Below are 57,671 nucleotides of genomic sequence, written 5' to 3' on the forward strand. Positions count from 1 at the left end.
TTCTGGTAGGTGGTGCGACCGCCACTGGATTGTTGGACCACCAATTCATCTTCGGTGGTGATCTGGAACAGCGCGGCGTTGAGGCGCGTGTCCTGGCCAACCCGGGCTTTCAAACCGACTTCATACTGCTTGCTGACCGACGGCTTGAGCGCAAAGTTGAAGCCGTTGGCGGTGCTGGAATACGCCGACTCTGCCTGGGTCGGGGTTTCGAAACCTTTGCCCGCGCTCACATAACCATGCAGGTCAGGTGTGAAGGCATACATGACGCTGACCGAGGGTGTGTTCTTCTGGTAGGTCTTGCTGCCGCTGTCATTGCCGTCGCTGAGGAAGTGGTCGTCCACGTCCATCTTCATGGTGCTGTGGCGCAGGCCGGCTTGCAGGGTCCAGTCGCCGAGCAGCCAGTTGGCTTGCACGAACGGGTCGAGGCTGGTGGCGGTGTCGATTTCGTCGCGGCCCAAGGCGCCTTTGACGCCGTGCACGCCGTTGAGGGTATTGGAATAGCCTTGGCGATCATCCTGGCTGCGGTCGTAGTCCAGGCCGCTGATCAGGGTCAGGTCGCCGGGGACGCTGGTGATCGGTTGCAGCCAGTGGATGGAGCCGCCGTAGAACTTGCGATCGAAGTCCACCACGCCGCCGCGTTTGTCTGCATCGGTGCCGCCTTTAATCGACAAGTACTGAATCACACTCCGCCGTCCCGTATACGCATTCACCTGCAACGTCGCATCGCCGATATAGCGTTCGTAATTCATGCCCAATTGCTGATGATCGATACTTTTTCGCGTGTTGTACTGCAACGCCTCAGGCGCCACCGAGCGCGGATCAGCCTTATACGCGTCCCACTTCTGCCCCAACGGATCCTGCGTACCGTTCTGCTCCAGGCTGCTGTAGATCAGCGCCAGCTTGCTGTCGTCATCCGGCTGGAAGTTGAGCTTGGCGAAGGTCTGGTCGCGACGGGCGCTGCTGTGGTCGCGGTAGCCGTCGGTGTCCATGCGCGAGGCGTCGAGCACGAAACCGGCGCCGTTCGCTGCGCCTTCAGCGGTCAGGTGGTTTTTGTTCAGGCCATCGCTGCCCACCAGGGTTTCGGCGCCGATGCGCGGCGGGCCTTCACCGTCGCGGGAAAACATCTGGATCACCCCGCCGGCGTTGCTGCCATACAGGGTGGCCGCCGGGCCGCGCAGTACTTCGATGCGCTCGGCGGTGTCGAGGTTGAACGTGGCCGCCTGGCCCTGGCCGTCCGGGGTGCTGGCGGGAATGCCGTCGGCGATCAGCTTGATACCGCGCACGCCAAACGCCGAGCGGGCACCGAAACCGCGGGAGGAGATCTGTAGGTCCTGGGCGTAGTTCTGGCGGTTCTGCACCACCAGGCCGGGCACGCGGGACAGGGCTTCGGAGGCGTTGATGCCGAGTTGGCCGTCGCTGATTTGCTCACGGCTGATGCTGTCCACCGAGTAAGGCAGGTCGAAGGTCGGGCTGGCGCTGCGTGAGCCGGTGACGACGCTTGGGTCGAGAACCAGGGCGGTGTCGTCGGCCTGGGCGGCGTCGCACAGGGCGAGCAGGCCGGGCAGCAGCAGGGTGAAGCGGGTCAGGGTGTTCATCAATCAGCCGTAATCCGTGGCGTTACTTAAGGTGTTAACGCGCAAAAGGGCGCGAGTTTAGCGGCTCGGATAATTTTTATCATTTGGGAGTGATCCTACGCTGCCGATGGTCTGTGCGCCTTGGGCCTTCAGTGGCTTCGATGTTAGCGTGGCCGGCATTGTTGATGGATCAAAAGGAGAGGGACGTGAAGAATCTGTCGAACATCTTGTGGGGTGCCGTGTGTTTGTCGCTGGCAGGCTGCGGCACGATCAATACCGTTTTTCGCCCTGACGCCGTGGCCAGCCAGGATCTGAAGGATTCGCGCAGTCATTGCGAAAATGTGCCGCGAATCTACAGTGGCGTTATTTACAACTTTTGTACGCTCAATGGTACGCCAGCACCCGACAAAAGCCTGAAGGATAAAAGTCTTGGGGATCATGCTGGCAGGGCCTTACCGTTCGTTGCTTTCGACGCGGTAGCCTCCGGGGTCTTGGACACGTTGGTTCTGCCCTACACGATTTACCGTCAGAGCAACGACGGCAGCATAGAGATCTATCGCTAGTCCTCGCTGCTAACAGCTTCCTCCTGCTTTTAAGTTATAATCCCGCCCTTTAGCTGTTTCTCGCCCAGGCGGGAGACACACTTTTTTCAGGCGCAACCCGCCTGCATGCAGACTAAAAGAGGCTAGACCCCTGTGGCATTGACGATTCTTGGCCTGTCCGGCGCCCTTAGCCATGATCCTTCCGCAGCCTTGTATATCGACGGCAAGCTGATCGCGGCCGCCGAAGAAGAGCGCTTCGTACGCGACAAACATGCAAAGAACCGCATGCCCTACGAATCGGCGAAGTTCTGCCTGGAACAAGCCGGCATCAAGCCTTCCGACGTTGATGTGGTGGCGATTCCGTTCGCACCGATCAGCCTGTTCGGCGAGGCGCGCTGGCATTATGCCAAGCGTTACTGGTACGCCCCGGACCGCGCCCTTGATGCGATCCTGATGGGTAACCGTCGCTACAAGCGCTATCGCAACAAGATCGTCTGGTGCCTGGAACAACTGGGCTTCGATCCGAAGAAAATCAAGATCGAACCGGTTGAGCACCACTTGGCCCACGCCTCCAGTGCCTATCACTGCTCGGGCTTCCAGGAAAAAACCGCGATCCTGGGGATCGACGGTAAGGGTGAGTACGCCACCACGTTCTTCGGCTACGGCGAAAACGGCAAGATTCACAAGATCAAAGAGTTCTACGACCCGGACTCCCTGGGTGGCCTGTACGGCGCGATCACCGAGTTCCTCGGTTTCGAGATGCTCGACGGCGAGTTCAAGGTCATGGGCATGGCGCCGTATGGCGATGCCACCAAGTACGACTTCTCGCGCCTGGCCTCCTTTGAGAATGGCGAGTTGGTGATCAACACCGACTACGCCAACGTCATCGGCCTGCGCCGCTATAAAGAGAAGGGCAAGGGTTTCTACTTCTCGCCAAAACTGATCGAGTGGCTGGGCCCCAAGCGCGAAGGCGACATCGCCGACGAGCCGTACATCCACTACGCCGCCAGTATGCAGGCGCTGTTTGAGAAGCTGGCCCTGCAGATGATCGACCACTACTTGGGCGACATCCTCAAGGACACCGGCAAGCTGGCGTTCGCCGGCGGCTGTGCGCTGAACGTCAAGCTGAACCAGAAAATCATTGCGCGTGACGACGTCAAAGAGCTGTTCGTACAGCCGGCGTCCGGCGATGCAGGCACCGCCGTTGGCGCCGCAGCCTATGTGTCCCACGCCCGTGGTGTGCCGGTTGAGAAGATGGAACACGTCTATCTCGGCCCGTCCTACAGCAACGAAGACGTGATCGCCGCGTGTGCCAAACACGCGAGCAAGCCGGTCTGGCGCAAGATCGAAAACATGCCGAAACGCATCGCCAAGATCATGGTCGACGGCAACCCGGTGGCATGGTTCCAGGGCCGCATGGAGTTTGGCCCGCGTGCCCTGGGCGGTCGTTCGATCATCGGTTGCCCGAGCGCCACCGGCGTAGCTGACCGCATCAACCACCAGATCAAGTTCCGCGAGCGTTGGAGGCCTTTCTGCCCGTCGATGCTCGACACCGTAGCCCCGCAGATGATCAAGGTCGATCACCCTGCGCCGTTCATGACCTTCACCTTTGAAGTGTCGGAAGAGTGGAAGACCCGCGTGCCGGAAGTGGTCCATGAAGATGGCACCTCCCGCGCCCAGGTGCTCAAGCGCGAATACAACCCGCGTTACTACGACATGATGAAAGAGCTGGAAGTACTGACCGGCAACGGCGTGTCTCTGAATACCTCGCTCAACCGTCGTGGCGAAGCGATGATCTGCTCGCCGACCGATGCGCTGAACATGTTCTTCGGTTCCGACCTGCAGTACCTGATCATGGAAGATATCCTGGTCGTCAAAGACGGTGTGGACCCTTATGACTCGGTCGACTGAGCGCCACGTCCTGCAGTTCTGCCACGGCTATGACGGGCCGTTTCTGGATTGCACGCGGCAGTACGCCAGTCTATTCGCAGGCTCCGGCTACAAGGTGACCACGGTGTTTCTCACCGGGGCCGCCGACCCTGAGGTGGCCGCCGGTTGCGCCTCTGATGAAGTGTTGTTCATGGAGTTCAGCTCAAAGGCCATTCGTGGCCTGAAGCTGGGCGCCATCCGCGAATTGCGCAAGATTGCTGCGTCGCGCAACTTCAGCTTCTGCATCGCTCACCGATCCAAGCCGATCTATATCGCCTTGCTCGGCACTCGCCTGCCGGTGATCGGCGTGCATCATGCCTTTGGTGACTATGAGCGCCGCAGCCGTAAGCTGTTTGCATCGATTTTCCGCAAGCGCCTGAGCCTGCTGGCTGTGTCCGATGCGGTGCGCGACGATATACGCCGCTGCCTGCCTGACTGGCCTGCGACACGTATCCAGACCTTGTATAACCGCATCGATGTCGAGGCCATGCAAGCTCTCCAGGTTCCGGCCGATGCTGCGCGGGATGCCCTGGGGCTGTCGCCGGACGAGTGGGTGGTCGGCAACGTCGGTCGCCTGCATCCGGACAAGGACCAGGCCACCTTGCTCAAGGGCTTTGCCTTGGCACTGCCGCATTTGCCGGCGCAGAGTCGCCTGGCGATCCTCGGTACCGGGCGGTTGGAAAAGGACCTCAAGGCCTTGGCGCGCGAGTTGGGTATTGCCGAGCGGGTGCTGTTCCTCGGCCAGGTGCCGGATGCGCGACGTTATTTTCGTGCGTTCGACGCCTTTGCCCTGAGTTCCGATCATGAACCTTTCGGTATGGTGCTGTTGGAAGCCATGGCCGCAGGTGTTCCGCTGCTGGCAACGTCTTGCGGTGGTGCCCGGGAAGTGGTCGAGGGCGTGGGTATTCTGTTTCCCTTCGCTGATGCCGAACACTTGGGGCAGGGGCTTCGGCACCTGGCGGCGATGGATCGTCATCAGCACCAGCAGTGTGCGCAGATGATGCTGGAGCGTCTGTACGAGCGGTTCTCGGATCAGGCTGTGCGCGATACGTTCTGGCAGTTGCCCCACGTAATTGAACTGACGTCGAGGGCTTGATGCTCAATCGATTCCAAGGCTGGCGCGAGCGCGGCTGGTCCGTCGTTGATGCGTCCACCTACAGTGACGCCTGGCAGGGTTTTGGTGGCAGTGTTGCCACGCATCCTCAGGTGGTTGAGCGTCTGGCCGGGCTGGCCGAAATCCCGGTGCGCTATCTGGCGTGGGAGCAAGGCGGCGAACTCAAGGCGTGCATTGCGACTTGGGGACAGGACTTGGCCTTGTCCAAGGATGTGCTCAAACGGCATGGCAAGAAGGGTTTTTTCGACCTGGGCAATGCCGAGTTGATCCTGCCCGCCGCTGCCGATGCCCAAGCCCCGCTGCGCCATCGCGCGCGGTACCTGTCGGCCCTGAATGAAGGCCGCTTTGTCGGCCTCAAGCCCCAGGCCGAGCAGTTGGCCATGGCGCGCGCCCCTGAAGAGTTGTCGAAGAAATTTCGTTATAACCAGCGCCGCGAGTTGCGTCTGCTGGAAGAGGCAGGCGGTGTAGTGCGTGCGGTGCAGGAGTTCTCCAGTGCCGAGCTTGCAGCGATCTACTGCGACCTGTTCCAGCGCCGCTGGGGCTTTCCTGCCACCGGCGCCGCACGCATGGCGCAGGTGATCGAGCTGCTGCGTGAATGGTTGATCGGTTCGGTGATTTTCCTCAACGATGCTCCGATTGCGATTCAGTTGGTCTATCGCGTTGAGGCCGCGCAGTGGATTAGCGTCGAGTACATCAATGGCGGTGTTGACCCGCAAACCCGGGCGTTCAGCCCGGGCAGCGTATTGAGTTTCCTCAATACGCAAAGTGCCTGGGAACAGGCGCGGGAAGTTGGCAAGCCATTGCGATTTTCGTTTGGTCGGGCGGATCGCGAGTACAAGGACCGTTGGTGTAACCCTGTTCCGGTGTTTAAGTTATGAGTGAAGGTATGTGCCGTAAGCAGACGCTGCTCAAGCGCCATCGCCGCAATAAGCGTGTGGGCTTGCTGGTGGGTTTGCTGTTGTTGATTGGTGTGACTGTGGGGGTGGAGGTTTCCTGGTGGCTGCCGCTGTCGTTGGCGGTCCTGGCTTGGGTTGCCCATGAAGCCTGGTTTGCCGACCATCTCTTTTATTCGGCAAAGGACGACTATCAGTATCAATTTGCTTCGGATACCGAACAGCCAAAGGTCATTCTGGACAAGGGGCGGCTGGTGCTGGGTCAGCCGCTGGAATTGTCGGGCGATGAGACTCTGATACTGGCTCTGCGCCTCGAAAGCAGCGTGTTGGGTCGCTTTATCGATCCCTTTGTGGCATTGCCGGAGGGTGATTGCCAGGTGTTCGAGCGTGGCGTCAATGGCTTGCGCTATCTGAACCTCACCGGCCAAGCCCAAGCGCTGGTCGATGGGAAACTGCGGCTGCGCGGCCGATTCTGCCGTGTGCAGGGTACGCCTGTGCTGTCGGTATTTCGTCAGCCCGATGTGCGTCAGCAACGGGTGATGGTCATCGCGCCCCATGCTGATGATGCCGAACTTGCAGCCTTTGGTCTTTACAGCCAGGCGACGCAACCCTGGATCGTGAACTTGACTGCCGGCGAAGTTGAAGCCGAGCACTATCAGCAAATGGGATTGGGTAAGCCTCAAGCCGCTCGGCTCAAGGGGCGCTTGCGTGCCTGGGACAGTATTGCTGTGCCGCGCTGGGCCGGAGTGCCAGAAACGCACTGCGTCCAGTTGGGGTATTTCTGTATGCGGTTGGCTGCGATGAAGGCTGAGCCTGATCGTGCGGTGGCTTCCCTGGAGGCCGAGTTGGTTGATATCCGCATGTTTCGCCAGTTCAATCCGTTCACCTTGCCTGCGGATGCCGATGGCCGGCCGACCTGGAACAATCTGTTGGCCGACCTGAGGGCTGTGCTACTCATGGCTCGTCCCGAGGTCATCGTGCTGCCCAATCCGGTGCTTGACCCGCATCCTGACCATATCTGCGCTCAGCAAGCCGTGTTGGAAGCCTTGCAGGGGTTAGAGTGGCAGCCAACCACGTTGTTGGGTTACGCCAATCATCTACATGACAACGACCGCTGGCCGATGGGGGATTCGGGGGCTGGTATCGCTTTGCCACCATGCTTTGATTCGACGTACACTTTGCAGCCTTATTGCTTGCCGTTATCCGAGGAGCGGCAGTGTGACAAGGCCATGTCGCTTGGCATGATGCATGATCTGCAACCGAGGATGCCGTTCAAGCGGCGCGTGCGGCGCGTCATACAGCGCTTGCTGGCGGGTAGGGCTGTCTCGCCTTGGGGCGAAAACGAGTTCTTCCGCAAGGCCATTCGGCGACACGAACTCTTTTGGTTCATCAAGCACAAGTAACGTTATGCAACGTGGTGGAGCGTAGAGCGCTTCAGTAAAAATGACAGTGAGCGCCCAGTGACCAATCCCTGCCCCCGCATTCTTTTCCTCATTCCTTACTTTGGCCGCTGGCCATTCTGGATGCCGTTTTTTCTCGAAAGTTGCCGACACAACGCCGATATTGACTGGCTGTTGTTCAGCGACTGCCCGATTCCGGACAACGTTCCGGACAATGTCAGGATAGAGAGCATTTCATTCGCCGATTACTGTGCGTTGGTTTCGCAGCGGTTGAACATCAATTTTGCGCCTCGGGCGGCTTATAAGTTGTGTGACATCAAGCCTGCGCTGGGGCATATCCATGCTGATCGTCTCAAAGGTTACGACTTCTGGGCGTTTGGCGACTTGGATCTGATCTATGGCAACCTGCGCCAGTATTTCACCGCCGAGCGGTTGGCCGGCTATGACTTGTTCTCCACCCATGAGCGACGGGTCGCCGGTCATTTGTGCCTGATGCGTAATACCGCCAGAAAGCGCGAAGTGTTCATGCGGATCAAGGATTGGGAAGCGCGGTTCATGGATCAGGAGCATCATGCGCTGGATGAGGGTGCGTTCAGCAGGATTTTCCTGTGGCGCAAGAATTTTCCGAAGCCGTTGTTCCAGTTGGTAGGCAAGCTCAATCCGTGGCGCCGACGCAGTGAGTTCACCGAGGCGTTCAGTACGCCGGGTGGTGCGATCAAGTGGCATGACGGTAGTGATCGCTTCCCTCATCAATGGTTCTGGAACAAGGGTCGCCTGACCAATGACAGGGATGGCGAGCGGGAATTCCCCTATTTCCATTTTGTCTGTTGGAAGCGTAATCAGTGGTCGCTGATGCCGGAGCCGGGCCGCGAGTACGCCGAGGCGCTGGCTGCTGAATCATCCTGGGTTGTTGATGCCACAGGTTTCCATCGAGGAGAGTTATGAGTCGGCGTTTCAAGGTCCTGCAATTGCAGCCTGACTACAATGTTAAATCCCATGACTTTGCCGATCTGGCCGAACAGATTGTCAAGGCATTACCGGCGGACCGCTATGAAGTCACGGCAGCGTTCCTGCGTGGTCGTCCGGGGCCTGCGGACCCGGTCAGTCGTGCGGCAACGTCCGTCTACTTCGAGTTTTCCGACGCGTCACTCAAGGGCTTGAGGCTGCGCGCCATGTGGCGGCTGTATCAATTCTGCCGTAAGGAAAAGTTTGACGTCGTGGTGTGCAACCGCTTCAAGCCGGTCAACATGATGTTGCAACTGAACCGCTGGTTGAAGATCCCGCTTTGTATCGGCATCTCCCACGGTTTTGGTGAGTATGACCGCCTCTACCGACGCAAGCAGGCGCAACGTTGGATCGATGAGCACTGGCGTTTTGTCGGCGTGTCGCCGGCGGTCAAGCAGTACCTGATGGACTGCCAGTGCGGGTTTACCGATGGCAATACCTACGCCATTACCAATGCCATCGACATCGAGCAGGCAGAAGCCTTGCAGCATTCGCGTGAACGCGCGCGTGAGTTACTGGGCATCGACCCTTCGGTTCGTTTGATCGGTGCATTGGGGCGCTTGGTGCCCGTCAAGGGGCACACCTATTTGTTGCAGGCGTTTGCAGCGCTTAAAGACAAATACCCTTCGGCGCAGCTCGCCATTATCGGCGCGGGGCGTGAAGCGTCCAACCTATCGGCGCAGATCCAGAGCCTCGGCCTTGATGGCCGTGTGCACTTGTTGGGATTCAAGGAAAATGCGCTGCAGTACGTTCGTGCCTTCGATATCTGGGCGATGCCTTCGCTGGCAGAGGGCTTGGGGTTGGCGCTGCTGGAGGGGATGAGTGGTCGCCTGCCGGTGATCGCTTCAAGTGTGCCGGCCATGCTTCCACTGATTGAAGGGGCAGGTGGTCTGGCGGTGGAGCCAGCCAACGTCTCGCAGCTGACCCAGGCGCTGGATACTTACTTGGCACTCTCCGATGAAGCGCTTGCGCACAAGGGTGAGCAGGCTTACCAGTACCTTCAGGCCCAGCACGACATTGAGGTGTTCCGCCAGGAGTACCTGGAACTGATTGATTCAGGATTGGCTCAAGCTCGCAGGAATAATGTATGAATCAGAGTCAGCCCTTGGTCACAGTGATCATCGCGTCCTATAACCATGCTCCTTACATTGAGGAAAGTATCCTCAGCGTCTTGAACCAGACTTATCCCGACATCGAGCTGTTGGTGATTGACGATGGCTCGACAGACGACAGTGTCGAGCGCATTCGTCGACTGCAGGAGCGCTACACATTCGACTTCCGTGTCCAGCAGAACCAAGGGCTGACCAATACGCTCAATAGTGCTATTGCTCGGGCCCAAGGTTCGCTGATTGTGCCGTTCGGTTCCGATGACATCATGTTGCCAGAGCGGATTGCGACCCAGGTGGCCTATATGGATGGCAAGCCTGAGGTCGGCATCTGTGCCGGTAACATCGAGCTGATCGACTCCCAGGGCGAGCTGTTTCCTGAAAAGCGCCAGCGTCGGGACGTGCCTTTTCGGCGCCTGGACTTCGACGATATGTTCCTGGAGCGTAAACCTTACCCGCCAGCCCCGACGCTGATGATCCGGCGCGAGGCGTTGGAGAAGGTCGGTGGGTTTGATCCGCAGATTCGTCTGGAAGACTTGTTGATCGAGTTGAAAATTACCCGTGCCGGGTACTTCATCGATGGTTTGAATGTGGTCATGGCGCGCTACCGCAAGCACGCCACCAACTCGTACAAGAACCATCGATTCATGATCGACAATATCCTGCGTTCATACGCGTTGTTCAGCGACCACCCGCAATATGATGAGGTGCGTTACAAGTTCCTCAGCTCCATGTTCCTCAAGACCTCCAACCGTAATCGCGCGTTGGCGCGGGAGCTGTTGGCGCAGATCCCGTTTCGGGTCTGGAACAAGAAAACCTGGAGAGGCTTGGCGAGGTTGTATTTTTCGCCCCTGGAAAAAGACTGATCCCGTGTTGGTGCGCCCCACCCTGTGGGCGCACTTTCAGGGACATCTACTCAGGCTTGTTAGGCGGCTGGTCGAGTGAGTGTCAGAACTTGTTCGCGGATTTTTACCGTGGCTTGCGGCGATGCAACAGACGCATAACCCTCGACCAATTGTTCAAAGTGAGTCTCGAGCAGCCAGCTGCGGTCCTGCGGATAACGTTGCATGTGCTTCAGGTTGCGCTGGCGCAGTGTGTTGCGCAGAGCTGACGGATAGATGTGCATGTCGGCCACGTCAATCAGCCCGAACTCGCCATCATCCATGAGCAGCACATTGCCCAGGTGCAGAGAGCGGAAGTACACGCCGTGCTCGTGCAGTTGGGCAATGAAGCGGCCAAAGCGTTCGATCAGCGACTCTCGCAGGCTGCTGTCCAGGCTCTGAAGGGCCTGGCGAAGGGTCAGGCCGGGGAGCGGACGATAGCGTACGGCACTGCTGCCATCCTGCAATTTATACAAATTGAGGATAGGTGGTGAGGCAATGCCTAGCTGCTGCAGTTGTTCGCTGTTGCTGGCGAAGCGCTCCGAATAGGTCATGAACCCGCCGGTGGTGTACCAGCGGCGAGCCCTGAACAGTTTGAGAAAACTGCCATCCTCCAGGCGCAGGACTTTCGGTCCAAGGCCGTCTTCCTCTATGACGTCTGCGCCTTTTTGCTGGGCTTCGAAAGCCCGGGGCGTGGGTGTTTCTACCGGCATGCGCAGCACGCTGCGGCGGCGCTGGGCGATGCTCAAGCCGGCGATCAGTGCCAGGGGAATCCACAGCAGGAACCAGTGCTCCTTGGGTCGCGATAGAATGCCGCCGCCTTCGGTCAGGCCCGCGCCGATGCCGTAAGCCAGCAGGGAGGACGCCAGGATGAAGAGGGGTTGTGCCCGTTCCTTGAGGCTTTTGTACAGGCCCCAACCGAGCATGAAGATCCAGGGTATAAAGCCGATGATGCCGATGTAATAGAGCACGCCGAGGGCAAAGCTGTGGGGTTCGAGCAGCTCGAAGCCATCGGACAGTTTCAGGAACAGCTCGGAGTTGTAGCTGTGGCCGATCCAGGGATGCTCGGCGATACGCTGCAACGCCATGCCCCACAATTCAAGTCGGAACGAGCTGCCGCGCTCAGTGATTGCCTCGGGATAAAACAGTAGAAGCGCTGCTGCCCCCAGGACCAGTGCGGCGATCGTGAGTACTGAGCGGCGGTTGCGGCTGACAAAGGCCATCCACAGGGCCGCCAGTGTCAACGCCACCAGTGGTGTTCGCGAGCCTGTCGCCAGGATTGCCGTGGCCATGATGGCCAGGGCGGGTATGCAGAACCACAACGCTTGCAAGCGCCGGGTGGTCATGCAGACATAGAGCCAGTAGACGCAGAAAAAACCGAAGAGGTGGGAGCTGAGCAACGGGTTGTCGAGGGCGCCAAGGCCACCGATCATACGCATGCCAGGCTCGAAGCCTTTGCTGAATGCAACCAGATTGCACAGGCACACCACCAGCGCAATCACTGCGGCGCTGAAGAAAATCGGCTTGATCAGCTCGTTGCGGTAATGCAGCAGCATCCCACAGCCGGCAAACAGCATGAGCGTGTACAGAGGTTCCTTGAACAGGTTGGAGTCGACCGTGGATTCCGGGCTCCAGAACAGGGTGGTCAGTGCCCAGGCGCAAAACGCCAGGAAGGCAATCACCAACGGTTCATGCAGCAGCTCTTTGATTTCTCGAGGGCGCAGGCACAGCAACAACAAGGCCGGCGTGCCAAATAAAATGTAGTAGAACCGGTGCAGTACATTGCGATTGCTGACAAAGAACAGCGAACTCAGAAGCAACAACAAGCCAATGGGCAAAATCCATAGGACCAAGAAGTCGAAAACGCGATTTGAGCCATAAGTAAGGCGCTTGGAGTGCATACAGTAAAGCCATTCCAGAATAGGGAAAGCCGACCATCTTAAAGTAGTGGCTATACAATGTCTTCGGTTGGGTCCAACCGGGCTGAGGGTCATGCTGGGTGCAAGTACAACAGAGAAGCTGTGCTAAAGTCAGCCTCCTTTTTCAAAACGCCGCGTGATATGACCGACTCCAGTCCGAGCGCAAGCCCTTCGAGCTTGAAAATATACTTCCGCCTGCTCAGTTACGTTAAGCCCTACGCCGGCTTGTTTGCGTTGAGTATCGTCGGATTTCTGATTTTCGCGTCGACCCAGCCAATGCTGGGGTACATCCTCAAGTACTTCGTCGACGGCCTATCCAACCCGGAAGCGGTGCTGTTCCCCAACGTACCGCTCCTGCGTGACCTGCAATTGCTGCAAGCCGTGCCCTTGTTGATCATTCTGATTGCCGCCTGGCAGGGCCTGGGTTCGTTCCTTGGCAACTACCTGTTGGCCAAGGTTTCCCTGGGCCTGGTCCACGACCTGCGGGTGCAGTTGTTCAACAACCTGCTGACGCTGCCCAACCGTTACTTCGACAACCATAACTCCGGGCATCTGATTTCTCGGATTACCTTCAACGTGACCATGGTCACCGGGGCGGCGACTGATGCCATCAAGGTGGTGATCCGCGAAGGCATGACGGTGATCTTCCTGTTCGCCTCCTTGCTGTACATGAACTGGCGCCTGACGCTGGTGATGATCGCCATCCTGCCGTTGATCGCAGTGATGGTCAGTACGGCCAGCAAAAAATTCCGCAAACAGAGCAAGAAAATCCAGGTCGCCATGGGCGACGTGACCCACGTAGCCTCGGAAACCATCCAGGGCTACCGTGTGGTGCGTAGCTTCGGTGGCGAGGTCTATGAAGAGAAACGCTTCCTCAAGGCCAGCCAAAGCAACACCGACAAGCAACTGCGCATGACCCGCACCGGGGCGATCTACACTCCGGCGCTGCAACTGGTGATCTACTCCGCCATGGCGGTGCTGATGTTCCTGGTGCTTTACCTGCGTGGCGACGCGTCGGCCGGTGACATGGTGGCTTACATCACCCTGGCGGGCTTGTTGCCCAAGCCGATTCGCCAATTGTCGGAAGTCAGCTCGACCATCCAGAAAGGGGTGGCCGGTGCTGAAAGTATTTTCGAGCAGTTGGACGAAGAGAAGGAGGTCGACCGCGGCACCATCGAGCGCGACAAGGTCAGTGGTCGCCTGGAAGTGCGCCACCTGAACTTCACCTACCCCGGCACCGAACGCCATGTGCTCAAGGACATCAGCTTTACCGCCGAGCCTGGGCAGATGATCGCCCTGGTAGGGCGCTCCGGCAGTGGCAAGTCGACTCTGGCCAGCCTGATCCCACGTTTCTATCACCATGAAAGTGGTGAAATCCTGCTGGATGGCGTCGAGATCGAAGACTACAAGCTGCTCAACCTGCGCAAGCACATTGCCCAGGTAACCCAGCATGTCACCTTGTTCAGCGACACCGTCACCAACAACATCGCTTACGGCGACCTGGCCGGTGCGCCCCGAGAGGACGTTGAAGCGGCGGCGGCGGATGCCTATGCCAAGGACTTCATCGACCAGTTGCCAAAAGGCTTTGATACTCCGGTCGGTGAAAACGGCGTGTTGTTGTCCGGCGGCCAACGCCAGCGCCTGGCAATCGCTCGGGCCTTGCTGAAGAACGCGCCGCTGCTGATTCTCGATGAGGCCACCTCGGCCCTCGACACTGAATCCGAGCGGCACATTCAGGCGGCTCTGGATAAAGTCATGCAAGGTCGTACGACCCTGGTGATTGCACACCGGCTGTCGACCATCGAGAAGGCCGACCTGATCCTGGTGATGGACGACGGTCGAATTGTCGAACGCGGCACCCATGCCGAGCTGTTGGCGCAGAATGGCTATTACGCACGCCTGCATGCCATGGGCCTGGATGCCCCGGTATCGGCCGATATCACCTGACTCTGTAGGGGCCGGCTTGCCGGCGATGGCATCGCCGCGGTTCGACTGGAAAACCGCAGTGACCGCATCGCCGGCAAGCTGGCTCCTACATTGCACTCCCCCCACAAGCCTTCGCTAACCCTGTGCTAATATCGCGCCCCTGTTCATTTTGTATGTGGGTTGCTCCATGAAGTTGTCCATGCCGCGATTCGATCAAGCCCCTGTCTTGGTGGTCGGCGATGTCATGCTCGACCGTTACTGGCATGGCGGTACCTCACGGATTTCCCCTGAGGCGCCGGTACCGGTAGTTAAGGTCGAGCAAATCGAAGACCGTCCAGGTGGCGCTGCCAACGTTGCCCTCAATATTGCCGCCCTCGGCGCCCCGGCCTCCCTGGTGGGTGTGACCGGCGACGACGAAGCCGCCGACAGCCTGGCCAACAGCCTGCGCGGTGCTGGCGTGCGTGCAGTGTTCCAGCGCATCCCCCATCAGCCGACTATCGTCAAGCTGCGGGTCATGAGCCGTCATCAGCAATTGCTGCGTATCGATTTTGAAGAACCCTTCGCCACTGACGCCCTGGCCCTCAGCGCCCAGGTCGACGAGTTGCTCGAAGGTATTAAAGTGCTGGTGTTGTCCGACTACGGCAAAGGTGCGTTGAGAAACCACCAGATGCTGATCCAGGCTGCTAAGGCTCGGAACATCCCGGTTCTGGCTGATCCAAAGGGCAAGGACTTCTCGATTTATCGGGGCGCCAGCCTGATCACGCCAAACCTCAGTGAGTTCGAAGCCATCGTCGGCGGTTGCGCCGATGAGCACGAACTGGTGAGCAAGGGCGCAACGCTGATGGCCGACCTTGACCTGGGCGCCTTGCTGGTGACCCGTGGCGAACACGGCATGACCCTGCTGCGCCCGGGCCACCCGGCCATGCACTTGCCGGCACGCGCCCGTGAAGTATTCGACGTTACCGGCGCCGGCGATACTGTGATTTCCACCCTGGCCGCCTCGATTGCGGCTGGCGAAGAACTGCCCCACGCCGTGGCCCTGGCCAACCTGGCGGCGGGCATCGTGGTCGGCAAGTTGGGTACCGCGGCTATCAGCGCCCCTGAGTTGCGCCGGGCGATCCAGCGCTCCGAAGGCTCGGAGCGTGGCGTGCTGGGTATCGAGCAATTGCTGCTGGCGATTGACGATGCCCGTGCCCACAACGAAAGCATTGTGTTCACCAACGGCTGCTTCGACATCCTGCACGCCGGTCATGTGACTTACCTGGAACAGGCGCGTGCTCAAGGTGATCGCCTGATCGTCGCGGTCAATGACGATGCGTCGGTCAGTCGCCTGAAAGGCCCGGGCCGCCCGATCAACAGTGTCGACCGGCGCATGGCCGTATTGGCCGGGTTGGGTGCGGTGGACTGGGTAATCAGTTTTCCGGAGGGGACCCCGGAAAACCTGCTGGCCCAGGTCAAGCCGGATGTCTTGGTCAAGGGCGGCGACTATTCCGTCGACCAGGTCGTTGGGGCAGACATCGTCAGCGCCTACGGCGGTACGGTCAAAGTGCTGGGGTTGGTTGAAAACAGCTCGACCACGGCCATTGTCGAGAAGATCCGCAACAATGAGTAAGGCTGATAAGTGGGTTCTGATCACCGGCGGTGCCGGTTTTATCGGCTCGCATCTGGTTGATGCGTTGCTCGCCAAAGGCTATGCGGTGCGGGTGCTGGATGACCTGTCCACCGGCAAGCGCAGCAATTTGCCGTTGGACAATCCGCGTGTTGAGTTGCTTGAGGGTGATGTCGCTGATGCCGAGCTGGTGGCGCGTGCGGCTGTTGGCGCGACGGCAGTGGTGCACTTGGCGGCAGTGGCCTCGGTACAGGCTTCGGTGGATGACCCGGTCAGTACTCACCAGAGCAATTTTGTCGGCACCTTGAATGTCTGCGAAGCCATGCGCAAAGCCGGTGTGAAGCGGGTGGTATTTGCTTCCAGTGCGGCGGTGTATGGCAACAACGGCGAAGGGGCCTCGATTGATGAGGAGACCACCAAGGCGCCTTTGACGCCTTACGCCTCGGACAAGTTGGCCGGTGAGCACTACTTCGACTTCTACCGCCGCCAGCATGGCCTGGAGCCGGTGATTTTCCGCTTCTTCAATATCTTCGGACCGCGCCAGGATCCGTCATCGCCGTACTCCGGAGTGATCAGTATCTTCAGCGAGCGCGTGCAGCAGGGCGTGCCGATCACCGTGTTTGGTGATGGCGAGCAAACCCGCGATTTCATGTATGTGGAAGATCTGGTGGATGTGTTGGTGCAGGCCATCGAGGCACCTGATGCACCGCTGGGTGCAATCAACGTAGGCTGGAATCGTACCACGACGCTCAAGCAGGTGTTGCAGGCACTGGAAGAGGTGGTTGGCCAGTTGCCTGCTATCACTTACGGTCCAGCACGTTCGGGGGATATTCGGCATTCGCGGGCCAACAACCAGCGGTTGTTGGCGAGCTTCAGGCTGCCCGAGCCTACGCCGTTGAAGGTGGGCCTGGAGCGGTTGCTCAAGGCCTGATCCGCTAGAAGCCAGTCCTCAGTGGCTGGCTTTTTTCTTTGGCACAATCTTGCGCAGCATCTGCCGCGCCTTGCCGGTCAAGCGCTTGAGTTTCGATTCTTTTTCGGGTTCAGCCAGGCCTTGCTGCCTCAGCCAATCCTTCCAGCGAATCCGCTCATCGCGCACCAGCCAACCTTCCTGCTGGGCGAAGCTTTCTGCCAGGTACAGCCCACGTGTACTGGCCGGGTAAAGCTGATCCTTCTTGACGGTGTACAGCTCGGCAAGGGGTTGGCCGTCCTTTAGCGGCATCAGGTACAAATCCGGGCGCTGGCGGTCCAGGCGTGCCACCAGTTGGTCACCCTCCAGCCGCTCATCCACATGGAACAGGCTGAGGGATTTAGCTTCCTTCGGCACTTCCAGACGCAAGTCATAAATCAATTGCAGTGAAGCCGTGGGCAGGTGCACGTAGGCCCGCGGGCGCTCGATCAATTGAGTGGTCGCGCAGCGCACGGGGCGGGCGGCACCGGACAAGGGGCTTAAGCGAAACGGCAGCGCTTCGCGGTAATGCAGGGCGCTGGAGTAGGGGGCCGGTAGCCAGGTGTCGTTGAAGCGCCCGCCGAGCCAGCCTTCGGGTGTCTCCAGCAGGCATTCTTCGGCAATTTCCTGGATGGCGGTGTGCAGCGGCAGGTTCAGTTCATGGGCGGGAACGTAGCCGGAAATCAGCTTGAGCACTACGTCACCACGGTCCTGGCGGCGTTGGCGCACCAGCACCCAGTAATCCTTGTTTTGCCAATGCAGGGTCAGTCGCACCGACACGCCGAGGTTCGCCAGTTCCAGGGCGAAACGCTCGGGGTTTGCCACCTCTACCGGCTTGCGCCGTTGCAGGGTTTGGGCGAAGTTGAGCGGCATGCCTACGCTGTGGTAGCTCAGGCCTTCGGGGGTGGCTTCGACGTGCAGCGGCAGTGTTTTAAAGTTGCTGGGGTTTTTTCTAATAAGCGTTCGCGGCATGTCGGCTCCTTCTTGCGACGGGGTCGGCCGCGTCGGCGGCATCAGAGTTGACGAATGACCTGTGCAGCGGTCGCCACGTTATGGGCCAGGTGCAGCGGATTAATGGTCCCGACAATAGCACTGGCGACGCCCGTTTGCGCAAACAACAGCATGAAACTGGCATGAATTGGATCCATTCCAGGCTCAAGGCAAACGTGGCCGCTGGCCAGGGCCTTTTTCACCAGGATGCCTTTGCCGTGGGCCGCCGCATAATCAATGACGGCTTTCTCGGCCTGCTCGTTCAGATTGTAGGTGACCATCGCGCAATCGCCCTGCTCCAGAGCCTTCACGCCGCCTTCGACGGTTTTGCCGGAGAAGCCGAAACCGCGGATCTTGCCCTCTTTTTTCAGGTCCGCCAGGGTCTGGTAAACCTCGCAATCGTTGAGGATGTGCAAGTCATTGCCATCGGAATGCACCAGTACCAAGTCGATGAAATCCGTTTCAAGGCGTTTCAAGCTGCGTTCGATCGACATCCGGGTATGGGCCGCGCTGAAATCGTGATGGGACACGCCATCGGCAAACTCTTCGCCAACCTTGCTGACAATCACCCAGTCCTTACGTTGGCCACGTAACAACGGCCCCAGGCGTTCTTCACTGCGGCCATAAGCCGGGGCGGTGTCGATCAGGTTGATGCCCAACTGTTGGGCCTGGCGCAATAACATGCGCGCTTCGTCATCATCGGGAATCTGGAAGCCGTTGGGGTATTTCACCCCTTGGTCGCGGCCCAGCTTGACGGTGCCCAAGCCCAGTGGCGACACCAGCAGGCCGGTGCTGCCCAGGGGGCGATGCAGGTCGTGAAGGGTTGGCAGGCTCACGGCAACAGTTGCTCCCAGGCAGGTTGGCCAAGGGCCGGTTTTGGCAGGGCGGGCAGGGCTTCGGTGACGTTTGGGCGGATGCCATCACGTTCCAGGGCGTTGAGTACCCGATCAGCGAAGTCCGGCGCCAGGGCCAGTTTGGTCGGCCAGCCCACCAGCAGGCGGCCCTGTTCGGCGAGGAAGGCATTGTCGGGGCGGGTCAGGCCCGATTGCAGCGGCTCGGCGCGGTCGACGCGCAGGGTTGCCCACTGGGTCTGGCTCATGTCGATCCACGGCAGCAGTTGTGCCAGCTCTTTTTGTGCGGTGGCAATCTGTTCTTCAGGTGTGCGTGCCACGCCATCCGCCTCGGCGATATCGCCGCCCATGTACCACACCCAATTGCCATCCGCTGCCGGGTGGGTAGTGACGGTGATGCGCGGCTTGGTGCCGCCGCCCAGGCAATGGGCGTACAGCGGTTTCAGGCCTGGGCCTTTGGCGATGATCATGTGCAGCGGGCGTTTTTGCATGGCCGGCTGGCTGAGACCCAAGGCACTCAGCACATCCGCCGTGCCGCCACCGGCGCTCAACACGATGCGCTGGGCACGGATCTCGCGGTCATCGACCTTCAAGCCCACCAGTGTGTCGCCTTCCAGCAGCGGTTCGATGTGCTGCCCGGCTAGCAAGCCGTTACCGGCCAATTGTGCCAGGCGCTCGATCAGGCTCGGCACATCGACCACCAATTCCGCCAGGCGATAGACCTTGCCCTTGAAGCGGCGGTCTTGCAGGGCCGCAGGCAACTCATCGCCCTTGACCTGATCGACGCGGCCACGCACGGCCTTGCTGGCGAAGAAGCTGGTGAGATTGCCGGCGATCGTGCCGGGGGACCACAGGTAATGGGCTTCGGAGAGTAAGCGCACGCCGGACAAATCCAGTTCTCCGTTACCCGCCAGCGCTTCACGCCAACGGCGCGGCATATCGGCAATGGCTTCGGAGGCGCCGGTGAGGGCGCCGTGCAAGGCGTATTTCGCACCGCCGTGAATGATCCCCTGGGACTTCACGCTTTGCCCGCCACCCAAGGTGGCGCTTTCCACAACCACCGTGGAAAACCCCTGGCTGCGCAGGCGCGCATTGAGCCAGAGGCCGGCAACTCCGGCGCCGACAATCAGAACGTCGGTGGAAATAACGGATGGCATGGGCGACCTCACTTCAAAACAAGGCGCCAAGTATACATTCTCAAGCCATGCACACCGTAGGCGCTGTCGAGCTTTAGCGAGGCTGCGAATTTCGGATTCGCTTGAGTCTCAAGCGAACAATCAGTGCCCGGCGGTTTTCGAGAACAGCTGAATCACCACGACGCCCAACACAATCAGGCCCATCCCCATCATCGCCGGGACATCGAGTTTCTGTCCGTAGATAAACAGCGCCGCGACGCTGACCAACACGATCCCCATCCCAGCCCACACCGCGTAGGCCACGCCCACCGGCACAGTGCGCACCACCAGGGTCAACATCCAGAACGCCACGCCATAACCGACGATCACCAGCAGCAGTGGGATCGGCGTGCTGAAGCCCTTGATGGCTTTCATGGAAACAGTCGCAATCACTTCCGAGCAAATGGCAATGGCCAGGTAAACGTAGGCGGCATTCATGGGGTAATCCTCGGTATGTGGCGTGCTTGAATAATGTCGACATTCTAACGCTCAAGAAGATGGGGTAAAGTCATTACCTATCCGAATTAAAGATGGGTTGAGCCATGAGCGTGCAATGGAACCTGGAACAGATGCGCCTGTTTGTCAGCGTTGCCGAACAGCGTTCGTTTTCGGCGGTGGCGCGCGACCAGCGCAAAGCGCAATCGGCGGTGAGCAACGCGATTGCGCTGCTGGAGGCGGACTTGGGGCTGAGCCTGTTTGAGCGTAGCAGCGGCCGCCAGCCGAAATTGACCGAGGCCGGCAGCGTATTGCTAGAGGAAGCGCGCGAGGTGTTGCGCCAATGTGAGCGGCTCAACGGTCGGGCGTTGTCACTGACGCGCGGTGAGGAGGCCTGTCTGCGTCTGGCACAGGACGAGGCCATGCTGTTCAAGCCGGTGCTCGACAGCCTGGAGGCCCTGGCCGGGCAATACCCACATTTGGAAGTGCAACTGTCCAGCGCTGCCCAGGGGGATGTGGCGCGCAAGTTGGTGGAGCGCAAGGCGGACCTGGGCCTGTTGTTCTATCACGATCAAATCCCCGAGGCGCTTGAGCGGCGGGTGGTGGGCAGCGTGGAAATGGTCACGGTGTGCGGTGTGAATCATCCACTGGCCAAGGAAAAGTACGTGACGTGCCAGCAACTGGCGCAGTTTCGCCAGTTACTGATGTCGACCCAGACCAGCGTCTACCCCGGCAGTGAAGCCGCCAGCCCACTGGTATGGCGCGCCGACAGTTTCTACGTGTTGGCCGAATGGATGATGAGTGGCTTGGGCTGGGCCTGGTTGCCGAGGCACATCGTGCAGTACCCGACGTATCAACAACAAATGGTTGAACTGGATAGCGAATGGACGCCGCCCGCTCTGGTGGTGGAGCTGGTCTGGCGCCGCGACGAGCACCTCGGCCCCGCTGCGCGCTTCCTGGCTGAACGATTTGCCGAGTGCTTGCAGGCGATCGACTGAAAAAGCCGATAAACTCCGCCGCCATGAATAGAACTCTCTACAGCTGTCTGTTTTACCTGGCGCTGCCGTTGGTGGCTTTACGTCTGTGGCTGCGCGCGCGCAAAGCGCCGGCCTACGCCAAGCGTGTCGGTGAGCGCTTTTCCTATGGCCTGCCGCAGATGCAGCCGGGCGGGATCTGGGTGCATGCCGTGTCGGTGGGCGAAAGCATCGCTGCCGCGCCAATGGTGCGCGGGCTGCTTGAGCGTCATCCCACGCTGCCGATCACCGTTACCTGCATGACGCCTACCGGTTCGGAGCGCATCCAGGCGCTGTTCGCTAATGAGCCGCGCATTCAGCACTGCTATTTGCCTTATGACTTGCCCTGCGCCGCCAAGCGTTTCCTGGACCGGGTTCAGCCCAAGCTGGCCGTGATCATGGAAACCGAGTTGTGGCCCAATCACATCCACGCCTGCGCCCAGCGCGGTATTCCGGTGGCGCTGGCCAATGCACGACTGTCGGCGCGTTCGGCCAAAGGCTACGCACGCTTTGCCAAGCTCACGGCGCCGATGCTGTCGCAAATGAGCCTGTTCGCGGTGCAGACGCAAACCGAAGCCCAGCGCTTTCTGAGCCTGGGCGCTCGCCCGGAAACCGTCGAAGTCACCGGTTCGATCAAGTTCGACTTGACCATCGACCCGCAGTTGCCGGTGCGCGCCGAGGCCTTGCGTGATCAATGGGGTGCCAGCGAACGCCCGGTGTGGATCGCCGCCAGTACGCACGAAGGCGAGGACGAGGTGGTGCTTGCGGCTCATCGCCAACTGCTCGCCAGCTATCCCAACGCGCTGCTGATTTTGGTGCCGCGCCATCAGGAACGTTTCGGCCCGATGTTTGAGCTGTGTGGGCAACAAGGGTTTGCCACGGTACGCCGTTCCAGCGGCGAACCCGTTACCGCGCAAACCTCGGTATTGCTCGGCGACACCATGGGCGAGTTGTTGTTTCTCTATGCGTTGGCCGACAGCGCCTTCGTCGGCGGTAGTTTGGTGGCGACTGGCGGTCACAACCCGCTTGAGCCGGCGGCGCTTGGCAAGCCTGTAATCATGGGCCCGCATGTGTTCAACTTCCTCGAAATCACCGCGATGATGCGCGACGCGGGTGCATTGCGAGAGGTCGATGATGCCGAAGGATTGGCCGAGGCAGTACGACAGCTGTTCGAGCTGCCGCAGGATGCACGCAAGATGGCGCAGGCGGGGCTTGGGGTGATGCAGGCCAATCAGGGTGCCTTGAAGCGCTTGCTGGATGGTTTGGACCGCTTGATTACCTTGTAGGAGCTGGCTTGCCAGCGATGCAGACACCTCGGTACTTCTGATACACCAAGGTGATGCTATCGCCAGCAAGCCGGCTCCTACAGGGGACTGCTATCAATAACCTGGGCGAGCTTTGAGCTGTTCGGCGGCGGCTTTGGCAAGGTCCGGTGGCAGGAAGTCTTTATCCGGGTTGTAGTCAGCCTTGAGATAGCGCGTCAGATCCTGCAAATCCCCTGGGTTGAGCGTGCCCGCAGCCTGCTTCAACCGCAGGTTGTCGAGGATGTAGTCGTAGCGGCTGTTGTTGTAGTTGCGCACCGACGAGTAGAGCTGGCGCTGCGAGTCCAGCACGTCGACGATGTTGCGCGTACCCACTTGATAACCGATTTCCGTGGCTTCCACTGCGCTCTGGTTGGAGATGATCGACTGGCGGCGGGCCTGTACCTGTTCTACATCGGTGTTCACCGCGCGGTGCAGGTTGCGTGTGTTTTCCACCACCTGGCGGCGCAGGCCTTCACGTTGCTGCTCGGTCTGGTCAAGACGCGAGTAAGACTCTCGCACTTGCGAACTGGTGAGGCCGCCGCTGTAGATCGGGATGCTCAGGCGCAGGCCAATGGTGCGCTGGGACACGTCGCCACCGTACGGCACGGGCAGTTGGTTCGGGTTGCTGAAGCCTAGCGCGTCGTTGTCACCCTTTTCGTATTGCGCAACCGCGTCGAGGGTCGGCGCATGGCCGGCCTTGCGCTGTTTCAGGGTTTCTTCGGCGGCGGTCACCGCGTAGTTGCTGGCGAGCAGGTTCAGGTTCTGGCGGCCGGCGGTTTCGACCCAGGCTTTGGCGTCATTCGGCGCCGGTGGCAGCACCGGTAGCGTGTGGACGATGCCCTGGATCGAGTTGTACTGGCGATTGGTCAGGGTGATCAGCGCTTCAAAGGCGTCGTCCACCTGACGCTGCGCGACGATGCGGTTGGCGCGGGCGGTGTCGTAGCTGGCCTGGGATTGCAACACGTCAGTCTTGTCCGACAGGCCCACATCAAAGCGTTCGTTGGACTGGTCGAGTTGGCGCTTGAAGGCGTTTTCTTCAGCCTTGGTCGAGGCCAGGTTGTCCTGGGCGCGCAGCACGGCGAAGTAATTCTCGGCGCTTTGCAGGATCAGGTTCTGTTCGGTGGCCGAGAGTTGCAGCGAGGCCTGCTCGTTGACGGCTTCTGCGGCTTGCAGCTGGAACCAGCGATCTGCGCGAAACAGCGGTTGGCTCAAGGTCGCACGCCAAGAGTGGGCATCGCGGTTGGCCGTAGCGCCCGGCTGGTAGATTTGGGTGCGCACGTTATTGCTGTCGGCGCCGGCCGACAAATTCGGCAGCAGCCCGGCGCGGGCCTGGGGTACCACTTCTTTTTGCGCACCGTATTGGGCGCGCGCGGCGGCCAGGTCGGAGTTATTGTTCACCGCTTCCTGGTAGACGCTGACCAGGTCGGTTTTGGCGGACAAGGGCGCTTCAGCTGCCCAGACCATTCCGTTGGTCGCACAAGACACGGCGAGAGCCAGTGAGAGTTTGCGCAGCATGAGGCGATCCCTAGAGTGAATATTACGACAATAATTTAGTGCCCAAGGCTAAGACTGGCCGCTCCTGGCGTCAAGCATTGAGGCAGCACCCGAGTGTAGTGGCGAGATCGCGGCACAACAATCCTGCAATCACGCCATTCATCACGCTGAATGCGTAGCTCATTGGCAATTTGCCCGCGCCGGTCTAGACTGGCCGCGTTCTTGTCGGGGTGCCTTGTTGGAAGGCTGAGATCGGTAAATACCGGATCCCGTTGAACCTGATCAGGTTAGCGCCTGCGTAGGGAACAAGATTTCTCGTCCCCCGGCGAGTCCTCTTGTGCTTCGTCCGGGATGTTGTTCGACCATCGAACAACCCTCGTGTACCAGGCACAGCACTGTTATCAGTGCGTCCATCCGTCACAGGTTCGCTCCGACAAAAATCCACCGCCTGGATAGTTGGAGAGCCCGTGATGAGTACAAAACTAAAAAATACCGTGCACTTGAGTGAATCGGCCAAAGTCGACTCCGGCTCTGTGCAGCCGTTTACCCGCTCGCAAAAAATCTACGTTCAGGGTACTCGCCCGGACATCCTTGTGCCGATGCGCGAAGTCAGCCTGGACGTGACCCCCACCGATTTCGGCGGTGAAATCAACGCGCCCGTGGTGGTTTATGACACCTCCGGCCCGTACACCGACCCCAACGTGATCATCGATGTGCGCAAAGGCCTGGGCGATGTGCGTTCGCCGTGGATCGAAGTGCGTGGCGACACCGAGCGCCTGCCTGGCCTGAGCTCGCATTTCGGCCAACAGCGCTTGAGCGATGCCGAGCTGACCGCGCTGCGCTTCGCCCACGTGAAGAACCCGCGCCGCGCCAAAGCCGGGGCCAACGTCACCCAGATGCACTACGCGCGCAAAGGCATCATCACCGCCGAGATGGAGTACGTCGCCATCCGCGAAAACATGAAGCTCGAAGAGGCCCGCGCCACCGGCCTGCTCGACCAGCAGCACGCCGGCCACAGCTTCGGTGCCAGCGTGCCAAAAATCATCACCCCGGAATTTGTGCGCGAAGAAATCGCCCGTGGCCGCGCGATCATCCCGGCCAACATCAACCACACTGAATTGGAACCGATGATCATCGGCCGTAACTTCCTGGTGAAGATCAACGGCAACATCGGCAACAGCGCCCTGGGTTCGTCCATCGAAGAAGAAGTGGCGAAACTGACCTGGGGCATTCGTTGGGGTTCGGACACCGTGATGGACTTGTCCACCGGTAAACACATCCATGAAACCCGCGAGTGGATCATCCGCAACTCGCCGGTGCCGATCGGTACCGTGCCGATCTACCAAGCCCTGGAAAAAGTTGGCGGTGCCGCTGAGGACCTGACCTGGGAGTTGTTCCGCGACACCCTGATCGAACAGGCCGAGCAGGGCGTCGACTACTTCACCATCCACGCCGGCGTGCTGCTGCGCTATGTGCCGCTGACCGCCAAGCGTGTCACTGGTATCGTTTCCCGTGGCGGCTCGATCATGGCCAAGTGGTGCCTGGCGCACCACAAAGAGAACTTCACCTACACGCATTTCGATGAAATCTGCGAAATCATGAAGGCCTATGACGTCAGCTTCTCCCTCGGTGATGGCCTGCGTCCGGGCTCGATTGCCGACGCCAACGACGCCGCGCAATTCGGTGAGTTGGAAACCCTTGGCGAGCTGACCAAGACCGCCTGGAAGCACGACGTGCAAACCATGATCGAAGGCCCTGGCCACGTGCCGATGCAGTTGATCAAAGAGAACATGGACAAGCAGCTGGAATGCTGCGACGAAGCGCCGTTCTACACCCTCGGCCCGCTGACCACCGACATTGCGCCGGGCTACGACCACATCACGTCTGGCATCGGTGCTGCGATGATCGGCTGGTTCGGTTGCGCCATGCTCTGCTACGTCACGCCCAAGGAACACCTGGGCTTGCCGAACAAGGATGACGTGAAGACCGGGATCATCACCTACAAGATCGCGGCCCACGCAGCTGACCTCGCCAAAGGCCACCCCGGTGCGCAGATTCGCGATAACGCCTTGAGCAAGGCGCGCTTCGAATTCCGTTGGGAAGACCAGTTCAACCTCGGCCTGGACCCGGACACCGCGCGCTCGTACCACGATGAAACCCTGCCGAAGGACTCGGCCAAGGTCGCGCATTTCTGCTCGATGTGCGGGCCGAAGTTCTGCTCGATGAAAATCACCCAGGAAGTGCGTGAGTACGCCGCCAACCAGCGCATTGAAGCGGTGGATGTCGATGTGGCCAAGGGCTTGGCGGAGCAGGCGGAGCGGTTCAAGCAGGAAGGTAGTCAGCTTTACAAAAAGGTCTAGCACCGATGATCGTTCCCACGCTCTGCGTGGGAATGCATCCCGTGACGCTGTGCGTCACAAAGGCGGACGCAGAGCGTCCAAAGCGGCATTCCCACGCAGAGCGTGGGAACGATCAGCCCCTCAGAGATAACACCCTTGAGTATCCAACCGAGTACTTACTCTCCTGACATAGCAGTGCCGAGCGACAAACGTGTCTTCGGCGCCCGCGACCTGTTCTCCCTATGGTTCTCCCTCGGCATCGGCCTGATGGTCCTGCAAACGGGGGCATTGCTCGCGCCAGGCCTGGGCTTGTCCGGCTCATTGCTGGCCATTTTCCTTGGCACCTTGGTGGGCGTGTTGTTGCTGGCCGCCGTCGGCGTGATCGGCAGCGAAACCGGCCTGTCCGCCATGGCCGCCCTCAAACTCAGCCTCGGCGCCAAAGGCGCGAGCTTGCCGGCGTTGCTGAACCTGCTGCAGCTGATCGGCTGGGGTTCGTTTGAAATCATCGTGATGCGCGATGCCGCCAGCTTGCTCGGCACCCGTGCTTTCAGCGAAGGCAGCCTGTTGGCCAGTCCATTGCTGTGGACGCTGTTTTTCGGTGGTTTGGCGACGTTGCTTGCCGTCAGCGGTCCGCTGACGTTTGTACGGAAAATCCTGCGCAAATGGGGCATCTGGCTGCTGCTCGCCGCCTGCCTGTGGCTGACCTGGAACCTGTTCGCCAAAGCCGACCTTGCCGCGCTCTGGGCCAAGTCCGGTGACGGCTCGATGCCATTTGCGGTGGGTTTTGATATCGCCATCGCGATGCCGCTGTCGTGGCTGCCGCTGATTGCTGATTACTCACGTTTCGGCAAGCGCGCGAAAAGCGTGTTCGGCGGCACCGCGCTGGGCTTCTTTATCGGTAATTTCTGGCTGATGAGCCTGGGCGTGGCCTACACCCTGGCGTTTGCCCCCAGCGGTGAGGTGAATGCGCTATTGCTGGCACTGGCCGGTGCAGGCCTGGGGATTCCGCTGCTGCTGATCCTGTTGGACGAGTCGGAAAACGCCTTTGCCGATATTCACTCGGCGGCGGTGTCCAGCGGGATTCTGTTGCGCTTGAAGGTCGAGCACCTGGCCTTGGCCATCGGTGTGATTTGCACCCTGATCGCCTGCTTTGCACCGTTGGCGCAGTACCAGAACTTTCTGTTGCTGATCGGCTCGGTGTTTGCGCCCCTGTTCGGCGTGGTGTTGGTGGATCACTTCATCCTGCGCCGCCGTGGCCAGGGCGTAATCGCCAACCTGCATTGGCCGGCGTTGGTGGCGTGGTTAGGCGGCATCGCCACCTATCACCTGCTGGCCAACGTGTATCCGGACGTTGGCGCGACCCTGCCGGCACTGGTGCTGGCAGGGTTGTTGCAATTCATCCTGGGCCGGGCCTTCAGTGGCGCGCGGGCACCAGCTCAGGCTTGAGCACGCCAGTGAGGCGCGCATAGGGGATGGTCATTTCGATCAGCCCCAATGCGTAAGGGGCAATGGTGGCCACATTGTACTTGAGCACCACGCCGCCGCTGGTCAGGGCAATGTTCGGGGTCTTCTGGAACGGCCAGTTCTTCACGAACTCCGGGTCGCGGTCCATCTGCGAGTTAATCAGCCAGCTGTTGTGGGTAACTTTCGCGGTGTTCCAGAACGCCTGCTCCTGGCCCGGCAGTAGCATGTCGGTCAGGCTCAGTTCCTTGTGCAACAGGCGCGAATAGTTGATGAAACCACGGCCGGGCTCGCCGTGGGCGGCACCGGTATCCAGATAACTCGACACTTCAACGATCACCAGTCCGTCATGCTGCTCACGTACCTTGGCTTGCAAGTACATGCTGTTACGGTCGGGTGACTCACGCAGGAACTTGTCGCGGTAGGCGTTCAGGGTCGCCGGCACGCTGGCGCCGGGCGTGGTGCGGGTCATTTGCAGCAGGCGTTGTTCCACCAGGGTGTCCAGTTGTGGCTCGCTGGGGAAGTGCACGGTATCGATATTTACCAGCGGGCAGTCAGGGCTGTCGCAGCCGGGCTTGATCTGTTCCGAGGCGTCGGGCTTTGTGTCCAACGGCTTGAGATAGCTGGGCTGGAACAGGCTCTGGCAAGCACCCAGAGTCAAGGCAATACAGGCCACGGAGGCGATTTTTAAAAGCGACATGTGCGTCCTTCGGAAATCGATGGAGAGCGAAAAGAGTAGCGCTTGGACTGCCAACAAGGCAGTCAGTTCGCCACTAAGCTGATTAGAGTGAGTTTGACGCCCGCCGCCTATCCCGGCAACCGGAAAGGGGCTGCACCGGGGGCAGGAGCGCGTTAGGATGGCGCGAATTGCACCTGTACAACGAGGAAAGATATGACGGACATTGCGAAATCGACGCCGAACAAAATCGAGATTGTTCAGCGCGACAATGCCTACCAGGGCTTCTACAAGCTTGATCGCGTGCAACTGCGCCACGAAAAATTCGATGGCGGCATGAGCCGGTTGATCAATCGCGAAGTCTTCGTTCGTCATGACGCGGTGTGCGTGTTGCCCTACGATCCGCAGCGCGATGAAGTGGTGTTGATCGAGCAGTTCCGCGTTGGCGCCATGGGGCGTACCGACAACCCCTGGCTGGTGGAAATGGTCGCAGGTCTGATCGACAAGGATGAAGAGCCGGAGGAGGTTGCGCACCGCGAAGCCGAGGAGGAAGCTGGACTGACGTTCTCCGCGTTGTGGCCGATCACCCAGTATTTCCCATCGCCCGGCGGCAGTACTGAATTGGTGCACTTGTATCTGGGGCGTTGCGACAGCTCGGGGGCAGGAGGTGTCCATGGACTGGAAGAAGAGGCAGAAGATATCCGCGTTACTCGCTGGGCGTTCGAAGATGCCCTGCAGGCGGTGCGTGACGGCAAAATTTCCAACGCAGCCAGCATTATCGCCCTGCAATGGCTTGCGCTTAACCGCGCGGAAGTGAGGGGGTTATGGCAGTAAAGGCACGGGAACGTTATCGAGTCGACCTGATCGGGCTGCAAGCCGCCTGCGAAGCCAACTATGCGCGGCTGATGCGCCTGCTCCCCGACATGCGCCGCACCCCCGAGGCGCGGCGTATTGCCGTGACCCATGGCGATCAGATGCTCGGCGTGCTGACCCTTGAAGTCATCGTGAACTGCCCATACACCACCACCCTGCGCGTGCGCCAGGAACACAGCCTGCCGTGGCTGCCGGTGCCGCAACTGGAGGTTCAGGTGTATCACGACGCACGGATGGCCGAGGTGATCAGCGCCGAACATGCGCGGCGCTTTCGCAGCATCTATCCTTACCCGAATGTGTTCATGCACCAGCCCGATGAGAAAGCACAACTCAATGTGTTCCTCGGTGAATGGTTGAGCCACTGCCTGGCCTTGGGCCATGAATTCGAAGTCGTGCGGTAGATGTGAACTGCGTCTGCTTCCTGGGTTTCCTCTTTGTTTCTGCCCCAGCATAATCGTGTCAAACGTCCATTCCTGTGATTGCTTGGGAGACCACCTTGCCCCGCGTATCCACCGTGAGCCCTGATGCGCCGGCGATGCTGGTGCAGTTGTCCGACAGCCACCTGTTTGCCGAGGGCGACACCACGCTGCTAGGCATGAACACCCGCGAAAGCCTGAAACGGGTGATCGAACGGGTGCGCGAGCAGCAGCCGCAGATAGATTTGCTGCTGGCCACGGGGGACCTGTCTCAGGACGGTACGCTTGAGTCCTACCAACAATTTCGCGATATGACCGGGACCCTTTCTGCCCCGGCCCGCTGGATCCCTGGTAACCACGACGAGCCGCAGATCATGGCCCGCGCCGCCGTGCACAGCGATTTGCTGGAGCCGGTAGTCGACATCGGCAACTGGCGCGTGACCCTGCTGGACTCCGCCGTACCGGGCTCGGTGCCGGGTTATCTGCAAGACCAGCAACTGCAATTGCTCGCCCAAGCCCTGAGCGAAGCGCCGAGTCGGCACCATCTGGTGTGCTTTCATCACCACCCGGTGTCCATCGGTTGCGCGTGGATGGAGCCCATCGGCTTGCGTAACCCTGAAGCCTTGTTTGCCGTGCTGGACCGCTTCCCGCAGGTCAAGGCGCTGCTCTGGGGCCATGTGCATCAGGAGATAGACCTCGAACGTAATGGCGTGCGCCTGTTGGCCTCACCGTCCACCTGCATCCAGTTCACACCGGGCAGCGAGGACTTCGACGTCAGCGAGCAGGCGCCTGGGTATCGCTGGCTACGGTTGCATGCCGACGGACGGTTGGAGACCGGGGTAGAGCGGTTGGTCGGCTTCGAGTTTACGGTGGACTACGGTAGCAACGGTTACTGAGATTTACCTGTAAACTGCGCCTCTTTGGCTGATGCACGGAGAGCCCGGCATGTCTGCTTCGATCTTGTATATCCACGGTTTCAACAGCGCGCCGGCGTCCAACAAAGCCAGCCAACTGATCACCGTGATGGACAATCTCGGCCTGGCCGACCAATTGCGTGTTCCGGCCCTGCATCACCATCCCCGTCAGGCAATTCCTCAATTGGAGGAGGCCATTGCGCAACTGGGGCGGCCGCTGCTGGTCGGCAGCTCACTCGGCGGCTACTATGCAACCCATCTTGCCGAACGCCATGGCCTCAAGGCGCTGCTGGTCAACCCGGCGGTCAGCCCCCATCGGATGTTCGACGGTTACCTGGGCACCCAGAAGAACCTCTACACCGATGAAACCTGGGAACTGACCCGCGACCACGTCACGGCCCTGGCCGAGCTGGAAGTCCCGGCGCCCCAGGATGCCGCGCGTTATCAGGTGTGGTTGCAGACCGGGGATGAAACACTGGATTATCGCCTCGCCCAACAGTATTACCGGGCCTGTGCCTTGCGCATCCAGGCCGGTGGCGACCATGGTTACCAGGGGTTCGCCCAGCAACTGCCGGCGATGTTGAGCTTTGCCGGTATTGGCCCTGATCAGTATCAATCCTTCGATTTTTCTTCACTGTAAGAATCGAAGGCCACTTTTTAATCGAACGACTCACGACGAGACCCCATGGCCACTCCCAGCGCTAGCTCTTATAACGCCGACGCCATCGAAGTCCTCTCGGGCCTCGACCCGGTGCGCAAACGCCCCGGCATGTACACCGACACCAGTCGGCCGAACCACCTTGCCCAGGAAGTCATCGACAACAGTGTCGACGAAGCCTTGGCCGGGCACGCCAAGTCGGTACAAGTCATCCTCCACGCTGACCACTCCCTGGAAGTGTCCGACGATGGTCGCGGCATGCCGGTGGACATTCACCCGGAAGAGGGTGTGTCGGGCGTCGAGCTGATCCTCACCAAGCTGCACGCCGGCGGTAAGTTTTCCAACAAGAACTACCAGTTCTCCGGCGGCTTGCACGGCGTGGGTATTTCGGTGGTCAACGCCCTGTCGAATCATGTTCGGGTCAAGGTCAAGCGCGACGGCAACGAGTACCAGATGACCTTCGCCGATGGCTACAAAGCCACCGACCTGGAAGTGATCGGCACCGTTGGCAAGCGCAATACCGGTACCAGCGTGTACTTCGCGCCGGACCCGAAATATTTCGATTCGCCAAAATTCTCCATCAGCCGCCTCAAGCATGTGCTCAAGGCCAAGGCCGTGTTGTGCCCGGGCCTGCTGGTCAGCTTTGAGGACAAAGGCACTGGTGAAAAGGTCGAGTGGCACTACGAAGATGGCTTGCGCTCCTATCTGGAAGACTCCGTCAGCGACTTCGAACGCCTGCCCAACGAGCCGTTCTGCGGCAGCCTGGCCGGTAATAAAGAAGCGGTCGATTGGGCGCTGCTGTGGTTGCCGGAAGGTGGCGACAGCGTGCAGGAAAGCTACGTCAACCTGATCCCTACTGCCCAGGGTGGCACCCACGTCAACGGTTTGCGCCAGGGTTTGCTGGATGCCATGCGCGAATTCTGCGAATACCGCAGCCTGTTGCCGCGGGGCGTGAAGCTGGCACCGGAAGACGTGTGGGAGCGCATCGCGTTCGTGCTGTCGATGAAAATGCAGGAGCCGCAATTCTCCGGCCAGACCAAAGAGCGTCTGTCGTCCCGCGAAGCGGCGGCGTTTGTCTCCGGTGTGGTCAAGGATGCCTTCAGCCTGTGGCTCAACGAGCACCCGGAGCTGGGCCTGGCCCTGGCCGAACTGGCGATCAACAACGCCGGCCGTCGCCTCAAAGCCAGCAAGAAGGTCGAACGCAAGCGTATTACCGCGGGCCCGGCACTGCCGGGCAAGCTGGCCGATTGCGCCGGGCAAGACCCGATGCGCTCCGAGTTATTCCTGGTGGAAGGTGATTCCGCAGGCGGTTCCGCCAAGCAAGCGCGGGACAAGGAGTTCCAGGCGATCCTGCCGTTGCGCGGCAAGATCCTCAACACGTGGGAAGTTGATGGCAGCGAAGTCCTGGCCAGCCAGGAAGTGCACAACATTGCCGTGGCCATCGGTGTCGACCCGGGCGCGGCGGACATCAGCCAATTACGCTATGGCAAGATCTGCATCCTCGCCGACGCCGACTCCGACGGTCTGCACATTGCAACGCTGCTTTGTGCGCTGTTCGTGCAGCACTTCCGCCCGCTGGTGGATGCCGGTCATGTCTACGTCGCCATGCCGCCGCTGTACCGCATCGATCTGGGCAAAGAGATTTTCTACGCCCTGGACGAAGCCGAGCGCGATGGCATTCTCGATCGCCTGGTGGCCGAGAAGAAGCGCGGCAAGCCACAGGTCACGCGATTTAAAGGCCTGGGTGAAATGAACCCGCCGCAATTGCGCGAAACCACCATGGACCCGAATACCCGACGCCTGGTGCAGTTGACCCTGGAAGACTACGCCGCCACGTCGGAAATGATGGACATGTTGCTGGCGAAAAAGCGTGCGCCGGATCGCAAGTCGTGGCTGGAATCCAAAGGCAACCTGGCCGAGGTTTTGGGCTAATGCGCACAGGCTTCGCCCTGGCGATCCTGATGTTGAGCGGGTTGGTGGCTACCCAAGTGGTTGCCGCGCCCGTGGCTGAACTCAAGCTGGTGTCCGAACACCCGGTGGACGGCATGCGCGGCGGTAATCTGTCGGGCCTTGCCTTGTGCGGCAAGGCGTTGTGGACAGTTTCCGACCGCGATGACGACCAGATTTATCGCCTGGATATCAGCGCGCCGACCTGGAAGGCCGAAACGGTGAAGATCGACGTGCCTCCCGTGCCCGAGTCTGGTTTGCCTTGGGGTTTGCGTTCGCGCACCAAGGCGGCTTCGTTCATTCGCGGTGGTGATCTGGACTTTGAAGGCATCAGCTGTGATGCCGCCGGCAACCGCTATATTGTCAGCGAGGCTCACGCGGCGGTGCTGCAAGTGCCGGTGGCTGGTGCGCCCGAGTGGTTGAAAATTGCCCCGGGCATGGTGCGTGAAGCGCGTGCCAGTGGCCTGTTGCTGCACTTCAATACCTTGTTTGAAGGCCTGGCGGTAAATCCTGAAGGCAATCAGATTTGGTTGGCTGCCGAGCGTGAGCGGCGCGGTTTAATCTCTATCAAGCGCCCGCAAAGGCTGTGGGATTGCGATGGGCCGTGTGTGTTGTTGAGCGAGGCCGGCCAAGAAATGCAGCCGGCGCAGTTCACTAACGCCAAGGCTGTGTCCAAGGATTTTTCTGACTTGTCGCTGTTCAACGGCAAACTCTTTACCTTGGAGCGCAGTGCGTTCCAGATTTGTCGGCGCGATGCAGTCACAGCCAAAGTTGAGCTGTGCTGGTCGTTTGCCGACGAGACGCTGACGCCGAACCGGCGTTACGCACAGTCTTATGGCTTGGCTGAAGCCCTGGTGGTGGATGCCGACGGTGCCTGGTTGGGCATCGACAATAACTTCGGTCCCCGCGCCGATGGTGAAAAACGCCCTATGGTTTATCGTTTCGCCGCTCCTGCCGGTGGCTGGGGCGCCCAGCCATGAACCTGCACTTTTTTGAATTGATTCAGCGCAGCGGCAGTTCCGTTGCGCCTTACCCAACAATGATGAGGCCCGCATGAGTGACATCCTTGCAGACAGCTTAGATGGCGTAGAACGCCGGTCGCTGGCTGACTTCACCGAAAATGCCTACCTCAACTACTCCATGTACGTGATCATGGACCGTGCCTTGCCGCATATCGGCGACGGCCTGAAGCCCGTGCAACGGCGCATCATCTACGCCATGAGTGAGTTGGGCCTGGATGCCGATTCCAAGCACAAGAAATCGGCGCGTACCGTTGGTGACGTGCTCGGTAAGTTCCACCCCCACGGTGATTCGGCCTGCTATGAAGCCATGGTGCTGATGGCCCAGCCGTTCAGCTACCGCTACACGTTGGTGGACGGCCAGGGTAACTGGGGTGCGCCGGATGATCCCAAGTCCTTCGCCGCCATGCGTTACACCGAAGCACGCTTGTCGCGTTATTCGGAAGTACTGCTGAGCGAACTGGGTCAGGGCACTGCAGATTGGGGCCCGAACTTTGACGGCACCCTCGACGAGCCGCTGGTATTGCCGGCGCGCTTGCCGAATATCCTGCTCAATGGCACCACCGGTATTGCGGTCGGCATGGCCACCGACGTTCCGCCGCATAACCTGCGCGAAGTCGCCACGGCCTGCGTGCGTTTGTTGGATGAACCGAAAGCCACGGTCGAGCAGCTCTGCGAGCATATCCAGGGCCCGGACTACCCGACCGAAGCAGAAATCATCACGCCGCGCGCCGATCTGTTGAAGATGTACGAAACCGGCAAGGGCTCGGTGCGTATGCGCGCCGTTTATCACATCGAAGACGGCGACATTATTGTTACCGCGCTGCCGCACCAAGTGTCCGGCGCCAAGGTACTGGAACAGATTGCTGCGCTGATGCAGGCCAAGCCATCGAAACTGCCGCAGGTCGCCGACCTGCGTGACGAGTCCGACCACGAAAACCCCTGCCGTATTGTGATTATCCCGACCAATAGCCGGGTCGATCATGAAGTGCTGATGCAGCATCTGTTTGCCAGCACCGACCTTGAGTCCAGCTACCGGGTCAACGTCAACATCATCGGCCTGGACGGCAAGCCGCAGCTGAAAAACCTGCGCAACCTGTTGGTCGAGTGGCTGGAGTTCCGGGTTAATACCGTGCGCCGCCGCCTGCAATTCCGTCTGGATAAGGTCGAGCGCCGCCTGCACCTGTTGGACGGCTTGCTGATTGCCTATCTCAACCTGGACGAAGTGATCCACATCATCCGTACCGCTGAGCACCCGAAAGCCGAGTTGATCGCGCGTTTCGAACTGAGCGAGATCCAGGCTGACTACATCCTCGACACCCGTTTGCGTCAGTTGGCACGGTTGGAAGAAATGAAGCTGCGCGATGAGCAAGATGCGCTGCTTAAGGAGCAAGCCAAGCTGCAAGCGTTGTTGGGCAGCGAGGCCAAGCTCAAGAAGCTGGTGCGCAGCGAGTTGATCAAAGACGCTGAAACCTATGGTGACGACCGTCGCTCGCCAATTGTCGAGCGTGCTGAAGCCAAGGCTCTGACAGAAACTGAGCTGCTGCCAAACGAGAAAATCACCGTCGTTCTGTCGGAAAAGGGTTGGGTTCGTTCCGCCAAGGGGCATGATATTGATGCCACCGGTTTGTCTTATAAGGCTGGCGACGGGTTCAAGACCGCTGCGGCCGGGCGTTCCAACCAGTTTGCGGTATTTATCGACTCCACCGGGCGTAGTTACTCGGTGCCGGCCCACACCTTGCCTTCCGCGCGGGGGCAGGGTGAGCCGCTGACCGGTCGTCTTACGCCGCCACCGGGGGCGAATTTCGAGTGCGTGCTGCTGCCGGACGACGATTCGCTGTATGTGATCGCTTCCGATGCGGGTTACGGTTTTGTGGTCAAGGGTGAAGACCTGCAGGCCAAGAACAAGGCGGGCAAGGCGCTGTTGAGTCTGCCGAACAACGCGAAGGTAATCCTGCCGCGCCCGGTGGATGATCGTGAGAGCAACTGGCTGGCCTCGGTGACCACCGAAGGGCGTTTGCTGGTGTTCAAGATCAGCGACCTGCCGCAGTTGGGCAAAGGCAAGGGCAACAAGATTATCGGGATTCCCGGGGAGCGTGTGGCCAGTCGCGAAGAGTACGTGACCGACATCGCCGTGGTCCCCGAAGGCGCAACCCTGGTGCTTCAGGCCGGCAAGCGAACATTGTCGCTACGCCCTGACGACCTTGAACACTACAAGGGTGAGCGCGGCCGACGCGGCAACAAACTGCCACGGGGCTTCCAGCGAGTGGATGCTTTGTTGGTGGAAACGCCTGTTTAAGGCTTATTAGAGCCCTCGATCTACGATTTAACACGTAGATCGACGCTTTGACGCTGGAGTCGTGGCGCATATTCACGGATGATATGGCCTTTCCAGCGCCGGCGTGGCCGAGCGTGTTTAGGTTATTTTTAGTATTACATTGTGGTTTGCCTGGTGGCAGCCACCTGGATGGGATGATGACTGCTCCACGCCTTCCTTTAATTTTGATGCTCGCTGGCCTTTTGGGGCTGGCGGGTTGCAGCACGCACCAACCGGTGTCGTTGTACCAGCTGGACAGCGGAAGTCCGGCTCAACCGGCACAAACTGCCGGCATGGCCGTATTGCTTGGTCCGGTAGTCGTTGCTGATTACCTGCAACGCGAAACCCTGCTGCAACGTCAGAACGACGGCAGCCTGCAAGGTTCCGTCGATGGTCGTTGGGCGGGCAGTTTGTCGTCCGATATCAACCAACTGATGTTGCGCCAAGTCGCGGGTCAACTGGACAGCCAGCGTGTGGTGCTCGCACCTGCGCCCACCGGCTTTACCCCGGATGTGCAGGTGTTGCTGACCATTACCCGACTCGATTCGGGCATTTCGCAGCCGGCGATCCTGGATGCGCAATGGCGCTTGATCGATCGTCGTGGCCAGGTGCGCGATAACCGCATCGTGCACCTTCAGGAAGAGCACGCGGGCACCACCGCGTCCCAGGTCCAGGCCCAGGGCGTGTTGTTGCAGCATTTGGCGCAGCAGTTATCGGTAGCGCTGAAGCCACTGGCCAACCAGCCGCCAATTGCTGAAGCGCCGCGCAAGCAAGCGCCAGTGCAGGCTAAACCGGCAGCCCCGGAAAAGCCGAAGATGCCGATGGCAGTGCCAATTCGTACGGATATGGAAGTGTTCAGGTTCTGATCTGAATCGCTGACAAATAAAAAGGCCCGCTGAGTAAGCGGGCCTTTTTGTTGTACGCATTTTAACTGTGGGGGCGGCGGTGTTCTTTAGTGCTTGGCGCGGGTCTCATGCATCCGCGCCAACTGGCGCTCCAGCATTGACGGATACGGCTCCATCAACCGCTCCACGCAACTGGCCCCTTCAGGGCTGGCAATCGGGCGGATACGCGCGCGTTGGCGGATCAGCGTGTCTTCACTGATCTTGCGCTCTACCAGCAGCAGGTTGCGGCTGTGTTGAGACAAGGCCAGTGCGTCCTGGGCGATTTCAGTGAGCAACAGGTCAATCTGGCTCATGCCAAACAGATCGTCGCCCACCGTCAGGCCCAGTTGCAGTTGCAAGGTAATGCCGCTGTCAGCCACTTCGATTTGCAGAGCATGGCCCAGGGCACGCAACAACTCGCCGCAGCAGATGGCGTTGGTCAGGTAGTCTTCGCCGCTGTCTTCGCTGTGGAACAGCATCAGCGTGCTGCCATCGTTCAGGGTGTGCAGCTCGCTCTGATACAGCGAGGCGGCCTGGTCGAGGCAATCGCGATAACGCTCCAACAATTCTGTCAGACGGGCGCGGGGCAGGCGGCGCAGTTGGTCTTGTGCACCCAGTTGCACGGCTAAAACAGCACTGTGCTGGGGTTCGGTGTTTTTTACCGGTATTGGTGCGGGCGCAATAGTGGGTGTGGCGGAAGAGTTGTCGCGCAGGTCGGCGAACGGATCTTCATCATCCAGTTCATCTTCTTCAGCCTTGACCACCTGCCGTGTCGTAGGCTTGAGGCCTGCCACCGGGGCGCCCTCGTCAAAGCCTGGTTCACGCAGGTCGCGCACTTCAAACTCAGGCTCGTCTTCGTAATCGGTGTCGTCGTACTCAGGCTCGGGTTGAGCCTCGGGTACTACCGGTTCCGGCGCGAAGCTGGCATGGAGTTGGCGGGCGAGGTCGCCGATTTCATCCTGACGATCGGTGGCCGGGGTGTGCTCGTCGATATCCCGCAGCCAAATGCGCAGTTGCATCAGCGGTGTGGAGATATGCCGACCCAAGCGCAAGCTCAAAGCCAGGGCCAACGCCAGCAGAATCGCACTGAGGATGCCCATGCTTTGCAGGCTGATGGTCATCGGCTGCTGGAATTGCTGCATATCAAGGCTGATGCGCAGTTGGCCGGCCTTTACATCCTGAAAGGTGATGTTGCTCGAATACAAACCTTCGGCTTCACCCAGCAGGCCGTTTTTCGGGCGTTGCCCGGCTTCGGCCATGATCCGGTTGTCCACGCTGTAGATGGCAGCGTGGGCCACCAGCGGGTTCTTGGTCAGGTTATTGAGCAGCACGTTGAGGCTGAGGATGTCGTTGGACACCAACAACTCAGTCGCCGAGGTGGCGGTCTGGGTCGTCAAACTCTCGCCCAGGGCGTCGGCTTGCTCGTGCATGGCCTGTTTGAACTGCAAACCCATCACACAGGCGTAGATCACCAGGGCCAGAGCGACCAGGATCACGTTATGGCTGGCGATGCGTAATGCGATCGGTACACGGCGGTGGCGCAGTGCCCGGAAGATCAGCAGGAAGAAGTTATCGGTTTTTACTGGCGTGGGCCGGTTCACTTGCGCTCGGCTCTTTTGTCCGTGAAGTTGACGCGCAGTATAGCGACAGGCCTGGAACCGGCAAAGCGCTGGCTGTGCCCGGTGGTCACTGAAAGTGGGTAGAATGCGATTTTTTTCCAGCCTGGGGGTGCGCTTTGCGCGAAATTGTCCTGATAAACATCACTGGTGTTGACCGCCCGGGTCTTACCGCAGCCATTACTGGTGTTCTGGCCCAGGGTGGTGTGAACATTCTCGACATCGGTCAGGCGGTGATTCACGACACCCTGTCGTTTGGCATCCTGGTGGAAATCCCGAGCACCGAGCAGGCGTCTTCTGTACTGAAAGACATCCTGTTTACGGCGTATAAGCTGGATCAACAGGTGCGTTTCACTCCGGTGTCCGAAGAGGATTACCAGCAGTGGGTCGCCGGTCAGGGCAAGAAACGCCACATCGTGACCCTGCTGACTCGCAAGGTCACCGCCGAACAACTGCAACGCGTCAGCTCTATTACGGCGCAGTACGGTTTGAATATCGACCACATCGACCGTCTGTCGGGTCGTATGCCGCTGGACACCCCAGCCGATAAGGGTAAGGGGTGCATCGAGTTCTCCGTACGTGGCGAACCGGCTGATCCGCAAGCCTTGCGTGCTGAATTCCTGAGCGTCGCCCAAGAGCTGAATGTCGATATCGCCTTCCAGGAAGATTCACTGTTCCGCCGTAACCGTCGCTTGGCGGTGTTCGACATGGACTCGACGTTGATTGAGGCCGAAGTCATCGACGAGTTGGCCAAAGCCGCCGGTGTGGGTGAACAGGTCTCCGAGATTACTGAGCGCGCGATGGCCGGTGAGCTGGACTTTCGCGCGAGCTTCAAGGAGCGCCTGGCGCTGCTCAAAGGCCTGGATGTCAGCGTGCTGGATTCGATCGGCGCGTCGCTGCGCCTGACCGAAGGCGCTGAAACCCTGTTCGCCGAACTTAAGCGCCTGGGCTACAAGACGGCGATCCTGTCCGGTGGCTTCACCTACTTCGCCAAGCAATTGCAGGCCAAGCTGGGCATCGACTACGTGTTCGCCAATGAGCTGGAAGTGGTGGATGGCAAAGTGACTGGCGTGGCGGTAGAGCCGATTGTCGACGCACAGCGCAAGGCGGATCTGCTGAAGGAACTGGCCCACAAGGAAGGCTTGCGTCTGGAGCAGACCATTGCGGTCGGCGATGGCGCCAATGACTTGCCGATGCTGGCGATTGCCGGGCTGGGCGTGGCGTTCCGCGCCAAACCGCTGGTGAAGCAGTCAGCCAAGCAGGCGATTTCGACCTTGGGGTTGGACGGTGTGTTGTATCTGCTGGGCTTTCGCGACCGTGATGGTCAGCTCTAAACCCAATTGATCGTTCCCACGCTCTGCGTGGGAATGCCGCCCATGACGCTCCGCGTCAGCTTTTAAAGGCGTGACGCGGAGCGTCACCGGATGCATTCCCACGCGGAGCGTGGGAACGATCAAAGGGTCAGGCCTTTGGCAATGCGATGCCTTGACCCATTTGCACCGGCGTACCCGCCACCAACTCTTCTGCCCACTTAACCTGGTCTGGCCCGAACAATACGATCGCGGTCGAACCCAGCTTGAAGCGGCCCAACTCCGCACCTTTCTCCAGGTGAATCGGCGCGCGGGCAGCTTCGTCGTAGCGGAAGGTTTTCAGCTCACGTTTCGGCGGCGTCACCAGCCCGGCCCACACGGTTTCAATCGAAGCCACGATCATCGCACCGACCAATACCACAGCCATTGGCCCGCGTTCGGTGTCGAAAATGCAGGCAACGCGTTCGTTGCGGGCAAACAGCTCTGGCACATTTTCGGCGGTGGTCTGGTTCACCGAGAAGATGCGGCCCGGAATGTAGACCATCTCGCGCAGGGTGCCAGCGAGTGGCATGTGCACACGGTGGTAGTCCTTCGGCGACAGGTAAACAGTCGCGAAGTCGCCGCCCATGAACGGTGCGGACAAGGCAGCATCGCCACCCAGCAATTCCAGCACGCTGAAACTGTGGCCCTTGGCCTGGAACACACGGCCATGCTCAATCGGGCCAAGCTGGCTGATCGCGCCGTCGGCCGGGCTCAACACCGCACCGGGGGTTTGATCCAGCGGGCGGGCGCCGTCTTTCAGTGCACGGGTGAAGAAGGCGTTGAAGTGCTCGTAGGCGGTCACGTCTTCAACCAGGGCTTGGGACATGTCCACTTGATAGCGCTTGGCGAACCAACTGGTGAAGGCGTTCTTGAACCAGCGCACGCGGCACTCGGCGATGCAGCCGGCCAAGCGCGACAGCAAGTGATGCGGCAGCAAGTACTGGCTGAGGATAAACAACTGCTTTTTCATGAAGTGTCCTTAAACCTTAAATCTCAACGGGGGTGTCGGGGTGGTTGCCCCATTCGCCCCAGGAACCGGCATAGCCTTTGACTCGCGGATAACCGAGCGCTTTGGCCACAAGGTAAGTGAAGCCAGAGCGATGGTGAGTCTGGCAGTGAGTGATGATTTCTTTGTCTTTGGTCAGCCCCAGGTCTTCGAGGATCTGCGGCATGTCGCGGCGGATGCGCAGGTTGCGCGCCTTGTCCATGCCTGCGGTCCATTCAAAGTTCACTGCGCCGGGGATGTGACCCCCCTTGGCCGCGAGGACTTTTTCGCCGGAATATTCCAGTGGGCCGCGTGCATCCCAGATACCCAGGTCAGCCGCGCCGAGGCGGCTTTGCAGGTATTCGCGGGTGGCGGTAGGGCCGTCGTGCAGCGTCAGGCTGACTGGGCCGCCAACGGGGGCGGGCACGTCGGTGGAGACCGGGTGTTTGCCTTCCAGCCAGGCCAGCAGGCCGCCGTCGAGGTAGTGGTATTTCTGGTGGCCGATCACGTCGAGCATCCAGATAAAGCGCCCGGCCCAACCGCCGCCCTCGTCGTCGTAGACCACGTAGGTCGCGTCCGGGGTGTGGCCCAGTTCGCCGAAGAGTTTTTCCAGATCCGACTTATGGGGCAGCAAACCGGGTGCCGGTGGCTGGCCCAGTTGGGTACGCTTGGGGTCAACGAAATGCGCGCCGGGGATATGCCCTTCGGCGTAGCGGGCGGCACTGGTGAGGTCCACCAGAATCAGGTGCTCGGCATCGAGGCGACCGAGTAGGTCGCTGGATTCGATCACCAGCGGCAAGCCAGAGAAGTCAGGCATGTGAGGTCTCCTGGGCACAAATGTTGGCGATAGAAAGAGGGCGATTGTAGCGCAAGCATCAGGCGCTGCGGTTGGTAAAGCTGTGCAGGGCTTTTTCGATGCATTGGGCGGTTTTGCCGAAGGCCTGCACGGTGGTTTCCGAGAACGGCCCGCCGCCCTGGTCGGCGACCATCAACATCACCACGCGACCATTGCAGCTCAGCGAGCGCAACAGTAGATGCTCGCCGGTGAACAGGCGACGCAGGATCGGCGGCAGCAGCGCGGAAAACTGCGCGTGGTTGTCCGGCGTGAGGCGTACCTGGGCGGACTTCTCCAGCAGGCGCTGTAGCAGCGTGCTGTTGACCACATCCAGGCTCAAGTTCGCGGCATCCTTCGGCAAACCGTCGGCTTGATGTACGCGCAAGGTGCTCAAGGCGCGATCCGCCATGAACAGCAATACCCGCTGCATGCCACTGGCGACCAAGGCTTCCTTGGCGCAGGTGGTCAGGTGCATGGCGTTAGCAAAGCGGCTCGGTTCTACCAGCAGTTCGGTACAGCGCTTGCGCCACACGGCCAGAGCCTCGGCAGTGGGTGGCGGTGCTGGCAACAGGCCGCGATGGATTTTTTGCACGTGCCACGGCCAGATCAGCGACAGCGCCGGATGCCAGAGGTCGGGCATCAAGGTGGTGCGAGCGCTGGTCACCGCGTGCTGGTGAACCTGCTGTTGCACGTCACCCAGCGGCTCTTGCAGGTACAGTGCGGTGAGGTATTGCCAGCGCTCGGTGTGCGGGCAGGTCCAGGACTCCTGGGCTGACATCGCCAAACCGTTGGCCAGCAGCACGGTGTTGGCCGGCTGGTTCAGCCAGCGGCGCAGGTTAGGTTCAGCGTCGAGCAATTGCTGGTGGCGCAAGGCGTCATCTTCGCGGGCAATATGCAGCGCCTTGACCAGCAAACGCTGCTCGGTCAGCAGTAGGTGGTAGCCCTGGGATACCCAGATCGGCAGGTGCCAGGCTTCGGTCAAACCAAGGCACAGGTCCAGCAGGCGTACGCCGAACAACGCTTGCTCGACCTGGCGCGCCGATTGGCCTTTGTGGATAACCCGCAACTCCCACTCTTCCAAGAGCTTGGGGTAGGCGACGGCCATCGGCCACAGCGGTGACAGAAACAGCAGGCTGCCCCAGTGAATGTCTTGCCACAGCCGCGCCAGGCGACTGGCAAACAAGCCGCTGGCTTGCTGGGATGCGTGCTGACTTACCAGCAACAGCTGGCGCAAGGTCACAGGGATTTCATTGGCAGGCACCGAGGGCAGGCGCGCGAGCAATTCTTCGGCGCGTTTCAAGCCGAGGCGGTTAAGCGCGACTTCGAGGTTCTCCGCCGGTTCCGCCATGCTGCCGTGGGTGTGGCTGTTCGCCTCGCGCATGACGCTGAGCACCAGCGCCGGACTGTTTTGCATCAGCTCGGCAATGTCTCGTAATGAGCTGCGGTTGTCGCGAATGGCTTTGCACACGCGTTCGTGGCTGGCCTGGGGAACAGGCAGCCGCACGTCGTCCAGGCGCTTGATCCAAGCGGCGAGGGTGGTGGGTTTTGCAGTTGGGACTGTCGTTTCATTAGCCATGATTGGGGCGCGATCATCACTTGCGGTCAACACGCCCGGAAAGGGCTGAACTGGCTTTTCGCCTTAACGGGCTATAGTCTGGCGCAGTTTTGCCGATAAGTAGAACAAGAGTTTTCAGCTGCACCCAATATGTCCATGAACCCGACGGCGCAAGTACAGATCCCCTATGGCTAAAATTATCGGCATCATCGTCGTCATCGCAAGCGTGCTCGGTGGGTACGTTCTGTCCCACGGTAAAATTGCCGCGCTGATCCAGCCTTTCGAAGTGCTGATTATCGGCGGTGCCGCGTTTGGCGCATTCTTGCAGGCCAACCCCGGCTACATGACCTTGCACGTGATCAAGAAGTCGCTGGGCATGTTCAGTTCACGCTTCTCCCACACCTTTTATCTGGAAGTGCTGGGGCTGATCTACGAGATCCTCAACAAGAGCCGCCGCGAAGGCATGATGGCCATCGAAGGCGACATCGAAGACGCCGCCGCCAGCCCGATTTTCGCCAAGTACCCGGCGGTGCTCAAAGATGAGCGCATGACCGCCTACATCTGTGATTACCTGCGCATTATGTCCTCCGGCAACATGGCTCCCCACGAGCTGGAAGGCTTGTTCGACATGGAGCTGTTCAGCCTTAAAGAAGAGCTGGAGCACCCGTCCCACGCCGTGACCGGCATCGCCGACGGCATGCCCGGTTTCGGTATCGTTGCGGCGGTACTCGGTATCGTGGTGACCATGGCATCCCTGGGCGAAGGCGACCAGAAGGCCATCGGTATGCACGTGGGTGCGGCCCTGGTGGGTACCTTCTTCGGTATTCTCGCGGCCTACGGTTTCTTCGGCCCACTGGCCACTTCCCTGGCTCATGATGCCAAGGAAGAGGTCAACCTCTACGAAGCGATCAAGGCGTGCCTGGTGGCTTCGGCGTCCGGCATGCCGCCGTCGCTGGCGGTGGAGTTCGGGCGCAAGGTGCTGTACCCGAAACATCGCCCAAGTTTTGCCGAGCTGGAACAAGCGGTTCGCGGTCGCTAAATCATGGAAAACAACCAGCCGATAATCATCAAGCGCGTCAAGCGCTTCGCTGCGGGGCACCATGGTGGCGCCTGGAAAATCGCCTTTGCCGACTTTGCGACGGCGATGATGGCGTTCTTCCTGGTGCTGTGGTTGATGTCCACTGCCACGCCTGAACAGAAGATCGCCATCGCCGGTTACTTCAAAGACCCGATTGGCTTCTCGGAAAGTGGTACGCCTTTTGTAATCGATTTGGGTGGCTCGCCGCAGTTGGCACCTGAACGCACCATCAACCCCGAGATCAAGACCGAGTCGCCCCAGGAAAATATTCCGATCGAGCGCGACACTGTCGAGTCTATGGCCGAGCAGGTTGAGAAGGAGCGCCTGGAGCTGTTACTGCAAGAGTTGCAGACCAAGGTTGAAGAAAATCCGCAGTTGCTGAAATTCAAAGATCAGATTTCCTTCGAGATCACCCCGGAAGGCTTGCGCATTCAGATCACCGACGCCGCCAACCGGCCGATGTTCGACTCCGGCAGCGCACGCTTGAAACCGTACTTTGAAGACATCTTGCTGGCCATGGCCGACACCATCAAGGCGGTGCCGAACAAGATCAGCATCAGCGGCCACACCGACGCCAAACCGTATGCGGGCCAGGGTGATTTCGGCAACTGGGAGCTCTCGGCCAACCGTGCCAACGCCGCACGCCGTGCGCTGGTAGCGGGCAGCTATCCGGACCCGCAAGTGGCGCGCGTGGTGGGTTTTGCCTCCTCGCAGCTGTTTGATCCCAAGGACCCGTTCAATCCGGTTAACCGTCGTATTGATATCGTCGTGCTGACCAAAAAGGCCCAGCGCGCGATTGAAGGCGATCAAGGTGCAACACCGCCGGTGCCGACTCCTGGAGCGGGCGCGCCAGGCGAAGTGCCAGCCGATCCGAACGCCATTCCGCCAGGTCAGGAGCCGTTGCCTGCCCATGAGCTGCGCCAGAAGCTGAACCTGTTTGATGATGGTGGAGTGAAAGACCCTACGGTGCCTGCGAAGGGGTCGTAATCCCCATGCAAAAAGGCCGCGATGATCGCGGCCTTTTTGTTTGTGCGGTTTAGTAACTGCTCTCAGGCAAGCTCGCAATAATCGAGCGATAACTGTTCATTCGCTGCTGCTGCACACGGCCATCTTCCAGCGCCTTGAGCAGTGCACAGCCCGGTTCGCGGTCGTGTTTGCAGTCGCGGAAGCGGCAGGTGCCGATCAGGTCGTTGAACTCGATGAAGCCCGCTTCCACATCGCTGCGGCTGACGTGGCCGAGGCCGAATTCACGAATACCCGGGGAGTCGATCAACTCACCGCCGCCCGGGAAATGGAACAGCCGCGCGGTGGTGGTGGTGTGGGTGCCCTGGCCGGACAGTTCCGACAGCGGACCAACACGGGTTTCGACTTCCGGCAGCAGGCTGTTGACCAGCGATGACTTGCCCACGCCCGACTGGCCGACAAACACACTGATGTGGCCGTCCAACTGCTGTTGCAGCTGTTCCATGCCATTGCCGTGATGCGCCGAAACTTCCAGCACCGGGTAACCCAGCGTGCGGTAGACCGCGAGTAGGGCATTGAGCGCCGGAGCGTTCTGTTCGTCGATCAGGTCGAATTTGTTCAGCAGCAACAGCGGGCGAATGCCGGCATGCTCAGCCGCGACCAAGTAACGGTCGATCAGGTTGGCATGGGGCTCGGGCAGCGGCGCGAACACGATCACGATCATGTCGACGTTGGCCGCCACCGGCTTGAGCTGGCCGCGGCTGTCCGGGCGGCGCAGTTCGGTGGTGCGCGGCAACTGGGCGACGATTACGCCGATGCCCTGGTTGCCGGCCCGCCAGACCACTTTGTCGCCGGTGACCAGCGCAGGCAAATTGGCGCGCAAGTGGCAACGGAACACCTGGCCCGCGAGTTCGCCTTCCAGCGCCTCGACTTCGACCTGCACACCAAAGTGCGCGATCACCAGGCCCGTTTGTTCAGGACCCAGGTCGCCGCCCTCGAGCGCTTCTACGGCGGAGGATTCACGTTTGGCGGCGCGTGCAGCGCGTTCACCCTGAATCTTTTCGATGCGCCAGTTTTGGCGACGATTGAGCTGGCGTTTGGCCATTGGTGTTCCGTGTCGATAATGCAAAGGTTAGGTAAAACGGTCGCGAGTCTAGCACGCCCCTGCCTGCTAAACTGCGCAGCTACGCCAAGGTGCCAAGAGAATAGAGCCATGCAAAACCCACAGAACCTGATTTGGATCGATCTGGAAATGACCGGTCTGAACCCCGACACCGACGTCATCATCGAGATGGCGACCATTGTCACCGACAGCAACCTCAACACCTTGGCCGAAGGTCCGGTGATCGCCATTCATCACAGCGACGCCGTACTCGCCACCATGGACGAGTGGAACACTCGCACCCATGGCAACTCCGGCCTGACCCAGCGCGTGCGCGACAGCCGTATCAGCATGGCTGAAGCCGAAGCTGAAACCATCGCTTTCCTGGAAAAATGGGTGCCGAAGGGCAAGTCGCCGATCTGCGGTAACAGCATCTGCCAGGACCGTCGCTTCCTCTATACCCATATGAAGGGCCTTGAAAGCTATTTCCACTACCGCAATCTGGACGTGTCGACGCTCAAGGAACTGGCTGCGCGCTGGGCGCCGGAAGTCAAAGACAGCTTCCATAAAGGCAGCACGCACCTGGCGTTGGACGATATTCGTGAGTCGATTGCCGAGTTGCAGCACTACCGCAAGCATTTCATCAAGGCTTGATGTTGCAGATTGCGGGTCGCCCTCTTTTGGTGCCATCACCAAATGATTAGACTGCGCGCCTATTTGTCTGGATTGCCATCATGCTGTTGATGCTCTACCTCATCGCCATTACCGCCGAAGCGATGACCGGCGCCTTGTCCGCCGGTCGGCGCGGCATGGATTGGTTTGGCGTGGTACTGATCGCCTGTGTCACTGCCCTGGGCGGTGGTTCGGTGCGTGACGTATTGCTGGGGCATTACCCGCTGACGTGGGTCAAACACCCGGAATACCTGGTGCTGACCTCCATCGCGGCATTGGTGACGATCTTTATCGCGCCGTTGATGCGGCGTTTGCGCTCGCTGTTTCTGGCGCTGGACGCCGTGGGGCTGGTGGCCTTCACCTTGATCGGCTGCATGACCGCCCTGGAAATGGGGCACGGCATGCTGGTGGCGTCGGTCAGCGGGGTGATTACAGGGGTATTCGGCGGCATCCTGCGGGATATTTTCTGCAACGATATTCCACTGATCTTCCGTCGCGAGCTGTACGCCAGCGTGTCGTTCCTCGCTGCCTGGTTTTACATGCTCTGCCTTTATCTGGAGCTGCCCAGTGAGCAAGCGATTCTGCTGACCCTGTTCAGCGGCTTTTTATTGCGCCTGCTGGCCATCCGTTTTCACTGGGAAATGCCCAAGTTCGTCTACAACGACGACGTGCATTAACGTGTGGCGTGCTGGTTCAACGCCCACTCCACGTGTTCGCGTACCAGCTCTGACGGGTAATCCCGGCGCGCCTTCAAGGCTTCCAACACCGGAATGCTTGATGGCGCATTGCCCAGACCCACCGCAAGGTTGCGAAGCCAGCGCTCATAACCGGCGCGGCGCAGCGGTGAGCCTTCGGTGCTGCTGAGGAATTTATCTTCGTCCCACATAAATAGTTCGGCCAGCTCCGCGTTATCCAGGTTATGCCGTGGCTTGAAATCGCCTTCGTCGGTGGCGCGCGCGAAACGATTCCACGGGCAAACGATCTGACAGTCATCGCAGCCGAATACCCGGTTGCCGATCAATGGGCGCAAATCTTCGGGGATCGCGCTCTTGAGTTCGATGGTCAGGTAGGAAATGCAGCGCCGGGCGTCTAGCACGTAAGGGCCGACGAAGGCGTTGGTAGGGCAGATGTCCAGGCACGCGGTGCAGCGGCCGCAATGTTCGGTGCTATGGGGTGCGTCGACGGGCAGCGGCAAATCGACAAACAGTTCGCTCAAGAAGAAATAACTGCCGGCTTTGCGATTGAGTACCAGGGTGTTTTTACCGATCCAGCCGAGACCGGCCTGTTCGGCGATGGCTTTTTCCAGCACCGGCGCGCTGTCGACAAAGGCGCGAAAACCGAATGGACCAATCTGCGCCTGAATGCGATCAGCCAGTTGCTGCACGCGTTTGCGGATCAGCTTGTGGTAGTCGCGGCCCAGTGCGTAACGCGAGATGTAGGCTTTTTCCGGCTTTGCCAGCAGTTGCGCCATGTGGGTGTCGCCTGGCAGATAATCCATGCGCAGCGACACCACGCGCAAGGTGCCCGGCACCAGTTCATCGGGATGGGAGCGTTTGCTGCCGTGGGCGCCCATGTACTCCATCTCGCCGTGGTAACCCGCGTCGAGCCAGCGTTGCAGGTGCTGTTCATGCTCGGCCAGGTCAAGGCCGCTGATGCCGACTTGTTGAAAGCCCAGCTCGCGGCCCCAGTCTTTGATCGATTGGGCGAGGGCGGGCAGATCGGTGGTAATGGCAGGCATGAGACAAGGGAAACCGCAGGTTAGATAGGTATAATTCTGCCAGACATCGGAGCTTGAAGACGCATGCTGCAGACAAAACACGCAATAACTGACGTTCAGCCCTTGTTGCACGGTCATTTGCCGCAACTGGCTGCACGCTCTCCGGACGCCCATAAAGGTCAGTTCGGCCACTTGTTAGTCATTGGTGGCGACCGCGGCTTTGGCGGCGCTGCGCTGCTGAGTGCAGAAAGCGCCTTGCGCAGTGGCTCAGGCTTGGTGTCGCTGGCGACCCGCCTTGAGCATGTGCCCGCCGCCCTGGCTCGTTTGCCGGAAGTCATGACCGTAGGTGTGAGCTCCGCCAATCAGTTGATGGGGTTGCTGGAAAAGATCTCGGTGATCGTCATTGGCCCGGGCCTCGGCAGTGCTTCGTGGGGTAAAAGCCTGTTATCCGTCGCCGCCAACGCCAAACAGCCACAAGTTTGGGACGCCGACGCCCTTAACCAACTGGCCACGAGTAGCGTGAGCCTGCCCGCCAATTCGGTAATCACCCCACATCCTGGCGAGGCGGCACACTTGATGGGGATATCGACAGCCGAGGTTCAGGCCGATCGACTTAAGGTTGCGCGCGCTTTGAGCCAGAAATTCAATGCAGTGGCTATCCTCAAGGGTGCTGGCAGTTTGATTGCCAGCCCGGACGGGCGTGTTTCGCGATGTGATCAGGGCCATCCGGCGATGGCCGCGGCGGGGTTGGGTGATGTATTGGCCGGTCTGGTGGGCGCATTACTGGCCCAGGGCATGCCTGCTTATGACGCCGGTTGCCTGGCCGTCTGGTTGCACGCCACCGCGGGGCATCGCCAAGGCACCTTGGGTCGAGGTTTGGCCGCCAGCGACCTGATACCTGCCATTCGTCAATTGCTGGAGGAGCAGTCGCCGTGTCTGAAGTAACCCTTTTCCTGGCCGATGAAGACGCCATGGTCGCGTTCGGTCATCGCATTGCCCAGGTCACGGCCGGTGCAGGGCTGATCTTTCTCGAAGGCGACCTGGGGGCGGGCAAGACCACGCTTTCCCGAGGGATTATTCGCGGCTTGGGCCACACGGGGGCGGTAAAAAGTCCGACGTTCACCTTGGTGGAACCCTACGAAATTGGTGGCGTGCGAGCGTTCCATTTCGACCTCTATCGCCTGGTGGACCCTGAAGAGCTGGAGTATATGGGCATCCGTGATTACTTCGACGAAGACGCGTTGTGCCTGATTGAGTGGCCAGATAAAGGCACAGGCTTTTTGCCAAAGCCGGACCTGACCATTACCATTACGCCGCATGATCACGGACGTCAGCTGAAGTTGTTGCCCCAGGGCGCGCGCGGCCAGTCGTGGTGCGCCGCTTTGGCATTGGAATTCAAATAATTGGTGGGGTTAGGTATGCGCTTTCGCGCGTTGGTTGCTGTCGTAGGGGTGTTGCTTGCGGCAATAACTGTCAATGCTCTGGCTGCTTCGCAGGTGAAAAGTGTTCGCCTGTGGCGAGCGCCGGATAACACGCGACTGGTGTTCGACCTGTCTGGCCCGGTCCAGCACAGTGTCTTTACCCTGTCGTCGCCTGATCGCCTGGTGATCGATATCAACGGTGCGACCCTGGCCGCGCCGCTGAAAGTGTCCACCGCCAATACCCCGATTACCGCCATGCGCTCGGCCCAACGTACGCCGACCGATTTGCGCGTGGTCATCGACCTGAAAAAGGCCGTGACCCCGAAAAGTTTTGTGCTGGCGCCGAACGCTCAATATGGCAACCGGTTGGTGGTCGACCTGTTCGACAACGCCGCCGATGCTGCGCCGCCGCCTGCGCCAACTCCGACCGTCGCGACCGTGCCGGCAGTGCCGGTCAACCCGTCGCAACCGCAGGTCAAGTTGCCTCCGCCGCCGCCTGCTCCAGCCGGTAAGCGCGACATTATTGTGGTGATCGACGCTGGCCACGGCGGTGAAGACCCGGGGGCCTCCGGCTCGCGCGGCCAACATGAGAAGGACGTGGTACTGGCCATCGCCCGCGAACTGCAGCGCCAGGTCAACGCAATGAAAGGCTATCGCGCCGAGCTGACCCGTACCGGCGACTACTTCATCCCGCTGCGCGGCCGCACCGAAATCGCCCGTAAGAAGGGCGCCGACCTGTTCGTATCGATTCACGCCGACGCCGCACCGTCAGCCGCCGCCTTCGGTGCCTCGGTGTTTGCCCTGTCGGATCGCGGCGCTACGTCCGAGACCGCCCGTTGGCTGGCAGACAGTGAAAACCGTTCCGACTTGATCGGTGGGGCCGGCAACGTGTCCCTCGATGACAAGGACAAGATGCTTGCCGGGGTATTGCTTGACCTGTCGATGACGGCTTCGCTGACTTCCAGCCTGAACGTCGGCCAGAAAGTCCTGAGCAACATCGGACGTGTGACATCGCTGCACAAACAGCGTGTAGAACAAGCCGGATTCATGGTGCTGAAGTCGCCGGACATTCCATCGATCCTGGTGGAAACCGGGTTTATCTCCAACTCCAACGAAGCGTCGAAGCTGGCCAGCTCCGGCCATCAACAGGCGTTGGCGCGCTCAATCAGCGCCGGTATTCGCCAGTTCTTCCAGCAGAACCCACCGCCGGGCACTTATATCGCCTGGCTGCGCGACTCCGGGAAAATCGCCCAAGGCCCGCGTGACCATCGCGTGCAACCCGGCGACACCGTGGCGATGTTGGCGGTGCGTTTCCAGGTCTCGGCCGCTACCTTGCGCAGCGCCAATAATCTGAAAACCGATGAGCTGAAAGTCGGGCAGGTGTTGACCATCCCCGGCACTGAATTGGCGGCGCAATAATGAGCGAGTCAGTCTTGAATAGCGGTTCGCGCATTGAACTGCTCAGCCCGCGCCTTGCCAACCAGATTGCGGCGGGCGAGGTTGTTGAGCGTCCTGCCTCGGTGATCAAGGAATTGCTGGAAAACAGTATCGACTCTGGTGCCAAGCGCATCGACGTCGATGTGGAGCAGGGCGGCGTCAAACTGCTGCGGGTACGCGACGACGGCAGCGGCATCTCTTCCGATGACCTGCCGTTGGCCCTGGCCCGTCACGCCACCAGCAAGATTCGCGATCTGGAAGACCTTGAACGGGTGATGAGCCTGGGTTTTCGCGGTGAGGCCTTGGCTTCCATCAGCTCCGTGGCTCGCCTGACCCTGACCTCTCGCACCCGTAGTGCCGACCAGGCCTGGCAGGTGGAAACCGAAGGCCGCGACATGGCGCCTCGGGTCCAGCCGGCTGCGCACCCGGTGGGCACTTCGGTGGAAGTGCGCGATCTGTTCTTCAATACCCCGGCGCGGCGCAAATTCCTCAAAGCCGAAAAAACCGAATTCGATCACCTGCAAGAAGTCATCAAGCGTCTGGCCTTGGCCCGTTTTGATGTGGCATTCCACCTGCGCCATAACGGCAAGACGATCCTCAGCCTGCACGAGGCCCATGATGATGCGGCGCGTGCCCGGCGTGTTTCGGCTATCTGCGGCGCGGGGTTCCTGGAGCAGGCGCTGCCGATTGAAATCGAACGTAATGGTTTGCGGCTGTGGGGCTGGGTCGGTTTGCCGACCTTCTCCCGGAGCCAGGCTGACTTGCAGTATTTCTTTGTGAATGGCCGCGCAGTGCGCGACAAACTGGTTGCCCATGCGGTGCGCCAGGCCTATCGCGACGTGCTGTTCAACGGACGGCATCCTACATTTGTGCTGTTTTTTGAGGTCGACCCGTCGGTGGTTGACGTCAACGTGCACCCGACCAAACACGAAGTGCGTTTTCGTGATGGGCGCATGGTGCATGACTTCCTCTACGGCACTCTGCACCGTGCCTTGGGCGATGTGCGGCCGGATGATCAGCTGTCGGCGCCGATTGTGACGGCAATGGTCCGTCCGAGCGGCCCGGAGGCCGGTGAATTTGGCCCCCAGGGTGAAATGAGTCTGGCAGCCAATCTGCTGCAATCGCCGCAGCCCCAGCCTTCGTACACGGCTCCTGGCTCCGGCTCGGGGGCGGGTTATCAGTATCAATACACCCCGAGGCCGCAATCGGCCGTGCCGGTGGCTGAGGCCCAGGCGGCCTATCGCGAATTTTTTGCGCCCTTGCCGGGTGCCGAGCCGGGCTCAGTCGCCTTGCCGGAAGGCGGCGGGGATATTCCGCCACTCGGCTACGCGCTGGCGCAGCTCAAGGGCATCTACATCCTCGCGGAAAACGCCCATGGACTGGTGTTGGTGGACATGCATGCCGCTCACGAGCGGATCATGTACGAGCGCTTGAAAATCGCCATGGCCAGTGAAGGTCTCAGTGGGCAGCCGTTGTTGGTGCCGGAATCCTTGGCAGTCAGCCAGCGCGAAGCTGATTGCGCCGAAGAGCACCACAGCGTGTTCCAGAAACTCGGCTTTGAATTACAGCGCCTGGGTCCGGAAACCCTGGCGATTCGCCAGATTCCTGCACTGCTCAAGCAGGCCGAGGCCAACCGGCTAGTGGCTGACGTGCTGGCTGACCTGATGGAATACGGCACCAGTGACCGCATCCAGGCGCATATCAACGAGCTACTCGGCACCATGGCTTGCCACGGCGCGATTCGTGCCAATCGCCGCCTGGCCCTGCCGGAAATGAACGGACTGCTGCGCGATATGGAAAATACCGAGCGCAGCGGGCAATGCAACCATGGCCGACCGACCTGGACCCAAATGGGCCTGGACGATTTGGACAAACTGTTCTTGCGCGGCCGTTGATGAGTGCCTTGCCCCCCGCCATCTTCCTGATGGGCCCGACGGCCGCCGGCAAGACCGACTTGGCCATTGAGCTGACCAAGGTGTTGCCGTGCGAGCTGATCAGTGTCGACTCTGCCCTGGTTTACCGGGACATGGACATTGGCACCGCCAAGCCCTCAAAAGAGCTGCTGGCCGAGTATCCGCACCGATTGATCGACATTATCGATCCCAGTGAGAGCTATTCGGCAGCCGATTTTCGTACTGATGCCCTGGCCGCCATGGCGCAGATCACCGCGCGGGGTAATATTCCGCTGCTGGTGGGCGGCACAATGCTCTACTACAAGGCTTTGCAGGAAGGTCTGGCAGATATGCCGCCCGCCGATCCTCAAGTGCGCGCCGAACTTGAAGAAGAGGCTGATCGCCTTGGCTGGCAAGCCCTGCACGACCAGTTGGCGGTGGTGGACCCTGTGTCCGCCGCGCGCATTCACCCCAATGACCCCCAACGCCTGACTCGTGCCCTGGAAGTTTGGCGTGTGAGCGGTCAGACAATGACCGAGCATCGGCAGCGACAATCTGCGCAAAGTGCTGACGCAGGCGCATCTGGACACTCACAATTGCCCTATACTGTGGCGAATCTGGCCATCGCTCCGGCAAATCGCCAGGTGCTGCATGACCGAATTGCACAAAGATTCACAATTATGTTGGAACAGGGGTTCGTGGACGAGGTCGTAGCACTGCGTTCCAGAGGTGACCTGCATCCAGGGCTGCCTTCGATACGTGCTGTAGGTTACCGCCAAGTCTGGGATCATCTGGATGGCAAGCTGACGTCAGCCGAAATGCAGGAGCGCGGCATCATTGCCACGCGCCAATTGGCGAAGCGCCAGTTCACCTGGTTGCGTAGCTGGAGCGATTTGCACTGGTTGGACAGCCTGGACAGCGACAATCTGTCACGCGCCTTGAAATACTTGGGAACGGTCTCCATATTGAGCTGAGTCCTTGCAATTGCCGTCTATCCTTGGGGGTGTGACGGCCATAAGCTATCTATTTTCCGAATTTTATTATTGATCCTTAAAGGAGTGCGGCACATGTCAAAAGGGCATTCGCTACAAGACCCTTACTTGAATACTTTACGTAAAGAGAAAGTGGGGGTTTCCATCTACCTGGTCAACGGTATCAAGCTGCAAGGCACGATCGAGTCCTTCGACCAGTTCGTGATCCTGCTGAAAAACACCGTCAGCCAGATGGTTTACAAGCACGCTATCTCGACAGTAGTTCCAGTTCGTCCGATCCGTCTGCCTAGCGCAGCCGGTGATGAAGTGGGTGACGCTGAGCCAGGTAACGCCTGATAGGAGTCTCCTTTGTTCTTTGAGCGCCACGGTGGTGGTGAGCGAGTGATCCTCGTTCACTTGGATGGACAGGACCCTGAGGCGCGCGAAGATCCGCAGGAGTTTCAGGAGTTGGCAAATTCGGCCGGCGCCGAGACCGTTGCGTTTTTTAACGTACCGCGTCATCGGCCAACCGCCAAATTCCTGATCGGCAGCGGCAAGGTCGAGGAGTTGCGCGACCTGGTCCACGCCGAAGAAGCCGATCTGGTGATCTTCAATCACGTCCTCACGCCCAGTCAGGAACGTAACCTCGAACGTGTTTTCGAGTGTCGCGTGATTGACCGTACCGGTCTGATTCTCGATATTTTCGCCCAGCGCGCCCGTACTCATGAAGGCAAGCTCCAGGTAGAACTGGCCCAGCTTGATCACATGAGCACCCGGCTGGTTCGCGGCTGGACTCACCTTGAGCGCCAGGGTGGCGGTATCGGTATGCGTGGCCCAGGTGAAACCCAACTGGAAACCGACCGGCGTTTGCTGCGGGTTCGCCTGCGACAGATCAAGGGCCGGCTGGAGAAAGTGCGCAGCCAGCGTGAGCAATCGCGACGTGGCCGCATGCGTGCGGATATCCCTACCGTTTCCTTGGTGGGCTATACCAACGCTGGTAAATCCACGCTCTTCAATAATGTGACGAAATCGGACGTGTACGCGGCCGACCAACTGTTCGCCACGCTTGACCCGACCTTGCGCCGTCTGGAGCTGGACGACCTGGGGCCGATTGTCCTGGCCGATACCGTGGGTTTTATTCGCCACTTGCCCCACAAGCTGGTCGAGGCATTTCGGTCTACGCTCGAAGAGTCGAGCAACTCCGACCTGCTGTTGCACGTAATCGATGCGGCCGAACCGGATCGCATGCTGCAGATTGAACAGGTGATGGTGGTGTTGGGCGAGATTGGTGCCCAGGACTTGCCGATCCTCGAGGTCTATAACAAACTCGATTTGCTTGAAGGCGTTGAGCCACAAATCCAGCGCGACGAAAACGGCAAGCCCCAACGGGTCTGGCTGTCGGCGCGTGATGGCAGTGGCCTGGAGTTGCTTGAACAAGCCATCGCCGAGCTGCTGGGCAGTGATTTGTTTGTTGGCACCTTGCGCTTGCCTCAGCGTTTTGCTCGACTGCGTGCACAGTTTTTCGAGTTGGGCGCGGTACAGAAAGAAGAATATGACGAAGAAGGTGTCAGCTTGCTGGCCGTTCGATTGCCGCGCTCGGAGCTGAATCGGCTGGTTAGCCGTGAAGGCGTGGTACCGACAGAGTTCATCGAACAACACACTTTGCAATAAAAGCCTCCGAAAGCGGTTGTGCCGCAGTAGCAGGCATTCTGTAGCATTGGTCGGCGCGCCGTGGGTGCGTCTTTGCTTTATCAGATGGAGAGCGCTATGGCTTGGAATGAGCCGGGTGGCAACTCGAATAATCAGGATCCTTGGGGTGGTAAACGCCGCAATAATGGCGACCGCAAGGGGCCACCAGATCTCGACGAGGCCTTCCGAAAGCTGCAGGAAAGCCTGAATGGGTTGTTCGGTGGTGGAAAAAAAAGTGGTGGTGACGACGGCGGTCGCACAAGCAAGGGCGGTGGCTATGGCTTGCTGGGCCTGGGTCTTGTCGTGCTTGCAGCCGTTTGGCTGTACAGCGCTGTCTACGTGGTGGACGAGCAGGAGCAGGCCGTGGTGCTGCGCTTCGGCAAGTACTACGAGACGGTCGGCCCAGGCCTGAACATCTACTTCCCGCCGATCGACAAGAAGTACATGGAGAACGTCACGCGTGAGCGTGCCTACACCAAGCAGGGCCAGATGCTGACCGAAGACGAGAACATCGTCGAAGTGCCGCTGACCGTGCAGTACAAGATCAGCAACCTGCAGGATTTCGTGCTGAACGTTGATCAGCCGGAAATCAGCCTGCAGCAGGCGACCGAAAGCGCCCTGCGCCACGTAGTGGGTTCCACTGCAATGGATCAGGTGCTGACCGAAGGTCGTGAATTGATGGCCAGCGAGATCAAGGAGCGCCTGCAGCGGTTCCTCGATACCTATCGCACCGGTATCACCGTCACTCAAGTCAACATACAGAGCGCAGCGGCACC

At 59.9% G+C, this 57,671-nt stretch carries 50 protein-coding genes and 1 riboswitch (1 of these 51 running past the window's edge); of the genes, 36 read left to right on the top strand and 14 right to left on the bottom strand.

Annotated elements, in window-relative coordinates; translation table 11 throughout:
• Positions 1-1,595, bottom strand: a 1,595-nt coding sequence (locus tag BFL40_RS01435) for a TonB-dependent receptor family protein (protein WP_071482734.1), incomplete at its 3' end; no start/stop codon positions are given.
• A 164-nt stretch (positions 1,596-1,759) separates the two neighbouring features.
• Here BFL40_RS01435 and BFL40_RS01440 point away from each other — a divergent pair.
• The 8 genes from BFL40_RS01440 (at position 1,760) to BFL40_RS01475 (ending at position 10,429) form a co-directional block, all read left to right on the top strand.
• Positions 1,760-2,137, top strand: a complete 378-nt coding sequence (locus tag BFL40_RS01440; RefSeq protein WP_071482735.1) for a YceK/YidQ family lipoprotein — start codon at positions 1,760-1,762, stop codon at positions 2,135-2,137.
• A 132-nt stretch (positions 2,138-2,269) separates the two neighbouring features.
• A complete protein-coding gene (locus tag BFL40_RS01445) occupies positions 2,270-4,027 on the top strand; it encodes a carbamoyltransferase family protein (protein WP_071482736.1) in 1,758 nt (585 codons plus the stop codon).
• On the top strand, positions 4,011-5,141 hold the full coding sequence (locus tag BFL40_RS01450) for a glycosyltransferase (protein WP_071482737.1): 1,131 nt from the start codon (positions 4,011-4,013) through the stop codon (positions 5,139-5,141). The genes BFL40_RS01445 and BFL40_RS01450 overlap by 17 nt, the downstream gene beginning before the upstream one ends.
• Positions 5,141-6,037 (top strand): antimicrobial resistance protein Mig-14, encoded by an 897-nt coding sequence (locus tag BFL40_RS01455; protein ID WP_071482738.1) that lies wholly within the window; start codon positions 5,141-5,143, stop codon positions 6,035-6,037. Before BFL40_RS01450 ends, BFL40_RS01455 begins: the two co-directional genes overlap by 1 nt.
• Entirely contained in the window at positions 6,034-7,455 is a 1,422-nt protein-coding gene (locus BFL40_RS01460) for a PIG-L deacetylase family protein (RefSeq protein ID WP_083374584.1), read from the top strand. The genes BFL40_RS01455 and BFL40_RS01460 overlap by 4 nt, the downstream gene beginning before the upstream one ends.
• Before the next feature lie 57 nt (positions 7,456-7,512).
• Positions 7,513-8,397, top strand: a complete 885-nt coding sequence (locus tag BFL40_RS01465) for a DUF6625 family protein (protein ID WP_071482740.1) — start codon at positions 7,513-7,515, stop codon at positions 8,395-8,397.
• Positions 8,394-9,548 (top strand): glycosyltransferase family 4 protein, encoded by a 1,155-nt coding sequence (locus BFL40_RS01470; RefSeq protein WP_071482741.1) that lies wholly within the window; start codon positions 8,394-8,396, stop codon positions 9,546-9,548. Before BFL40_RS01465 ends, BFL40_RS01470 begins: the two co-directional genes overlap by 4 nt.
• The gene (locus BFL40_RS01475; RefSeq protein ID WP_071482742.1) at positions 9,545-10,429 is read left to right on the top strand and encodes a glycosyltransferase; all 885 of its coding nucleotides are present in this window, start codon (positions 9,545-9,547) and stop codon (positions 10,427-10,429) included. The genes BFL40_RS01470 and BFL40_RS01475 overlap by 4 nt, the downstream gene beginning before the upstream one ends.
• Before the next feature lie 59 nt (positions 10,430-10,488).
• Here BFL40_RS01475 and BFL40_RS01480 read toward each other — a convergent pair whose 3' ends face one another.
• The gene (locus BFL40_RS01480) at positions 10,489-12,345 is read right to left on the bottom strand and encodes a bifunctional O-antigen ligase/aminoglycoside phosphotransferase family protein (protein WP_071482743.1); all 1,857 of its coding nucleotides are present in this window, start codon (positions 12,343-12,345) and stop codon (positions 10,489-10,491) included.
• 159 nt (positions 12,346-12,504) lie between these two features.
• Between BFL40_RS01480 and msbA the strand changes: the two genes are divergently transcribed.
• The 3 genes from msbA to pgnE all read left to right on the top strand — a co-directional run bounded on the left by msbA (position 12,505) and on the right by pgnE (position 16,829).
• Complete coding sequence (msbA, locus tag BFL40_RS01485) at positions 12,505-14,310, top strand: lipid A export permease/ATP-binding protein MsbA (RefSeq protein WP_071482859.1); 1,806 nt, start codon at positions 12,505-12,507, stop codon at positions 14,308-14,310.
• A gap of 166 nt (positions 14,311-14,476) precedes the next feature.
• Entirely contained in the window at positions 14,477-15,901 is a 1,425-nt protein-coding gene (hldE, locus tag BFL40_RS01490) for a bifunctional D-glycero-beta-D-manno-heptose-7-phosphate kinase/D-glycero-beta-D-manno-heptose 1-phosphate adenylyltransferase HldE (protein WP_071482744.1), read from the top strand.
• On the top strand, positions 15,894-16,829 hold the full coding sequence (gene pgnE, locus BFL40_RS01495; protein WP_071482745.1) for a UDP-N-acetylglucosamine epimerase PgnE: 936 nt from the start codon (positions 15,894-15,896) through the stop codon (positions 16,827-16,829). Before hldE ends, pgnE begins: the two co-directional genes overlap by 8 nt.
• Positions 16,830-16,847: 18 nt before the next feature.
• On the opposite strand, the gene BFL40_RS01500 is transcribed toward pgnE, so the two are convergent.
• From BFL40_RS01500 to BFL40_RS01515, 4 genes are all read right to left on the bottom strand, one after another.
• The gene (locus tag BFL40_RS01500) at positions 16,848-17,816 is read right to left on the bottom strand and encodes a metal ABC transporter ATPase (RefSeq protein ID WP_071482746.1); all 969 of its coding nucleotides are present in this window, start codon (positions 17,814-17,816) and stop codon (positions 16,848-16,850) included.
• Between the two features lie 41 nt (positions 17,817-17,857).
• A complete protein-coding gene (locus BFL40_RS01505) occupies positions 17,858-18,670 on the bottom strand; it encodes an aldo/keto reductase (RefSeq protein ID WP_071482747.1) in 813 nt (270 codons plus the stop codon).
• On the bottom strand, positions 18,667-19,842 hold the full coding sequence (locus tag BFL40_RS01510) for an NAD(P)/FAD-dependent oxidoreductase (RefSeq protein ID WP_071482748.1): 1,176 nt from the start codon (positions 19,840-19,842) through the stop codon (positions 18,667-18,669). Before BFL40_RS01510 ends, BFL40_RS01505 begins: the two co-directional genes overlap by 4 nt.
• 120 nt (positions 19,843-19,962) lie before the next feature.
• Positions 19,963-20,298, bottom strand: a complete 336-nt coding sequence (locus BFL40_RS01515) for a DMT family transporter (protein WP_071482749.1) — start codon at positions 20,296-20,298, stop codon at positions 19,963-19,965.
• A gap of 104 nt (positions 20,299-20,402) precedes the next feature.
• Between BFL40_RS01515 and BFL40_RS01520 the strand changes: the two genes are divergently transcribed.
• Together BFL40_RS01520 and waaA are read left to right on the top strand one after the other, a co-directional pair.
• A complete protein-coding gene (locus BFL40_RS01520; RefSeq protein WP_071482750.1) occupies positions 20,403-21,293 on the top strand; it encodes a LysR family transcriptional regulator in 891 nt (296 codons plus the stop codon).
• A gap of 23 nt (positions 21,294-21,316) precedes the next feature.
• Positions 21,317-22,594 (top strand): lipid IV(A) 3-deoxy-D-manno-octulosonic acid transferase, encoded by a 1,278-nt coding sequence (gene waaA, locus BFL40_RS01525; RefSeq protein ID WP_071482751.1) that lies wholly within the window; start codon positions 21,317-21,319, stop codon positions 22,592-22,594.
• A gap of 93 nt (positions 22,595-22,687) precedes the next feature.
• Here the strand turns inward: waaA and BFL40_RS01530 are convergent, their stop codons facing one another.
• Positions 22,688-24,127, bottom strand: coding sequence for a TolC family outer membrane protein (locus BFL40_RS01530; RefSeq protein ID WP_071482752.1), 1,440 nt, complete (start codon positions 24,125-24,127; stop codon positions 22,688-22,690).
• Positions 24,128-24,322: 195 nt separating this feature from the next.
• Positions 24,323-24,428, top strand: a riboswitch (TPP riboswitch).
• Between the two features lie 148 nt (positions 24,429-24,576).
• On the opposite strand from BFL40_RS01530, the gene thiC reads away from it, so the two are divergent.
• Positions 24,577-26,466 carry a phosphomethylpyrimidine synthase ThiC gene (thiC, locus tag BFL40_RS01535; RefSeq protein WP_071482753.1) on the top strand — a complete coding sequence of 630 codons (1,890 nt, stop codon included), beginning with the start codon at positions 24,577-24,579 and terminating at the stop codon, positions 26,464-26,466.
• Between the two features lie 135 nt (positions 26,467-26,601).
• A complete protein-coding gene (gene cytX, locus BFL40_RS01540) occupies positions 26,602-27,891 on the top strand; it encodes a putative hydroxymethylpyrimidine transporter CytX (RefSeq protein ID WP_071482754.1) in 1,290 nt (429 codons plus the stop codon).
• Here the strand turns inward: cytX and BFL40_RS01545 are convergent.
• Complete coding sequence (locus BFL40_RS01545; RefSeq protein WP_071482755.1) at positions 27,860-28,606, bottom strand: RsiV family protein; 747 nt, start codon at positions 28,604-28,606, stop codon at positions 27,860-27,862. The two genes, cytX and BFL40_RS01545, sit on opposite strands and share 32 nt — an antisense overlap.
• A gap of 192 nt (positions 28,607-28,798) precedes the next feature.
• Here BFL40_RS01545 and BFL40_RS01550 point away from each other — a divergent pair, with 192 nt between their 5' ends.
• The 8 genes from BFL40_RS01550 to BFL40_RS01585 all read left to right on the top strand — a co-directional run bounded on the left by BFL40_RS01550 (position 28,799) and on the right by BFL40_RS01585 (position 37,592).
• On the top strand, positions 28,799-29,416 hold the full coding sequence (locus BFL40_RS01550) for an NUDIX domain-containing protein (RefSeq protein WP_071482756.1): 618 nt from the start codon (positions 28,799-28,801) through the stop codon (positions 29,414-29,416).
• Entirely contained in the window at positions 29,407-29,856 is a 450-nt protein-coding gene (locus tag BFL40_RS01555) for a DUF1249 domain-containing protein (protein ID WP_071482757.1), read from the top strand. The genes BFL40_RS01550 and BFL40_RS01555 overlap by 10 nt, the downstream gene beginning before the upstream one ends.
• A 95-nt stretch (positions 29,857-29,951) precedes the next feature.
• Positions 29,952-30,767, top strand: a complete 816-nt coding sequence (cpdA, locus tag BFL40_RS01560; RefSeq protein ID WP_071482758.1) for a 3',5'-cyclic-AMP phosphodiesterase — start codon at positions 29,952-29,954, stop codon at positions 30,765-30,767.
• Positions 30,768-30,816: 49 nt separating this feature from the next.
• Entirely contained in the window at positions 30,817-31,425 is a 609-nt protein-coding gene (locus tag BFL40_RS01565) for a YqiA/YcfP family alpha/beta fold hydrolase (RefSeq protein WP_071482759.1), read from the top strand.
• A gap of 45 nt (positions 31,426-31,470) precedes the next feature.
• Complete coding sequence (parE, locus tag BFL40_RS01570; protein WP_071482760.1) at positions 31,471-33,375, top strand: DNA topoisomerase IV subunit B; 1,905 nt, start codon at positions 31,471-31,473, stop codon at positions 33,373-33,375.
• Positions 33,375-34,370 (top strand): esterase-like activity of phytase family protein, encoded by a 996-nt coding sequence (locus BFL40_RS01575; RefSeq protein WP_071482761.1) that lies wholly within the window; start codon positions 33,375-33,377, stop codon positions 34,368-34,370. Before parE ends, BFL40_RS01575 begins: the two co-directional genes overlap by 1 nt.
• 73 nt (positions 34,371-34,443) lie before the next feature.
• Entirely contained in the window at positions 34,444-36,708 is a 2,265-nt protein-coding gene (gene parC / locus BFL40_RS01580) for a DNA topoisomerase IV subunit A (RefSeq protein WP_071482762.1), read from the top strand.
• Between the two features lie 176 nt (positions 36,709-36,884).
• Positions 36,885-37,592 (top strand): PqiC family protein, encoded by a 708-nt coding sequence (locus BFL40_RS01585; protein WP_074851671.1) that lies wholly within the window; start codon positions 36,885-36,887, stop codon positions 37,590-37,592.
• An 86-nt stretch (positions 37,593-37,678) separates the two neighbouring features.
• On the opposite strand, the gene BFL40_RS01590 is transcribed toward BFL40_RS01585, so the two are convergent.
• Positions 37,679-39,211, bottom strand: coding sequence for an AhpA/YtjB family protein (locus tag BFL40_RS01590; RefSeq protein WP_071482764.1), 1,533 nt, complete (start codon positions 39,209-39,211; stop codon positions 37,679-37,681).
• A 134-nt stretch (positions 39,212-39,345) separates the two neighbouring features.
• On the opposite strand from BFL40_RS01590, the gene serB reads away from it, so the two are divergent.
• The gene (gene serB, locus BFL40_RS01595) at positions 39,346-40,560 is read left to right on the top strand and encodes a phosphoserine phosphatase SerB (RefSeq protein WP_071482765.1); all 1,215 of its coding nucleotides are present in this window, start codon (positions 39,346-39,348) and stop codon (positions 40,558-40,560) included.
• A gap of 127 nt (positions 40,561-40,687) precedes the next feature.
• On the opposite strand, the gene asd is transcribed toward serB, so the two are convergent.
• Genes asd through BFL40_RS01610 form a run of 3 tightly spaced genes read right to left on the bottom strand, consistent with a single transcriptional unit; the run spans position 40,688 to position 43,974 of the window.
• Positions 40,688-41,548 carry an archaetidylserine decarboxylase gene (asd, locus tag BFL40_RS01600; RefSeq protein WP_071482766.1) on the bottom strand — a complete coding sequence of 287 codons (861 nt, stop codon included), beginning with the start codon at positions 41,546-41,548 and terminating at the stop codon, positions 40,688-40,690.
• Positions 41,549-41,564: 16 nt separating this feature from the next.
• Positions 41,565-42,380 carry a rhodanese-like domain-containing protein gene (locus tag BFL40_RS01605; protein ID WP_071482767.1) on the bottom strand — a complete coding sequence of 272 codons (816 nt, stop codon included), beginning with the start codon at positions 42,378-42,380 and terminating at the stop codon, positions 41,565-41,567.
• Positions 42,381-42,438: 58 nt separating this feature from the next.
• Entirely contained in the window at positions 42,439-43,974 is a 1,536-nt protein-coding gene (locus BFL40_RS01610) for an HDOD domain-containing protein (RefSeq protein ID WP_071482768.1), read from the bottom strand.
• Between the two features lie 166 nt (positions 43,975-44,140).
• Between BFL40_RS01610 and motA the strand changes: the two genes are divergently transcribed.
• Positions 44,141-44,992 (top strand): flagellar motor stator protein MotA, encoded by an 852-nt coding sequence (gene motA / locus BFL40_RS01615; RefSeq protein ID WP_071482769.1) that lies wholly within the window; start codon positions 44,141-44,143, stop codon positions 44,990-44,992.
• 3 nt (positions 44,993-44,995) lie between these two features.
• A complete protein-coding gene (gene motB / locus BFL40_RS01620; RefSeq protein WP_071482770.1) occupies positions 44,996-46,018 on the top strand; it encodes a flagellar motor protein MotB in 1,023 nt (340 codons plus the stop codon).
• A 49-nt stretch (positions 46,019-46,067) separates the two neighbouring features.
• Here motB and rsgA read toward each other — a convergent pair whose 3' ends face one another.
• Positions 46,068-47,099, bottom strand: coding sequence for a small ribosomal subunit biogenesis GTPase RsgA (gene rsgA / locus BFL40_RS01625; protein WP_071482771.1), 1,032 nt, complete (start codon positions 47,097-47,099; stop codon positions 46,068-46,070).
• 108 nt (positions 47,100-47,207) lie between these two features.
• Between rsgA and orn the strand changes: the two genes are divergently transcribed.
• Positions 47,208-47,750 carry an oligoribonuclease gene (gene orn / locus BFL40_RS01630; protein ID WP_003171343.1) on the top strand — a complete coding sequence of 181 codons (543 nt, stop codon included), beginning with the start codon at positions 47,208-47,210 and terminating at the stop codon, positions 47,748-47,750.
• A 77-nt stretch (positions 47,751-47,827) separates the two neighbouring features.
• On the top strand, positions 47,828-48,445 hold the full coding sequence (locus tag BFL40_RS01635) for a trimeric intracellular cation channel family protein (RefSeq protein WP_174555606.1): 618 nt from the start codon (positions 47,828-47,830) through the stop codon (positions 48,443-48,445).
• On the opposite strand, the gene queG is transcribed toward BFL40_RS01635, so the two are convergent.
• Complete coding sequence (gene queG, locus BFL40_RS01640) at positions 48,442-49,506, bottom strand: tRNA epoxyqueuosine(34) reductase QueG (protein ID WP_071482772.1); 1,065 nt, start codon at positions 49,504-49,506, stop codon at positions 48,442-48,444. The genes BFL40_RS01635 and queG overlap by 4 nt on opposite strands.
• A 63-nt stretch (positions 49,507-49,569) precedes the next feature.
• Between queG and BFL40_RS01645 the strand changes: the two genes are divergently transcribed.
• From BFL40_RS01645 to hflK, 8 genes are all read left to right on the top strand, one after another.
• Positions 49,570-50,430: an NAD(P)H-hydrate dehydratase gene (locus BFL40_RS01645; protein WP_071482773.1), complete on the top strand. Its 861-nt coding sequence runs from the start codon at positions 49,570-49,572 to the stop codon at positions 50,428-50,430.
• Positions 50,418-50,888, top strand: a complete 471-nt coding sequence (gene tsaE / locus BFL40_RS01650; RefSeq protein ID WP_071482774.1) for a tRNA (adenosine(37)-N6)-threonylcarbamoyltransferase complex ATPase subunit type 1 TsaE — start codon at positions 50,418-50,420, stop codon at positions 50,886-50,888. The genes BFL40_RS01645 and tsaE overlap by 13 nt, the downstream gene beginning before the upstream one ends.
• Positions 50,889-50,903: 15 nt before the next feature.
• The gene (locus BFL40_RS01655) at positions 50,904-52,325 is read left to right on the top strand and encodes an N-acetylmuramoyl-L-alanine amidase (protein WP_071482775.1); all 1,422 of its coding nucleotides are present in this window, start codon (positions 50,904-50,906) and stop codon (positions 52,323-52,325) included.
• Positions 52,325-54,238 (top strand): DNA mismatch repair endonuclease MutL, encoded by a 1,914-nt coding sequence (gene mutL / locus BFL40_RS01660; protein WP_071482776.1) that lies wholly within the window; start codon positions 52,325-52,327, stop codon positions 54,236-54,238. Before BFL40_RS01655 ends, mutL begins: the two co-directional genes overlap by 1 nt.
• Positions 54,238-55,209: a tRNA (adenosine(37)-N6)-dimethylallyltransferase MiaA gene (miaA, locus tag BFL40_RS01665; RefSeq protein ID WP_071482777.1), complete on the top strand. Its 972-nt coding sequence runs from the start codon at positions 54,238-54,240 to the stop codon at positions 55,207-55,209. The genes mutL and miaA overlap by 1 nt, the downstream gene beginning before the upstream one ends.
• 93 nt (positions 55,210-55,302) lie before the next feature.
• Entirely contained in the window at positions 55,303-55,563 is a 261-nt protein-coding gene (gene hfq / locus BFL40_RS01670) for an RNA chaperone Hfq (RefSeq protein ID WP_071482778.1), read from the top strand.
• A 12-nt stretch (positions 55,564-55,575) separates the two neighbouring features.
• Positions 55,576-56,877 carry a ribosome rescue GTPase HflX gene (gene hflX, locus BFL40_RS01675; protein ID WP_071482779.1) on the top strand — a complete coding sequence of 434 codons (1,302 nt, stop codon included), beginning with the start codon at positions 55,576-55,578 and terminating at the stop codon, positions 56,875-56,877.
• Positions 56,878-56,973: 96 nt separating this feature from the next.
• Positions 56,974-57,671, top strand: partial view of an FtsH protease activity modulator HflK gene (gene hflK, locus BFL40_RS01680; protein WP_071482780.1) — the 5' portion only. Its footprint extends 472 nt past the window's final position; only the first 698 of its 1,170 coding nucleotides appear in the window; its start codon is at positions 56,974-56,976; the stop codon falls past the right edge of the window.

The sequence above is a fragment of the Pseudomonas costantinii genome (genome assembly GCF_001870435.1).
GTDB lineage: Bacteria > Pseudomonadota > Gammaproteobacteria > Pseudomonadales > Pseudomonadaceae > Aquipseudomonas > Aquipseudomonas costantinii.

Excerpts from the sequence above, each read along its gene's own strand:
- BFL40_RS01440 (WP_071482735.1), top strand. The coding sequence starts at position 1,760 with ATGGATCAAAAGGAGAGGGACGTGAAGAATCTGTCGAACATCTTGTGG.
- BFL40_RS01450 (WP_071482737.1), top strand. The coding sequence starts at position 4,011 with ATGACTCGGTCGACTGAGCGCCACGTCCTGCAGTTCTGCCACGGCTAT.
- BFL40_RS01455 (WP_071482738.1), top strand. The coding sequence starts at position 5,141 with ATGCTCAATCGATTCCAAGGCTGGCGCGAGCGCGGCTGGTCCGTCGTT.
- BFL40_RS01460 (WP_083374584.1), top strand. The coding sequence starts at position 6,034 with ATGAGTGAAGGTATGTGCCGTAAGCAGACGCTGCTCAAGCGCCATCGC.
- BFL40_RS01470 (WP_071482741.1), top strand. The coding sequence starts at position 8,394 with ATGAGTCGGCGTTTCAAGGTCCTGCAATTGCAGCCTGACTACAATGTT.
- BFL40_RS01475 (WP_071482742.1), top strand. The coding sequence starts at position 9,545 with ATGAATCAGAGTCAGCCCTTGGTCACAGTGATCATCGCGTCCTATAAC.
- BFL40_RS01480 (WP_071482743.1), bottom strand. The coding sequence starts at position 12,345 with ATGCACTCCAAGCGCCTTACTTATGGCTCAAATCGCGTTTTCGACTTC.
- msbA (WP_071482859.1), top strand. The coding sequence starts at position 12,505 with ATGACCGACTCCAGTCCGAGCGCAAGCCCTTCGAGCTTGAAAATATAC.
- hldE (WP_071482744.1), top strand. The coding sequence starts at position 14,477 with ATGAAGTTGTCCATGCCGCGATTCGATCAAGCCCCTGTCTTGGTGGTC.
- pgnE (WP_071482745.1), top strand. The coding sequence starts at position 15,894 with ATGAGTAAGGCTGATAAGTGGGTTCTGATCACCGGCGGTGCCGGTTTT.
- BFL40_RS01500 (WP_071482746.1), bottom strand. The coding sequence starts at position 17,816 with ATGCCGCGAACGCTTATTAGAAAAAACCCCAGCAACTTTAAAACACTG.
- BFL40_RS01510 (WP_071482748.1), bottom strand. The coding sequence starts at position 19,842 with ATGCCATCCGTTATTTCCACCGACGTTCTGATTGTCGGCGCCGGAGTT.
- BFL40_RS01515 (WP_071482749.1), bottom strand. The coding sequence starts at position 20,298 with ATGAATGCCGCCTACGTTTACCTGGCCATTGCCATTTGCTCGGAAGTG.
- BFL40_RS01520 (WP_071482750.1), top strand. The coding sequence starts at position 20,403 with ATGAGCGTGCAATGGAACCTGGAACAGATGCGCCTGTTTGTCAGCGTT.
- waaA (WP_071482751.1), top strand. The coding sequence starts at position 21,317 with ATGAATAGAACTCTCTACAGCTGTCTGTTTTACCTGGCGCTGCCGTTG.
- BFL40_RS01530 (WP_071482752.1), bottom strand. The coding sequence starts at position 24,127 with ATGCTGCGCAAACTCTCACTGGCTCTCGCCGTGTCTTGTGCGACCAAC.
- thiC (WP_071482753.1), top strand. The coding sequence starts at position 24,577 with ATGAGTACAAAACTAAAAAATACCGTGCACTTGAGTGAATCGGCCAAA.
- BFL40_RS01545 (WP_071482755.1), bottom strand. The coding sequence starts at position 28,606 with ATGTCGCTTTTAAAAATCGCCTCCGTGGCCTGTATTGCCTTGACTCTG.
- BFL40_RS01550 (WP_071482756.1), top strand. The coding sequence starts at position 28,799 with ATGACGGACATTGCGAAATCGACGCCGAACAAAATCGAGATTGTTCAG.
- BFL40_RS01555 (WP_071482757.1), top strand. The coding sequence starts at position 29,407 with ATGGCAGTAAAGGCACGGGAACGTTATCGAGTCGACCTGATCGGGCTG.
- BFL40_RS01565 (WP_071482759.1), top strand. The coding sequence starts at position 30,817 with ATGTCTGCTTCGATCTTGTATATCCACGGTTTCAACAGCGCGCCGGCG.
- parE (WP_071482760.1), top strand. The coding sequence starts at position 31,471 with ATGGCCACTCCCAGCGCTAGCTCTTATAACGCCGACGCCATCGAAGTC.
- BFL40_RS01575 (WP_071482761.1), top strand. The coding sequence starts at position 33,375 with ATGCGCACAGGCTTCGCCCTGGCGATCCTGATGTTGAGCGGGTTGGTG.
- parC (WP_071482762.1), top strand. The coding sequence starts at position 34,444 with ATGAGTGACATCCTTGCAGACAGCTTAGATGGCGTAGAACGCCGGTCG.
- BFL40_RS01585 (WP_074851671.1), top strand. The coding sequence starts at position 36,885 with ATGACTGCTCCACGCCTTCCTTTAATTTTGATGCTCGCTGGCCTTTTG.
- asd (WP_071482766.1), bottom strand. The coding sequence starts at position 41,548 with ATGAAAAAGCAGTTGTTTATCCTCAGCCAGTACTTGCTGCCGCATCAC.
- BFL40_RS01605 (WP_071482767.1), bottom strand. The coding sequence starts at position 42,380 with ATGCCTGACTTCTCTGGCTTGCCGCTGGTGATCGAATCCAGCGACCTA.
- BFL40_RS01610 (WP_071482768.1), bottom strand. The coding sequence starts at position 43,974 with ATGGCTAATGAAACGACAGTCCCAACTGCAAAACCCACCACCCTCGCC.
- motA (WP_071482769.1), top strand. The coding sequence starts at position 44,141 with ATGGCTAAAATTATCGGCATCATCGTCGTCATCGCAAGCGTGCTCGGT.
- motB (WP_071482770.1), top strand. The coding sequence starts at position 44,996 with ATGGAAAACAACCAGCCGATAATCATCAAGCGCGTCAAGCGCTTCGCT.
- rsgA (WP_071482771.1), bottom strand. The coding sequence starts at position 47,099 with ATGGCCAAACGCCAGCTCAATCGTCGCCAAAACTGGCGCATCGAAAAG.
- orn (WP_003171343.1), top strand. The coding sequence starts at position 47,208 with ATGCAAAACCCACAGAACCTGATTTGGATCGATCTGGAAATGACCGGT.
- queG (WP_071482772.1), bottom strand. The coding sequence starts at position 49,506 with ATGCCTGCCATTACCACCGATCTGCCCGCCCTCGCCCAATCGATCAAA.
- BFL40_RS01645 (WP_071482773.1), top strand. The coding sequence starts at position 49,570 with ATGCTGCAGACAAAACACGCAATAACTGACGTTCAGCCCTTGTTGCAC.
- BFL40_RS01655 (WP_071482775.1), top strand. The coding sequence starts at position 50,904 with ATGCGCTTTCGCGCGTTGGTTGCTGTCGTAGGGGTGTTGCTTGCGGCA.
- mutL (WP_071482776.1), top strand. The coding sequence starts at position 52,325 with ATGAGCGAGTCAGTCTTGAATAGCGGTTCGCGCATTGAACTGCTCAGC.
- miaA (WP_071482777.1), top strand. The coding sequence starts at position 54,238 with ATGAGTGCCTTGCCCCCCGCCATCTTCCTGATGGGCCCGACGGCCGCC.
- hfq (WP_071482778.1), top strand. The coding sequence starts at position 55,303 with ATGTCAAAAGGGCATTCGCTACAAGACCCTTACTTGAATACTTTACGT.